The sequence below is a fragment of the Rhodococcus erythropolis NBRC 15567 genome (genome assembly GCF_001552595.1).
Taxonomy (GTDB): domain Bacteria; phylum Actinomycetota; class Actinomycetes; order Mycobacteriales; family Mycobacteriaceae; genus Rhodococcus_F; species Rhodococcus_F erythropolis.
Genome location: NZ_BCRM01000025.1, coordinates 57,672 through 113,253, shown reverse-complemented (window position 1 = coordinate 113,253; position 55,582 = coordinate 57,672). Strand labels below are relative to the sequence as shown.

Here is a 55,582-nt window from a genome sequence, read left to right as displayed (position 1 = left end):
TTCCAGCGGTCGGGGGATAGTCGTTGCTTCGCGAACCAGGCCGCGGACGGCGTCGTGGTCGGTGAGGAGGTTGTCGAACTCGACCAGAAGGGCGTCGTACGTCGGGATGACGCTGACGATGCCGTCGGCACCGAGATCGAATCGTGCGGCGATCGATCGGACAGTGTTCCAGTTCTGCTCGGCGGTCCCGCCGCTGACATTGACGCGAACGGCGGCGTCACCACAGTCGGCGACGTAGGTCTTCACGCGGAACACCCGACATCACGGGCCCGCCGTGACGCCACGACCTGGGCCAGCGGCGCAATGGTGACACCGGCGGCCTCGAGCGCGGCGCGAATCGCTTTCGCATTCGCGACGGCACCGGGGTTGTCACCGTGCACGAGGACCGTGTCGGCGACAACCGGGATCAACGTGCCGTCCACAGCTTCGACGACTTCCTCGACCACCATCCGAACGGTCCGTTCGACCAGAACGTCGACATCGTGAATCACTGCTCCCGGCTCGCTGCGGGCCACGAGAGTTCCGTCGGAGTTGTATGCGCGATCCGCGATTCCGACGATGCCGACGCACAATCCGCGGGCAGTCGCCTCGTCGGCCAACGCCCCGTCCTGGGCGAGCACGATCAACGACGGATCGAAGGCCGTGACCGCATCGACGACGGCGCGGGCGTAATCCTGGCGTACGGCAACAAGATTCCCGAGCTTGCCGTGGGGAGCGATGTGCGACAACGACGTTCCGTTCGCGACTGCAAAGGCATGAAGGGCGCCGAGTTGGAACAGCACGTCGGTTCGGACCTCGTTCTCGCTGAGATCCATCGCGCGACGGCCGAATCCGGCGAGGTCCGGAAAACTCGGATGCGCGCCGATTCCGATACCGCGGGATACGCACCCCCGAACGGTCGCGTCCATGGTTCGTGGATCGCCTGCATGGAATCCACAAGCGATGTTGGCCGAAGTCAGCGTGTCGAGCAGAGCATCGTCGGCGCCCATGGTCCACGTGCCGAATCCTTCGCCGAGATCGGCGACAAGATCGATGCTGGTTGCCATTTCGGTCCTTCCGGTTCGTTTACTTGTTCGTACGGGCGCCGTTGCCCGTGGTTGGTCCGACTGTCGAAGTTCTGTGTGTCGACTTCGGTGTTTCTGGGACGCTACTCAGGAACACCAAAGGGTTGTTAATACCGTTTCGCGTTGGGGTGATCGGAATTCGATATGTCCGTTGAGCTGGTAGTTTGCACAGCATGGACACGAGAAGGCTCTACTCGTTCGTACGAATTGTCGATGCCGGCAGCATCACCCGAGCCGCCGACATCCTGCACATCGCACAACCCGCCCTGAGCCAACAGATGACATCGCTGGAAACGCAGTTCGGTCAGCAACTCCTGATCCGCAGCAAACAGGGTGTCGAACCGACCGATGCGGGGCATGCACTCTATCGGCATGCTCAGGTGATTCTGCGTCAGGTGGAGAGTGCTCAGGCCGAGGTGTCCGTGGTCGGACGGGCGCTGGCGGGTGGCGTCTCCGTCGGCCTCGCCCCGTACAGCACCGCGACGGCAATTGCGTTGCCGCTCTTGGCCCGTGTGCGCGAGCAGCATCCGAATATCTTGTTGCACATCAACGAGAACTTCGGTGGTGTGCTCAGCGAAGCGATGATGACCGGTCGCATGGATCTGGCGTTGTTGTACGACGCCGGCCCGATCAAGGGTGTGACATTCGAGCGCTTGCTCACCGAGGAGTTGGTGGTGGTCGCGCCGTTCGGTACCGGACTGGCAGGCGAATCGGGATCCGACATCTCCCTGTCCGAGATCGCCGAACTGCCGCTATTGCTTCCGGGTCGGATGCACACCATCCGCAAGGTGGTGGAGCAGGCTTTCGACCGCGCAGAGCAGCAACCGAACGTCGTGGCCGAAGTGGAATCGGTGATGACTCTGTCCGAGGCCGTACGCACCGGATTGGGTGCGACGGTCCTGCCGTGGTCGGTGGCCCGCAGGGTCATGGACGTCGAAGCCCTCGAGCTACGACGCATCGAGCCGGGCATCGAAGTGCATGTCTCCCTTGGCACCCCGGCCAATCAGCCCCTCTCCAAACCGGCCGAGGCGGTGCGCGATGTTCTGCGCACCGTCGTGGCCGACTATGTGAAGGGAACCAACGCGAGCGGTCAGTAGCCCGCCGACGGATCGATCACAGCGGTGAGGTCGTCACCTGCGGCGAACCGGGCCACGTTGGTTGCAACGTGATCTGCCAGGACGCGGGTGAGCGTCGTAGCCGGGTTGGCGACGTGTGGAGTGATGATCGCGTTGGGCAGCTTCCACAACCGATGCCCGTCCGGCAACGGCTCGGGATCGGTGACGTCCAGTGCCGCCCCGCCGATCGAACCGGCTTCGAGGGCGTCGACCAATGCGTCCGTGTCGACGAGGGTGCCACGCGCGATGTTCACGATCCAGCTCGACTCCGACATCTGGTCCAGTTCGGCCTTGCCGACCAGATGCCGCGTCGCGGATGTCGACGGTGCTGCAATCACGAAGTGATCAGCCTTGGACCAGATTTCGCCGGTGCGATCGGCTGAGAGCGTTTCGGAAGCGCCTTCGACGGGGGTCCCGGAGCGGGTGATCGCGATGACCTTGACTTTGGACGCGGCGAGGTACGGGATCAACGCACGGCCGATTCCGCCGCAACCGATGATCGCCACTGTCGAGCCCTGCAAAGTGCCCACCCGCGGGTCGAACTCTTCCTTGCGCCACGACTGCGCTGCCAATTGTTCGGGGAGAGAGCGAACTCCGGCGAGGAGAAGCATCATCGTATGTTCGGCAACATTGCCCGCGTACGCTCCGGCAGCAGACGTCCAGACCCGCTTGTCGTCGATCACCCCGGCGTCGAACCAGGGCTCGATCCCGGCGAACGGCAACTGCACCCAGCGAACCGAATCGGGTAGCGCCGACGGGAACGTCTCCGGCCCCTGTACCCACACGACGCCCTCGGCTTCTGCCAGTGGAACGAGAACTCCACCGGCTCGGCGTATTCCGTCGGCGACGTGAGGATCCTCGACGGGACCGAGGTGGATGCGAGGGGCGCTGGCGTCTGTCATGTGGGTGCTTTCTGTTCGAGTAGCGGACGATCTAACAGCGGACAATCAGACGACGGCCGTCATTCCGCCGTCGACGTAGAGGATCTGACCGTTGACGAAATCCGAAGCCGGGGATGCCAAGAACAGTAGCGACCCGATCAGCTCCTCGGTACGGCCCCAGCGTCCGGCGGGTGTCCGCTTGGCGAGCCACGCGGTGAACTCCGGATCGTTGACCAGCGCAGAGGTCAGTTCGGTGTCGAAGTATCCCGGTGCGATCGCGTTGATCTGCAAACCGAAGGGTGCCCAGTCGGCGCACATTCCGCGAGTGAGCATTTTGAGCCCGCCCTTACTGGCCGCGTACGGTGCGATTCCCGCTCGGCCGAGCTCGCTCTGCACCGAGCAGATATTGACGATCTTCCCGTGTCCGCGCTCGACCATGGCTCGGGCGAATTCACGTCCGACGTAGAACGCACTGGTCAGGTTGGTGTCCATGACACGCCGGAAGTCGTCGTCGCCGAACTCGAGAAGCGGGGCACGGTGCTGCACGCCGGTGTTGTTGACAACGATCTCGACCGGGCCGACCTCCGCCTCGATGCGTGTCGCCGCATCCCGGACGGCAGCCGAATCGGTGACGTCGAAAGCGAATGCGTGCACCGTTGCACCGGTCGCGTCGGCGATGCGTCGACGCTCGGCTTCGAGCACGTCGACATTTCGGCTGTTGAGCACCACTACCGCACCCGCCTCGGCGAGACCAGTAGCGAGGGCCGAGCCGATGCCTCGGCTCGAACCCGTCACCAGCGCGACCTTCCCGGAAATGTCGAACGGGCCGGGGCTTGCGGTGCTACTCACGCTGTGACGCTCCTCTGAGATGTATGGATGTAGTCGACTGCCTCGCCCACCAGTGTGCTCGGTTTGGATACGACATTCAGCGTGATGCCGCGCTCGTCGTCCGTAAGCGGTTCGAGAGCCTCGAACTGGGAGATGAGCAGACTCTCCGGCATGAAGTGCCCGGCGCGGGAACGCATACGTGCGGAGATAGTCTCGAATTCACCGTCCAGGTGGACGAACTGCACGTCAAGACCGTCCGGGCGCAACCGGTCCCGATAGTCCTTCCGCAGAGCCGAACAGGCAACGACGCCTGTTCGTCCCGCATCGGCACGCCCGGACAACCAGGCCGCGATCGCGTCGAGCCACGGCACGCGATCTTCGTCGGTCAACGGTGTCCCCGAACGCATCTTGGCGACATTGGACTCGGGATGGAGATCGTCACCGTCGACGAAGTCTGCTCCGAGAGACGTGGCGAGACCTACTGCCACGGTGCTCTTTCCCGCACCGGCCACACCCATCACAACTACCTGCACGGTCATGCTTCGACCATGCCCGACTACCGGAGGCCAGACAATACTCGAGCGATACCGGTTCGCGAGGGTGCCATAGCGGAACGATCTATTGGTTAAGTTCTAAGTCGAATGGGACTGCCCGACGGTGTCGGTGGTAGACGGTAATTTCACGACGGCATGGCCAGATACGTGAACGAATCAAACCGGCGGGGGCAATCGAACAATGAACAGCAATCAGTTCTCTCTCCTACTGCTGACTACGGTGATCGGCGCCCTTGTGGGCGCATACAACATCCACGTCACGAAGCGAACAGAAACGCAGAAAGAAAATCTCGCGTGGGAGATCGCGATAAAGCAAGAAAAGAACGCCTCCAGAGATTTCCTGAAGTCCAAAAGACAAGAATCTTACGGGATCTACTGGGCGGCTCGATCGAATTGGATTGCAGCATATTCGGCTTACTCCTGGATCGGACAGGTGTGTCGCGCCAATCCCGCACCTCAAAATAGCCAGCTATTCTACGCCAACCAAGGTATCCTGAACGACGCTACAAACCAACTTCGAAGCTCCAGCCTTAAAGCCATGATCGTCGGATCAGGGGCCATCGCACGCTATCTCGAGAACGAACTCGACATAGTAAACGGAGTTGTCATTGCCCTTTCTTCGGCTGCCCAGCCAGGTAGCGATGTGACCGTGGTGGACGAGATGTACGGATCTAGCTTTTCCCGACTTGGCGAGATGACTCTTCACTCAGACGATTTCGTTACCTTAGCCAGACGCGACCTCGATGCGACTGAAGTCTGACCAAACCACGCTCAGCCGTTCGCCTTTGCGATCGAATCCTTGCCTTCGGCCGCTCCGCCCTCGATGGTGTCGTGCTGGATGGGAACGAACTTCTTCTTCGGCAGCAGGAACAGCCACGTCGCGAAGACGAACGGGCCCGTTCCGGCCGGCAGGCTGATCGGAGCGAACGCAGACACCAGCGTGCCGTGGATGACAACAGTGACCAACACTCCGAAGACGGTGTAGACGAACACACGCCACGACGGGTTGTAGAACACCGATCCCAGAGCAATTGCCGTCAGCACCGAACTGAGCCCGTAGAGACCATTCCCGATGTCGACGGTGTTGGCACCCAGCGCCAGTACCGAACCCATCGCTATCGCGGAACCGATGAGCGCGAACAACGCCGCCCAACGCGACGCGACCAGCAGCGCGATCACGAAGATAATACCGGTGACAGTGTTGTTGATCAGAAAGATCTGGGAGACGTTGCGAAACAGCGTGTCCCACAGGAAGTTGAAAGTGATGTCGGCATGAACCGACGAGTCCCCGATGTGCTGGGGAAACTGGCCGGCGCTGAGGTCCGACGTTTCGATCCGCAGGAACTGGAACGCCGCGAGGAGGAAAAACCAGTTGACGAGGTTGAACGGAAAGGTCAGCGCCGGTACGCCCCAGGTCTTGAAGACATTGGCGACAGCCAGGAACGCGATGGTCGACGCGGCAGCTCCCACCACGAGGTAGATCCACAGCATCACGCCACCGGCAAGGAACGTCGGAAAGGCAGCTCCCACAAGAATTCCGTTGTATCCGTACAGGCCGATACGCATCGAATCGTCGTCGGAGTGCAGCATCATGCCGGTGACGGTGGATACCACCAGACCCACAACGGCACCGATCGCGACGGTGATCGTGTCCGCGGCTATCGCTCCCCAGAAGATACCGACCAGAAACAGCAGGCCCGTCAGCGCATTGCCCTGGAACATCACCTGCCCGGAGCCTTTGAGATTGGTGTCGATGAATCTGAGCACGACGTTCTTGTCCGCGACGTCGTCCCAGGGTTTGGTGATGGTGGTCATCGCACGTCCCTCGATCCATATCCGACGATCCGCGTCATCCCCAGAGCGGGACGGGCGGAATGGTGGTGTGCAGAACTGCCTTTCGCACCAGAGCCCAGAAATCACGAACCTTCGCCTTGACGGGTTCGCTCTCCGGACCGAGGACTTTGAAGATGAGACCGGCGTCGTTCGGTAGCCGACTCGCTCCGGAAACGACCTTGCCGTCACGGCCCGGAACTACCTCTTCGAGAATCGCGTCGGCGTGCTCCTTCGGCGTCAACAAGATGACATTGCCGAACACGTCGTGGTCACCCATGATTCCGCCGTATCGCACGGGGAAGCGTGCCGGTTCGATCACCAACTTCTCGGTGAAGAGGTTCTTCCCGTCCGGACGCTCCGCCTTGATCATTGTGGAGTACAGGTCGTAGACGAACATCTCTCCGCCGTCGTGGTACTTGCGACCCGGCATCACGATCTCCGAGAACAACAGCGTTGCAGTCGGATCCACCGTGATGTCGGTGCGCGCGTAGTACCTCGCGTTGCGGTGTGGGATCGTCACCCCCGGCATCAGTTCGAGATACGAATTCTCCGCGAGCACCACTTTCTGGAGTTGCGACGCGTGATTCGCATCCATCCGGTGAACCTTGGTGGCCGACTGAGTGGTCACGTGCGCGAGAGAACCCGGCTCCATCTCGATGGTCAGGAACAGTCGATCACCTTGCAACACACTGCCGGACGTCGAGATCATGTAGACGCACGGCATGGTCGGCAACGCTTCGTCCCAGTACAGCGCCTGCTGAACGAGCAACGGTGTCTTGCGGTACATGTCCCGCAGAATCGTCTTGTCGCCACGGTCGACAAATCGCATCTCGAGAACGCCGGTCTTCCCGACCTTGCCGGCCGGAGCCTGCTTCGGCTGGTCCTGGTACTGGTCGAGTTCCGGGATGGTCGGGATCGGACCCGGGAGCGCCCGCGATGCTCCCGGGGCGGGCGGTGCGCTCACGGTGCGCTCGCTCCCACTTCCTCTTCGTCGAAGAGGACTCCGTGCACGATGAGGTCCACCACTTCCTTGATGCCTTCCCCGGTCATGCAATTGGTGAAGACGAACGGCTTGTCTCCCCGCATTCCCTTGGAGTCGCGATCCATGACTCCGAGATCGGCGTTGACGTACGGTGCGAGATCGGTCTTGTTGATGACCAGGATGTCGGACTGCGAGATTCCCGGACCGTTCTTACGCGGAATCTTGTCGCCTGCGGCCACATCGATGACGTAGATGAAGAAGTCGACGAGAGCCGGACTGAATGTCAGTGTGAGGTTGTCGCCACCACTTTCGATGAAGACCACGTCAGTGTCAGGGAACGTCTTCTCCATGTCCTCGACGGCCGCGAGGTTCATACTCGGGTCTTCGCGAACGGCGGTGTGCGGACAGGCCCCCGTCTCGACGCCGACGATGCGTTCCTCCACGAGAACACCTTTGAGAGCCTTGCGCACATGCTTGGCATCTTCGGTGGTGACCACGTCGTTGGTGATGATCAGAACGCTGGTGCCCCGCTTGATGAACTCCGGCGTGATCGCCTCGATGAGTGCGGTCTTACCCGAACCCACGGGTCCGCCGATTCCGATGCGCGTTGTCTTCTTCATCGTTCTCCTTCTAGTTCATGAACATTCGGACGTGCGCCTTGACGTGAACCGCAGCCAGAATGTCGATCATCGGGGCGAAATTGGACATGTCGTCGAGTCCGTAATCACGCACTGCGGCGTACTCACGGCCGGCGCTCTGATTGACCTCGAACAGAATCTCCTGTGTCGCAAGGTGATCTACTCGGACGATGCGAAGGGCAGCGCCGAGCAACGTCATCGCGACACCGTACTGATTGACCGTGAAAGCGTCCTCCTCCGGAGAACCCATCTCCGCGAAAGCAATTCCGAGGCCGACGGGGTAGGTACCCGGCGTCTCCCCCGATGCGATCGCGGCCAACCACTTGTTGAACAGGGTCTCACCGGCCAAGCGCCCGCCGAGTTCGGCCAACTTCTTACCCATCCGGGTACTCATCGTGCGTGCTTCTTCGTTGAGCTTGCGTTCGATCACTGCATGATCAGCGGCGAGGATCGCCGAGAAGTCACCGGCGGTCGCGCCCCGGTGCGCCGCGAGTACGGCGATACCGTCGCACGTCGCACCCTGATGGGTGGCCGAGAGCACAAACTCCCGCAGCGACGGACCGCCCGTGACAATTCCTTGCGCCACGGCCGATTCCAAACCGTTGGAGAACGAGAAGGAACCGACCGGGAACATGGAATCGGAAAATTGCATCATCCGCATCGCGCGGTTGATGCTGAGCCCGGATCCCTCAGACGAGAGGGTCATGGGTATGCCCCTCGCCCTCACGCGCGGCCGCACCGAACAAACGGCGTGCCTCGTGTGGAGCGATGTAGGGAATGACCTCGGCGCCCGGGATGAAGGTGTACTCGATGCCCTCGAAAGCATGTGTCCGCATCACCGAGCCCATGACCGCCTTGTCGACGGTCAACGGAACGTAGACCTTCATTCCCTTCACCACCGCAGGCCAGTGCTGGTTACCCACGGCATGTCCCAACTCCAAGCACGTCTGAATCATCTTCTCGGGCGTCACGTCGACCAGTGCGCTCAGGTCGATCTCCAACACGTCCTTGAGGTTGATCCTCGCCACGACGACGGTGTTCGCCGGCTCGTCCCACAGCAGAATGTCGCCGTCCTGCAACTGAATACCCCGATCGAGCGAGACGGCCAATTCACGGCCACCGATCGTGGTGCGTCGTAACCGACTCTTCTGCGCTTCCCACTGATCGAGCGACAAGACGTCGACTACCGCATTGTCGAGTCGACCGGCCCACTCCTCGTCGGTCTCCTTCCCGAGCAGCGCGTCGACTCGCGTCGGCTTTCCGCTCGGCGCGGTCATCTCGCCGTGCGTGTGTGGCGTCGCATCGGCGCCGTGCGTGTGTGTGATTGTTCCCGACACAGGAGACCCCTAACTGAAGAAGTAAAGTTGGTTCAAGCGAATGGATTCGGCAGGTTCGACGTATGCGTGGACGCCGTCCGCAGTCACCGCGAAGGTCTCCGGGTCCACCTTGATTTCCGGAGTGGCCGAGTTGCGAACCAGATCACGCTTGGTGACTGTTCTGGTCCCCTCGACAGCAACAACCTGACGTTCGAGACCGAGCCGGTCCTTGATGCCGTCGTCGAGTGCCGCTCGCGAGACGAACGAGACCGAACTCTGCGGCAACGCCTTGCCGAATCCACCGAACATCGGCCGGTAGATCACCGGTTGTGGTGTCGGGAGCGACGCATTCGGATCTCCCATGGCGTGCCAGCTGATCAGACCGTTCTTGATGATCGTCTTCGGCTTCGCACCGAAGAATGCGGGCTCCCAGAGAACAAGATCCGCCATCTTCCCGACACCGATCGACCCGACCACGTGCGAAAGACCGAACGTCAACGCGGGATTGATCGTGACCTTCGCGACGTAACGCAACACGCGGAAGTTGTCGTGCGTCGGCGAATCCTCGGGCAGCTTCCCGCGGGACCGCTTCATGCAGTCCGCTGTTTGGATCGCGCGTAGCCAGTTTTCTCCGACGCGGCCCATCGCCTGCGAGTCACTCGAGAACATCGAGATGACGCCCATGTCCTGCAGTACGTTCTCCGCACCGATCGTCTCGGCGCGAACGCGGGACTCGGCAAACGAAACATCGGAGGGCACTTTGGGATTGAGGTTGTGACAGACCATGATCATGTCGAAGAGCTCGGCCTGAGTATTGATGCCGTACGGCAGCGTCGGGTTGGTCGACGCCGGAAGTACGTTGTCCTCTCCCGTCACCCGCAGAATGTCGGGTGCGTGACCGCCGCCCGCGCCCTCGCTGTGATAGGTGTGAATGGTACGGCCTTCGAAGGCCGCGATGGTGTCCTCGACGTATCCGGCCTCGTTGAGTGTGTCCGTGTGAATGGCGACCTGAACGTCCATTTCGTCTGCCACCCGCAGAGACTCACGAATTGTGGCCGGGGTTGCGCCCCAGTCCTCGTGGACCTTCAGTCCGGCCGCACCGGCCTTGATCTGTTCGACCAACGACTGATGCCCGGACGAGTTGCCCTTGCCCAGCATGCATACGTTGACCGGCAAACCCTCGTTGGCCTTGAGCATCATCTCCATGTTCCAGATACCGGAAGTGATGGTGGTGCCGTTGGTTCCGTCGGTCGGGCCGATACCACCACCGATCAGCGTCGTCACTCCCCCACTGAGTGCGTGGTACGCCTGTTGTGGTGACACGAGGTGCACGTGCGGATCGATGCCGGCGGCAGTGAGAATCATCTGCTCACCGGAGATCGCGTCGGTCGCCGGACCGGTGGTCAGCCCCGGAGTGACGCCTTCCATCGTGCTGGAGTTTCCCGCCTTGCCCCAGCCGACGATCTTGCCGTCCTTGATTCCCACGTCCGCTTTGACGACCCCGATGGTCGCATCGACGATGACCACGTTGGTGATCACGAGGTCGAGCGCACCGTCGATGCTGCACGACTCCGGATCCTGGCCCATGCCGTCGCGCAGCGTCTTGCCGCCGCCGTAGATCGACTCGTCGCCGATGGTTCGAAGATCTTCCTCGACCTCGATGTACAGGTCGGTGTTGCCGAGCCTGATCTGGTCACCCGTGGTGACCCCGAAAAGGCCCGAATACTCTTGTCTCGAAATGCTTGTCATGGGTGTCGCTCTCCTTCGTCCGCCGTGAACGAGAATCAGTCGGTTTGAGGTTCGGACAGGAAGCCGAGTTCTTCGGCACGCTGGACGGCTCCGGGAAGCCGAGGGCGGTAGGCGGCGTGGGTCGGCGCCCAACCGTCGACAAGTCCGTTGAAGCCTTGAACCCGTTGCTTGCCGCCGAACGGCACCAACGTCACTTCCTTTTCGTCGCCCGGCTCGAATCTGACCGCCGTGCCCGCTGGAATGTCGAGGCGCCAGCCGAAGGACTGTTCACGATCGAAGGACAACGCGCGATTGACTTCCATGAAGTGATAGTGCGAACCCACCTGGATGGGACGGTCACCGGTGTTTCGGACTCGCAACTTCAAACGGGGACGGCCCTCGTTCAGTTCGATCGGCTCGTCCCGCAACACGTATCCGCCGACCGGCACTTTCTTCTCGCCGCCGGAATCCTTCTTCGTCGATTTGCTTGCCATCTTGGAGTGCTCCTGACATCTCGGTCGGGCTACTGGATCGGAGAGTGCACGGTGACGAGCCGGCTACCGTCGAGGAACACCGCCTCGACCTGCACACGCGGAATCATCTCCGCGACACCTTCCATCACGTCGTCGACCGTCAAGGCGTGCGATGCGTCGGCCATGACCTCCTCGAGAGTCTTGCCCTCCCGAGCTCCCTCCAGAGCGGCTGCAGTGATGACTGCGACGGACTCCGGATGATTGAGTTTGAGTCCCTTTGCCTTTCGCCTCAGTGCGACATCCGCCAACATGAGAATTGTCAGCTTGTCGAGTTCTCGCGGTGTCAGATGCATTCCGAACGCTCCTTGTCGATCATGCGGTAACTCCCTGTCGTCGAATACATGTCAGCTCCCCTGTTCCGTCGCTTCGGTGAGTGGTTCGGCCGCTTGCTGGACAAAACCGCTCCTCCTGCCGCCCGAGTACTCGTTGATCGCGTCCAGAACCGCCTGGGCATGTTCCGAGGCGACCAGCACCTCGACACGCAACCGCTCGGTGAACACGACGTCGTTGCGTTGTCCGCGGAACTTGAGCGAGGCCGAGTCACTCGCGGAGACATGCGCTTCCGATACGACTATCGACTCCGCTCCGGCGGCCAGCAGCGCCTCCCGTAGCTTCTCAGACTCGATGGTCTGCAATACCGCGGTGATGAGTTCGTGCTTCGGGGCGCCGAGGTTCGGAACAAGTTTTGCCCCCTCGACCAGGACCCCCGAGTCGAACCCGCTGGTCTGCGGCGCACCACCTGCGTCGACGAATGCGGCGTTGTAGCGGTATGCGTCCATGCCTTGCTGACGACGGTCGATGTCCACCTGGTCTTTCGGGGCCAGCTTGAGACCGATGGTCTTCTCGATGCCCGTGGCGATCAGCCAGGTCACCACGAACGAGAAAGCGATGACGACGATCAACGCCAGCGCCTGCTCGCCGAGTAGTCCTGCCCCGCCGCCGAAGAAGAGTCCGTCGCGGCCGATCGAATTGATGGCTTTTTCGCCGAACAAACCGAGAAGGAGTGAACCGAGGATGCCGCCGATGAAGTGGACCGCGATGACGTCGAGCGCGTCGTCGAACTTGAAGATCGACTTGAGCGCGAGCGCGAAGTGGCAGACCAGTCCGGCAAGCGCGCCGATCGCCAACGCGGAGAAGGTGCTGACGAAGCCGGCGCAAGGGGTGACGGTCGCGAGACCGGCTACCGCGCCGGTGATTCCGCCGATCGCCGTGGCCTTGCCCTCGGTGTACCTTTCGATGACGAGCCAGACGACCATACCGCCCGCTGCGGCGATGTGAGTGTTCATCAAGGCTTGTGCCGCAACACCATCGGCGGCCAATCCGTCGCCTGCGTTGAATCCGAACCAGCCGAACCACAGGATGCCTGCGCCGATCAACGCCAGAGGCACCGAGTGCGGGACTGCCTCGGCGTTGGGCCATCCCGGACGTTTACCGACCACCAGCAAGATTGCCAGGGCGGCGGCGCCGGCGGATGCGTGGACGACAATTCCGCCGGCCCAGTCCTGAGCTCCGCGGAGCGCCAACCAGCCTTCGGGATTGAAGAGCCAGTGCGCAATCGGGGGGTAGACGATGATCGACCACAGCACGAGCAGAACGGCCCAGCCCAAGGGCTTGAGCCGGTTTGCGGTCGCACCGGTGATCAGCGCGGGCGTGATGATCGCGAACATCATCTGATAGACCACGAACGCCAGAGTCGGTACCGCGACTGCACCTTCGATCAGGTGGAAGCCCGGGGCGGCGGCTGTGTGTATGTCCTGCAAGCCGAACAATTTGAGGTCACCGAGGAAGCCGGAACCCCAGTCTCCACTGAACGCGAAGCTGTATCCGAACACGACCCAGGTAATCGAGACGAGTCCGAGTGGGACGAGGTTCTGCTGCAACATGACGAGCGCACTGCTACCACGCACCAGACCGGCGTAGAAGAAGGCGAGTCCGGGAACCATGAAGAGAACCAGACCCGCGGAGATCAGCACCCACGCCGTGTCCCCACTGTCTATCACTGCTTCGGCTAACACCATTTCCATCGACATCGACGACCTCCGAGCATTATTCGGACCTGAACAAAGTCATTGGTTAGAGCAGCAATTCGCGATGTTCCGGTTCGCTGCGACAGTTACGCTACGCCCCATAGTTGCACCTTCTCAGCAAAATCGGGGGAACATCCGGTTTTCACGTTTAGTAGAGCATTGTTCTGGGAAAAGATGGGACTTTGCCTAAACATTGCGGACGCTCCACAACCTGCAATTGCGAGACTAAATCTCGCCGAAAGTGGTTTAAGTCCTGCAAAATGGGGAACGTAGCCGCAGGTGAGCGCCACTTTCGGAGCAGAAATGCCGTTTCCAGCTCGGGACTTAGCTCCCTAACCAAGACAATCGCGAGCACCTTATGCGATTACCAACGTCGGTGACCCGACTATCCAATCGGGTAGGTAATTTCACCGAACATCTTCTCACCTGTTCAGATGATTAACCTTGACCGCACTGAGGGCAATCCTGTCGTTAATATGTTCTTAATCCGTACTGGATATTTCGACTGGAAGATCAAAGATCACCTTTCGATAACCTTTGAAGGTGAAATGACTTTCGCTGTAACTCTTTTGTTATGCAGAACCCTAGAGGGGAGGATTGATCCCACCAGGCGAGCACTCGGATGCCGGACAAAGTCAGCCACTTCGACGGCTCCCCCGCCTTTGTGTCGACCTCGAACCACACCCGCCCCGGTTGGCGACCGGCCTGGAGCCACGTCCCATCCGAGGCTCGAGCGGCCCGGATCATCTCGATCGCGTCCGCCATTCGCGGATCAGGCTCATTTCCATCCGACAACGACGCTTCGCGGAAGTAGTCGGCTGCGTTGAGCACGTTGTAACGCCACCGGAACGGGTACGCGAACCGGCCGATCCAGTCCCCCACCGGTTCCCCGGTCGAGAGTCTCCGGAACAGACCGCGCTGCAGCAAGAATTCCTCACCGGATCGTCGAGCCGCGCGCGTCTCAATTGTTCCCCCGGTCGCGATCTCGTACGCGAGAAGCCCTTTGAGTGAATTGAGGGTCGAATGGAACGACGATCGGGTCGAACCTTCGATCCACTCGCAGTTCCAACCACCATCCGGAAGTTGATGCCGCACAAACCAATCAGCCAGTTCATCAACGCGCATGTCGAGCCACACACCGTTTGCCACCGTCCAGGCGTTGATGCAGCAATCGACCTCACCGTCCCAGTACGGCCGGCCCTCGTACTCCCAGCGACAGTTCTCCGCGAGCAGTTCTGCGGTACGACGCTCCCGCAGAACACTGGCGTCGAGGCCCCACTCACGCAATGAGTTGAGCGTCCAGGTTGTTGCCGTCCAGGGTTGCGAACCTTCTTCTGCTGCTTCGGGTCCCACGAAGTCGAATTCAGCCGGGAAGAACGCCCCACCCGCCCATTGGCCGTCTCGATCCTGCAATGAAAGCAGGCGTGCACCAAATCCTTTGGTAGCGATCGACGCGCGCGTCGCCGCCCACACAGTGGGCGCTTCGTTCAGCAGGTCGCGCTCCACCTGCCACCGAATCGCCGGATCCGAATCGAGGAGCCACGCGAGCAAGTCGGCTCGGGGTGCCATCTGGCAATACTATCGAAAGGCGAAGCAGGCCATCCGGTTAACACATTTCTCGACGTCTGATGCAATGGTGAACTCCGGACCCGTTGCGTGGCCTACACCGGGTAACCCAACGCCGTCCGCACCGCCACGATGTCGGCGGCAGCGACCTCCATTGGCTTGTCCCCCAACCGAATCAACGTGCCAATGGGCAGTTCCTCCACCACCGCAGATTGGGGCAGCGCGCTGCGATCGAACGTAACTCCTGAATGGAAGTATGTTTCCCATCCCACCTCGACCTCAGCTTTCGACCGCTTCTGAAGATCAATGTAGTCGCCGATGCTCCACCGAGCCCGATCCGGATCCCAATGCTTGACGATCACTCTCACGATCGCGTCTCCGATATCCGGGTCGAGCAACCGCCGGGTACTGTCGGTGAGCTGCTTCTCCGTCGGCAACGACACCCGGACACTGTTGGGAGCACTGGTTTCCAGCCCGCCGACCCAGGCACCGACCCGGCGCGCGGTCCCGTCCTCGGGCGACAAGTCGATGTCGTAACCCGGTCCCGGGGTGTCCGAATACCCCATCTCCTTCGAGCGGGAATGCTCGAAGATTCGCACCAACCCGTCCACACTGAGATCTGCTGGCACCTTGTCGAACTCGGCAGTCGAGACCAACGACAACGCCAACTCCGGGTCGATCGCTTCCAGATCATCGAGGAAAGCGCGCATCGTCTGCGCCACTTCCTGACTCGACTGCACCCGCGTGCCCCAATATCCGGCTACCGTCGGCCGCCGCCCGAAAAAGCTCATCGCCCCGTCCTTTCCAATCCGACCTGATCTCCATAGCCCGACACTGCGCGCACTGCCACGATGTCGGCGGCACCGACGTGCATAGGCTTGTCTCCCAACCGGATCAACGTGTCAGTGGGTAGTTCCTCGATCACGGCGACTTGGGGGAGCGCGCTGCGCTCAAGGCATGCCATCACATAGTTTCACCACGGCAAAGCATATGTTGGGCAAGTTGGTTCAGCCGAGCCATTCGGAGATGGTGGCGTTGTCGATGCCGCCACCGAAAGAGTGGAACACCAGCAACGCTTGCCCCGACATCACCAGGCGGCCGTCCTCGGTCAGGCCGATATCGAGCATCCCCGCTTGCCCATGCACCTGACACCACACAAAGTCGGGAACCCGCAACAACCCCGACGCCGGGTCCGTATCGAGGTCAGCCGGATGAAGGGACACTTCACCGAAGACGTTGTCCTCAAGCGCTTCCGCGGTCTCACGGTCCGCCAACACCAGCGGTCCGGCGCCGATCAGTCCGTCGGTAGGTTGCCGGGTGAACACGAAGTGCGCCCTCTCTACCGTCGGCGGCGAGGTTGCGGCATCGACAACTGTGCGATCCCCGACAAACCCTGGCTGTTCCGGGACGACGACCCAGTGGTCCATTGAATTCTCCTCTTGAAGCGTTGTGGTCGAAGCAAATTCGAGATCTTTGCTGTCACATGGCTAGCCGTCGCCCAGGTCTTCGAGAACGTCGGCGAACACCGAATCCGGTAACGGGTAGTGCTCACGCACCGTGGCACGTCGATGCTCGTCGAGCCACCACAGTGTCCTCTCTCGATCACCGGCAGCAGCGACCTCACGAAACTGCGTCCAGAACATCACAAGTGGAGCTTTCGGGTCGGCAACCCGGCCGCGGAAGTATTCAATTGCGTTGTCGATAACCTCGAGCGGTGAACCGGTGTCAGTGATCACACGCAGCCCCGCCAAGATTGTCCAGCGTGCTGGACCCGACTGACTGCGCTCAAGGTACTGCTTCTCACGGAGTGGGGTGAGTGCCTCCACCGATCGTGCGTCGAACAGGTCGGATGCTGGCCCCTCAGCCCACCAGATCACTAGCTCGGCAGCGGAGACGGTATCAAAGATATCAATCTGGCGGCCATGGTAGTCGTGTCCGCTATGCCTGCTGTCGTAGTGGTCCTGCCACTCAGTGAGTGTTCCGGGATCGAGGGGTTCGATGAGTGGTAGGTGAGTAATCGTCAGTTTCTCACGGTTGGGAATCGGATCGATCCCGACGGTGTCGAAAAACCATCGCACCGGAGTGTGCAGCAGCTTGGCTCGCAACCCGCTCCCGATGATCGTCCAGTTCGGCCCGAGCTTCTCAACCGCCGCTCCCAACACCTTCTCCCACGCAGCGCCTCTCCCCTTTTTCGGAGTCAAGTCTGCGATCGCATCTTTCGCCATCTCCCGCAATTGATCCCGGTCCATTCCCAGGGACTCAAGGACCTCAGTGACCGATTTCGGTGGCTTAGGCTTGTCATCGCTCATGTGCATGCTTGCCATAAAGGACCATTCATATTATTTGGTAGACGAAAAGGAGCGATTGTGCGCACCGACAGCGGTTTCTCCGACGCGGCGCGCGATCCATCCGACTCCACTCCCTCACGCCTACTTCCCTCGGCTACGAGTCCTCAGTACGGAAAATCACATCGGCAAACGCAGAATCCCGAAGCCCGTATGCACCCTTTACAGAACGACGTCGTTCTTCGTCCAGCCACTGCAATGTCGCTAGTCGGTCTCTGTTTTCCGCGACCGCGCGAAATTCTCGTCAGAAACTTTGGACGTGGCCACCGACGTCACGGCGAGCCAACTCCCAGAGGACGCTGTCGATGACCTCGATTGGCGAACCGGTGTCAGCTATCACCCGCAGGCCAGCCGAAATCATCCAATCCCGGCAAGGCTCTTCCTTGCGGTCGGCATAAGCCTGCTCGGCTGCAGCTACCGAGTCGGGAAGCGGCGGTGCAGCAAAGAACTTGGTGGACGGACCGAGCGCCCACCAGCGCACGATCTCCGCAGCACCGCGGGTATCGAAGATGTCCATCTGCATGTTCGGTGGTCCAGAATCTGTGGGACCAGGTTGATATGAACTCTGTCGAAAGGTGATAGTGCCCGGCGTGAATTCTCTCATCAGGGGCACATGACTGAAGGTCAACTCTTCCCGGTTCGGTTTGGGATCCAACCCAATGGAATTGAACCACCATCGCACTGGTAGATGGATCAACTCCCCCTGGGTGCCAGATCGTGCCACAACCCACTCTGGGCCAAGGTTGCTCGCCGCAGCCTTCAACACCCGCTCCCATGCAGAACCGCGCACCTTCCTCGGGGTCGCCATGGCCAAGCCATCGATTCCCTCGAGGACGGAAGCCAACTTCGCTCTCCGGTGCATCAAACGATCGAGCGCTGCCAGTGGCTTTCTCCAGGTAAATCACGATAACGCAGCAAGAAGTCGGAAATGTTCCGCCCCACGATAGGCCAGTCCTCACGTCCGTCGAGAGTTGAAGCTAACAGAACATTGAAGTCGTTTTTTCTTGTGTCGAATACAATGAAATCTGGCTCGACCACCATTGTGCCGATTATTATGTCACTCTTCAAGAAGCGCCCATCCTCGTCATCCCAGAATTCCAGCTCGCGTTCCGTAACTTCTCGAGCTTTCGGCGGAGAAAGGAGTGTTATTCCGTCCTTTCCTGAGCCCCTATCGTGGTGAAGTCTGCATTCTCTCGCGCTTCTCCATAAATCGAAGAGATCTCTCGGCAGGGTATCTAGGTTCCAATACTGAGACACCTCTTCAGCCTCTGCCGGCGGGTCGTAGGTGTTGTAGACGTCGAATGATCGGCCTGGATGCGTCGGGACTAGGACCCGCTGGATGTCAGGATAGGACTCCAGCGCATCAGTTATAGATATCGGCATAAAATTCCCACCATCGAGTGAAGAGTGCATGTATAGAAGTGGGCAGGGGGACTAGATTCCAGAAGTCATTCGTGCCTCCGTACTTCCGGGGAAGTATGTGATGCACCTCCCATCCTGCCCAGGGGTCCGCTCCGGGGGCGGCCGGCTCCGGAACAGGAAAACCTCTTTCCTCCCATTCGGCCAAGAATATTTGACGTGCACTCGAGGACCAGGTTACTCGGTCCGCTGGTGGGACGCTGGGCATTCCGTATGGGAACGGTCGGATCGTCTCGAACGTCCTGGGGTCAAGAATAGCTGGATATACTTGACCCCAAGTATTTGCAGGTGGCCATGGAAAGTCTGGCATGTCAACATGTTCGGTCGGTCCCGGACTGTCACTTGTATCGCCAGACGGGAAGTCGGTGCCCAAAGGCCACGTACTGTCGAGAGGTTGCTCCACAGTTGGACTGGTGCCTGGCGTCCGATCGCCTTCACTTCCGGGCGGACCAACAAACGTGGCCCCCGGCTGGATTGGCTCGTGCTCGTTTTGTGGCGGTGTAACTACGCTGGTCGACGGCCGCTCGGTCGGATCATCGATGACCCCTGGTTGGGGGATCGTGCTCGGATCGGTGGCGAAGGGGTCGAATTCCGGTGGTCCAGGTTGCTGCGGAGCGCCGGGAGCATCCGGATTCACCGGCACATGACCGACATCGGGCAAAGTCGGCACACTCGGTTCCTCGACGTGACCTGGCGAGGGAGCCTTCGGTTCTGGGTTCGACCCCGGATCAGCAACCTCACCGGGCGAGGGTGATTCCCACTCGCCACGATCGGGATCGCCGGGCGAAGTGGGTTGAGAGGGTTCCGGAATCGTGGGATCCGGGCGTGCAGGTTCATTCACGGAAGGGATCGTGGGTTGGTCATGTTCGGCAGGTGGAACTGTGCCGTCGATGACGGGTATGCCGCGCGGTGGCACTGCACCCGGACGGGGAACACTCTGCGCAGGAACAGCCGGTGAAGTAACCGGGGGGCGGGTCGGTGCTGTCCGGTTCGAGACGATCAGGTCTTCGGCCCGGACTGCGCCAGCAATCAGACGCCCCCCACGCAATGGTGGGAGAACGAAGCTCATGATCTCGCCGGTGTAAGGCTGATCGAAAGCAACGCCCGAGTCCAGATAGTGCGGGTCGCCGATCAGAACGGGTTCGCCGGTGCTCCAGTCGTACAGGTACAGAGTGGAGGTGTAGTTGTCGAAAACCCGATGCGGGCGACCCTCCTCGTCGTAGGTGACCTGCAGGTCGTGCTCTTCTCCCTGTGCGTCGGTATACGTCCAACTCCATACGTTCGGCACCTTCGAGGCTGTGCCAGACCAGCTGGTTCCGTTTTCGTCCGTGAAGGAGGTGTCAGTGACGACAGGTTCGGTGGTGTAGTCCTGCCCGCCGATGTTCGAAGTGATCGGCTCCTGGGTTTGATAGGCGAGTATCGCGTCGCCGACAGGGTTTCCGGTTCCTGTTTCGGTGATCGGCGGTTCGGAGACCTCGGAGTTAGGGTCACCGGACATGAGCTGGCCGAGGTCTGAATCTGCCGGGTCCGCAGGTTCGGTGGTGTAGTCCCGCCCGCCGATGTTCGAAGTGATCGGCTCCTGGGTTTGATCGGCGAGTATCGCGTCGCCGACAGGGTTTCCGGTTCCTGTTTCGGTGATCGGCGGTTCGGAGACCTCGGAGTTAGGGTCACCGAGCATGAGCTGCTCGAGGCCTGAATCTGCCGGCTCCGGGGGGTTGGCGGCGAGGACATTTTGTGCGTCCCTGCGTGCTTGTTCGCCCTCCGGGGTCATCGGGCCGATGAAGTTCGCCTGCGCTTCGAGCGCAGCACGTTCTTCCGGTGTCAGCTCCGGGTCGGCGAGGATCGGGTACAGCAGGTTCTCTATGCCTGCGGTGTCGACGACCTGCACGAGTTGCCCGTCCCGGATCTCGTAGTGCGTCGGAATGGGTGTGCCGTTGGCGTCGTACGCCCACGGGGCATCGATTGTCGAGACCGGATTCCCGTCGGCGTCGAAGACGGTGACCGTGCCATCGGGGCTGACACTCATGTGACCGCCGGGCGGCACCGTCACCGGAATCACGGATTCGTGCGACGACGTTTCGTCGTGGATCAGGAAGAAGAACCGGCTTCCGCCGGTGATCGGATCGAACACCCGCAACGAGGACTGCCCGCCAGGTGCGTACGCAGTCAACGGCGACACGACAGTCCCGACCGCCTGGGAGAGTACTGATTCGGGCGTGCGGGGGCTGAAAGGTCCCGGCCGCCCGCGCACTCCGATACCCGCAGCGGTGAACGCCGCAGCGCCGATCAGGGCGAGTTCGAGATACCGGTCACGGCCCGAGTCCTCCCCGGCGGTGGAAACATCTGCTGCCGGATCCGGAACCGTTTGGGCCGGTGCGATATTCGAATCCGAATCCGAATCCGCGGGGATCGGTCCTGGACCGCGATCGGTGGTGGTTCCCTCACCCGGGGTGGGTGTGGGTGAGGGAACCGCTGATGCCGATGCATTGGGGAATGCACCGACACCAGTTTCCGAGGCGGGGGACTCGGAAGTAATGGGTGGAACCTCGATCGTCGGCACAGGGACGATGGGGGTGCCGTTGTAGGTGGGAAAGTTCGTCGGAGCATTGGCCCCGACATTCGGGCCACCGCCTGGAGCCTGCACACCGGGGAGCCCGACCGTGGTCGTCGGCGCAGCTGTCGACGTCGTGGACGGCGCGCTCAGGCACGGGTTGATGATCTCTGGCGGGATGGGCGCGCCAGGTGGCAGCGACGCAATGAGATTCAGGTAGATCTGATGATCACGTGCCCGCACCGCCGCGCAGTCTTCTTCCGGCGTCGCGTTCGCCGGAGCGGCGGAGAGTGCGATTCCCGCACCGATCACTCCGGCCGCTCCGGTCAACAGCGCCCCGGCGGCAAGCACTCCCGCGAGAGTCCGGCGAAGTCGTCTACCGGACTTCACCGGTGCGCACCACGATTGTCACTCTTCTTCGTTCGGAGTAGCGCGATGAGTTTGTCTGCGCCCCACCAGAACAACCGTCCGGAGATCGACATCCACAAGAAGAACGCCAGGTAAACCAGGATCGTCCCGTAGTCGTTCGCCCAGCCGGCGAGCTTCCCGATCACCGCGAATGCCGCGATCAGCAACCCCAGTCCAACTGCCGTAGCGATCACAGCCTTGGAGAGTGGACTGAGTTCACTGTCCGGATCCCAGTCATCAACGTCTGCAACGTCTTTCCTATCGACGGCAGCGGGTTCCGGTTGGACACTGCGGCGTTCGGCGTTGTTGACGGTCATGACTGGAACTCCAAATGGGAAGGGAGAGCGGGGAAAACGGGTCGCCGGTGCTGGGCGCGGTATCAGTTCCAGTACTGGTAGGTCAGGGTGACGTACCCGGCGTTGGCCGGGTTGTTCGGATCAGCCAGGTAGACATCGACGTAGCCACCAGCATGGGCAGCGGCTTCGCCTATCACTACGCGGTCGGGGGCGCTGAGCTTGCCATCGGGGCCGACGGTGAGCGCCGAGCCCGGTGCGAGCTCAATCCACCGCTGCGAGCCTGGAACGATGTCGGAGATGGCGTCCGGGATCGGGCTCGCCGCCAACGCCGCGGTTTCCGCATTCGAGAGCGACAGACCGATCCGACCCTGCTCAGGTTCGACGATCGGAGTTGCAGCAGATGCCACGCCTGCGCCGAGAACACCGAACAGGGCGATACCCGCGGTGAGGGTTCCGGCAGTGGCCAAGGTACGAATCTTCATGATTTCTCCTTTGTGGGCGTGATGAGTAACCACCCCTGGACTGGGCGGATCGGGAATAGTCGCCAGCAGCGCTGACGACGGCTGCGCGGGTCAGAGCCAGGTCGGATCGGAGTACACGAACAACGTGTTGTCCGACGTCGCCGTCGACACCGAGAGTTGTGCGTAGGAGCGAATCGTCACCGGCCCCATGCACGCATCAACCTTCACGTGCACGTTCTCTGCCGTGATCGACGCCTTCGACGACTCGAGATCCTTCTTCCCCAACGGAATCGTCGTGATCGTGCCCGGCGCAATCGTCGACTGAATACTCGGATTCACCGACGCATTCACACCCACGTTCGCCGACGGGACACCCGAAATACTCACACCGACAGACGGGCCGAGCGAAAAGCCAAGCCCCATGCCAAGTCCGGAGGAGACATCGATCTGGCAGCCGATCTGCAACCCCTGCTCGACATATCCGGTCTTCACTGCCGAATCGCCCGCACCACCGATCGTGCCGGTCACCTTCGCCGACACGAACCCCTCACGGGTGAACGCCGTCGTCGCCAGATTCGGCACCGGGTTCGACGACAGTTTCGTGGCGGCGAGATCCAACGACCAGCCGTCATCGGTGACCGTGCTCGCGAATTTGTCCGCCAACGCCGTCGGCGTTGCCGATGCGCTCCCTGCGAAGACCACACCAGACGACAGCGCGGCAACCGCACACGCCGCGAGCCCTACCGCGGCCCTCGATCGACGGCGAGATGTTCGTGCTTTCAATTCGGTTGCCATGAGTAACTCCTACGTCGCGGACCAGCAACCAATTCGGTAGCTGAACACTAACTAAATGCAAGTTACCGGACAGTACCAAGCGTTCCGTTTTATCAACAGGCTCCCGCGACCAACTATCGGAGACTTGCGGTGAACTTCCGGTAACAGATACATATCGACAGGGCTCAGAGCAGGGAATGGGACTTAGGTCCCAATGTGGCGAACGACACCAAACTTGGACCATCCGCCCAGTGGTGACAGTCGAGCAAACGTGCAAACAAGGCACGATCCGGAGCATTTCAGCAGATTGCATGCAACGCGGTCTCTGGCGATATGGCCACGCAAACTTATTGAACGGTCAACAGTTAATTGGTGGCGCGCAGCTCATTCGGACACCAAGCGCAAGGAGGCCGCGTAAACCACGAGCCCATCTAGCCAAGGAGGGAATCGAATTGACCACCAGCCGCACGATGCGATCACCTGGAACTCTCGTCGCCGAGCGCCGCAATGGCTGATCGTTCACCACAGCACAACGAGAACCGGCAGATTGCCGCAACATCGGACGTAGCACCGAAGTGGCGAAGCCAGTGCTTCACCCGGCGACCCCAGGGCGGCAAAGATTGCTACACATCCGACTCCTCGACGCTCCTGCGCTTCGTAGGGCACGAAAAAACCCAGCCCACGCTTTCGCGCGGGCTGGGTTTGAACAACGAACATTTGGCGGAAGCGGAGGGATTTGAACCCCCGGTGGGTTTAACGCCACGCTCGCTTTCAAGGCGAGTGCATTCGGCCGCTCTGCCACGCTTCCGTGGGCGATCCTATCGGGTGTTCCCACGGACCGCGAAAACGGCTCCAGAAGTCAGCGCTCGCCGATGGCTTTGTCGACCTTCTCGAAGACGTCTGCCAGCACGTCCAGTTCCTGGGGAGTCAGCAGATCGACCAGATTGTTCCGCACTCCGGCCACGTGAGTAGGCGCTGCCTCGGCGAGGCGACGCCTACCCTCTTCCGTGATCCGAGCGAGCACGCCGCGACCATCTTCGACGCAAGTGTCTCGCACGACGATGCCCTGAGATTCCATCCGCCTGATCTGGTGCGTCAGGCGGCTCCGCGAAGACAGCACGCCGTCTGCCAGGTCACTCATCCGCAACGACCCGTCAGCTGACTCCGAGAGCATGACCAGAATGCGGTAATCGGCCAACGACAGGTCGTGTGAATCCTGCAGTTCGCGGTTGAGAACCTCCATGAGGCGCTGATTACCGTCCATGTAGCCGCGCCATGCACGCATCTCGCATGGCGTCAGCCACGGTGTCTCACCGTGCGCCGCCTGCGAGGTCTCCTCGGTTGTCGCTTCAGCTGTCACAGGTTCCAAGTTTAGACCTGTGTCCGCCCGTCACAGTAAGACTCACCCTAAAGTCACGAATTGGACATCAGGATCGAACGGTCGATTTCGGCGACCGATGCCAGCCCCGCCAGCCCCATGGTGAGATCCAGGTCGGCCAGGAGACTGCGCAATGCATGACGCACTCCGTCCGCTCCGGCCAATCCCAACCCGTACACCCACGGCCGCCCGTACAGCACTGCGTCGGCACCCAAAGCCAGAGCCTTGATTACGTCTGCGCCACAACGAATTCCGGAGTCCATCAGGATGTCCACCTCATGCCCCACCGCATCAGCGACAGGACCGAGAGCGTCGAGCGCCGAAATCGACCCGTCGACCTGACGCCCACCATGGTTGCTCACCACAATGCCGTTGGCGCCGGCCGCGACGGCCTCACGTGCGTCGTCGGGATGGACAATTCCCTTCACCGCGATCGGAAGTGTCGTCCACTGGCGAAGTTTCGCGATATCCGCGATCCGCACCGCGTGATTGCCGAACAACGACACCCACGTGAGAACCGCGATCTGCAGGGCTTCTGCACTCTCCTCGGGAGGCGTCGCCAATTTGGCGCGGAACACCGGATCCGACAGATAGTTGGCAATACCCTTCGCCTGCAGGAACGGAAGGTGACCGAGCTCGAGATCCCTTGGACGCCAACCCATACCGGGAGTATCGGCAGTCAGGACGATAGCCTTCGCGCCCGCCGTCTCCGCCCGACGGACAAACGACTCGGCAAGCTCGTCGTCGGCCGGCCAGTACAGCTGGTACCACCAGTTATCGCCCGAGGCCGCCGCTACGTCTTCGATGGTCGAAGACGCCGCCGTCGAGAGAATCGATCCGATCCCCAACTCGGCAGTGACCGAACCGACCGCAACCTCGGCGTCGTCGTGGACCAAGCCGAGCACTCCCACCGGAGCCGTCAGAATCGGTGCGGCCAACCGCGTCCCCAACACCTCGACGCTCAGATCGCGCGCGTCGGGCGCCGCAGTCCCCCGCAACATCCGCGGCACGATCGCATGCTTGTCGAACGCCCGCAGATTCGACACCGCGGTCCGTTCGGTCGACGCGCTACCGGCGATGTACCCGAAAGCCTCTGGTGAGAGTTGCTCGCGCGCGGCATCTTCCAAGCCCGCCGCAGTCATCGGCAAAGCCGGCTTCGCGCCGCTCAGTCCCGTCAGATAGATCTCGTTCTGCATGTTCCCGAAGTAAGTCACGTCCGCGACGGTAGCGGCAAAACACCCGTCAGCGGGGAGATTCGCTAGCGTCGTATCCATGTACGCCATAACGATCGATCAGCCCGGCGGTCCCGAGGTCATGAAATGGGCGCAGCAGCCCGATCCTGAACTACCTCGCGGGCACGTACTCGTCGAGGTCGCCGCGACCGCCGTCAACCGCGCCGACCTGCTCCAACGTCAAGGCTTCTACCCGCCGCCGCCAGGCGCGAGTGACATTCTCGGCCTCGAATGCTCGGGTGTGATCACCGAACTCGGCGAAGACGTCACCGGTTGGTCCGTCGGCGACGAAGTCTGCGCATTGCTGGCCGGCGGTGGCTATGCCGAGAAGGTTGCGGTCCCGGCAACACAACTTCTCCCCGTTCCCGCGGGCGTCGATCTCCGTGTCGCAGCGTCTCTGCCGGAAGTTGCGTGCACGGTGTGGTCCAACGTCGTGATGCGCGGCGGCCTACGACGCGGACAGGTACTCCTCGTCCATGGCGGTGGCGGCGGAATCGGCACCCACGCCATTCAGGTCGGCAAAGCCCTCGGTGCCCGCGTCGCAGTTACCGCGGGTTCGGAGGACAAATTGAACCGCTGCCGCGAATTGGGCGCGGATATTCTCATCAACTATCGCGACAGCGACTTCGTAGCATCACTCGCCGAAGCCACCGACAACCACGGCGCCGATGTGGTTCTGGACAACATGGGAGCGTCGTACCTCGGGCGCAACGTCGACGCACTCGCCATGGACGGCCACGTCGTGATTATCGGAATGCAGGGTGGCCGCAAGGGCGAAGTCGACATCGCCAAGCTGATGGGAAAGCGCGGAAACATCACGTCGACGGGCCTGCGCGGGCGTCCGCTCACCGGCCCCGGCGGTAAAGCGGACATCGTCGCCGACGTCCGTGCGAAGTTGTGGCCGTTGATCGCCGATGGATCGGTTCAACCGATCGTGTCGACCGAACTTCCGATCACCGAGGCGCCATTAGCCCATCAGTTGCTGGATTCGCCGGAAACCGTAGGCAAGGTCATCCTCACCGTGAAGTGAGCCGAGCGGGATCGATCAGCCCAGGGCGCCGAGTTCGGCGACCAGCTGATTGATCTCGTACCGCGTCGTGTACGGCGCAAGGCCGACGGTGACCGCGCCGCCTTCGTCGTTGACACCGAGGGCGTCGAGCAGCCTGGAACCACCATGCGTACCGCTGACCGTTGCGATGCGCTTGTCGGCCAGGTGCGCGGCGACCTTGTCTGCCGCCATCCCCTCGAGCGTGAAGCTGAGCGTAGGCACCCGCGTGGGTGCGCCGCCGATCACCATCACGTTGGGCAGGGCTGCGAGAGAACGCATGAGGTGATCGAACAGACCGTCCTGGTAGTCCTGCAGCGAGCTGATCGAGGTTTCGAGGCGCTCACGCCTGGTTCCCGTTGCCGATTCGTCCAAGCCCGCCAGGAAATCGATCGACGACGTGAGACCGGACAGCAGCGCGAACTGATGACCGCCCACCTCGAGTCGCTCGGCGCCACGCGCGTACGGGTTGAGCGACACGGCCGGAATCCGGTCGAGCAGTCCGGGATCGCGGAAGACGAGTGCGCCCACCTGTGGACCGCCCCACGACGGCGCGCTGACGGCAACGATGTCCGCCCCGAGATCAGCCATGTCCACATGCGCATATGGCGCTGCACCGACGGCGTCGACCACCATCAGTCCGCCGAATTCGTGCAGACGATCAGCTGCGGCACGGACGTTCGGAGCCGAACCGACGACCGGTGATGCGGCCGTCAAGGCCACCAAGCGAGTCGTCGAGGTGATGAGATCGTTGAACTGCCAACTCGGGAGCTCACACGTTTCGATTTCGACCTCGGCCCATCGCACCTGAGCGCCGTAGCGACTGGCCACACGAAGCCAGGGCGCGACGTTCGCCTCTTCGTCGAGGCGCGAGAGTACGAGACCGGTTCCGAGGCCCAACCGCGAACTCAGCGACTCGGCGAGCCAAGCCAACAACACCGCTCGGTCTGATCCGAGAACGACTCCCGCAGGATCTCCGCCGACCAGATCGGCGACCGCGGTGCGCGCACTCTCGAGAATGGCAGCACTACGACGGTTCGAGACGTGGCGACCGGAGGAAGAAGATGCAGAGGCACGGAACGCGGTGGAGACCGTCCGCGAGACGGCGTCCGGGATCTGCATTCCGGCCTGCGGATCGAGGTGGATCCAGCCGTCACCGAGTGAGGGAATCAACCCCCGTACGCGGGCAACGTCGTAAGCCATGCTCGACACTCTAGGTGCAGACGCCCGCTTAGTCGAAGGCAGTCACCCAATTACCCGTCAGTACAGTTATTCGGTAGCTAACTTTTTGGGGGTTACGCGGCGTTTGTCGCCCACACACGACAAGATGGAAGCATGACGAACCCCGACAAAGAGCAGGTACTCGTTATCGGACCCGACGGTCGACCCGTCGCGATGCCGGCGGCCGAGGCAGAGGCCTCCACCTCCGGCACCACCGAAGGCGCGGAATCCGAAGCCGAGTCCGTCGCCGAGATGGTCGAGCAGCCGGCCAAGGTCATGCGAATCGGCACGATGATCAAACAACTCTTGGAAGAAGTGCGCGCCGCACCGCTCGACGACGCCAGCCGCAAGCGCCTCAAGGACATCCACACCTCGTCCATCCGAGAACTGGAACAAGGCCTGGCACCCGAACTCCGTGAAGAACTCGAGCGACTGAGCCTCCCGTTCACCGACGACTCCATTCCCTCCGACGCCGAACTGCGAATCGCGCAGGCCCAACTCGTCGGCTGGCTCGAAGGACTGTTCCACGGAATTCAAACCGCACTGTTCGCCCAGCAGATGGCAGCGCGCGCTCAGCTCGAACAAATGCGTCAAGGCGCACTGCCTCCCGGCATGAGCATCGGGGCTCCGCATTCGCCTGCACATCCGGACCAACAGAGCCCAGGAACCGGCCAGTATCTGTAACCCGGACCACCACTAGGTCCGAGGGAAATCCGGCGCCGACGCCAGGCCGGTAGGCTCGACCTCCGTGTCAGCATCCGCAATCGAATCCGAGACGCCGGACGCACCTGCGCCCGTGTCCGACTCCCAGACGTTCCGTCGTGCGTTCAAAGACCTTCGCGACGGTCTGAATCAGCGTGAGTTGTGGCTCAGCCTCGGCTGGCAGGACATCAAACAGCGCTACCGCCGGTCGGTGATCGGTCCGTTCTGGATCACGATCGCCACCGGCGTCCAGGCCACCGCCATCGGCATTCTGTACGCGGCCCTGTTGGACATGCCACTCCAGGAGTTCCTGCCGTATGTGACGGTGGGCCTGATCGTCTGGAACCTCATCAATGCCTCGATCATCGAAGGCTCCGAAGTCTTTGTCGCCAACGAAGGCCTGATCAAACAGCTGCCATCAGCCTTGAGCGTGCACATCTATCGACTGGTGTGGCGGCAGATGTTGTTCTTCGCACACAACCTGCTGATCTACGTGATCATGGTGATCGCGTTCGGGGTCTGGCGGAACCTGAGTTGGGCGTCGTTGGCTGCGATCCCGGCGTTGGGACTGATCGTGCTCAACGCACTGTGGGTCTCGATCGTGTTCGGAATCTTCGCCACTCGATACCGTGACATCGCACCGATTCTGTCTTCGCTGACGCTGCTGCTTTTCGTGCTGACACCGATCATGTGGACAACACAAAGCCTCGAGGCTCAGGGCGGCGCGGTCCGAGATCGTGCAAAGATCGCCGAACTCAATCCGCTGTTCCACTACCTGGACATCGTCCGCGCGCCGATGATCGGGCAGCCGCAAGAGCTTTACCACTGGTACATCGTCATCACGATCACGGTGGTCGGCTGGGCCGTCGCATTGCTGGCGCTTCGCAAATACCGGGCCCGCGTGCCCTACTGGGTTTAGGGACATCGCAATGACCGAACATGTGAACATCTCAACGCACAACGCCTGCGTCGACTTCCCGATCTTCGACGCGAAGTCCCGGTCGATGAAGAAGGCATTCCTCGGTAAAGCGGGTGGCGCCATCGGCCGCAACAGTTCCGACGTTGTGGTCGTGGAAGCCCTGAAAGACATCACGATGACGCTCAAAGAGGGCGACCGTGTAGGGCTGGTCGGCCACAACGGCGCCGGAAAGTCCACCCTGCTGCGCTTGCTCTCCGGGATCTACGAACCCACCCGGGGATCCGCCACCATTCGCGGACGCGTCGCACCTGTTTTCGACCTCGGAGTCGGCATGGATCCCGAGATCTCCGGCTACGAGAACATCATCATCCGCGGCCTGTTCCTCGGTCAGACCCGCAAGCAGATGCTCGCGAAGATGGATGAAATCGCCGACTTCACCGAACTCGGCGACTATCTCGACATGCCATTGCGCACGTACTCCACCGGCATGCGCGTGCGCATCGCTATGGGCGTGGTCACCAGTATCGATCCCGAGATCCTGCTACTCGACGAAGGCATCGGTGCCGTCGACGCCGAATTCATGAAGAAGGCCAGAGTTCGGCTGCAAAAGCTGGTGGAACGCTCCGGCATCCTGGTATTCGCCAGCCACTCCAACGAATTCCTCGCTCAGCTGTGCAACAGCGCGATGTGGATCGACCACGGCCAGATCCGCATGCAGGGTGACATCGAGGATGTCGTGCGCGCCTACGAAGGCGACGACGCCGCCGAACACGTGCGCCACGTCATCAAGGAGATGGAACGGGAGAACACCCTGTGAGCGCACCCGAGAAGATCATCGGGGTTGTCGTCACGCACAAGCGTCGTGAACTGCTGGCCGAATCCTTGAAGGTCCTCAGCACCCAGTCGCGGTCGCTCGATCACCTGGTTGTCGTCGACAACGCCGACGAAGCCGATGTGAAAGACCTCGTCGACAACGCTCCACTGCCGACGAGTTACATCGGTTCTCAGCACAACCTCGGCGGTGCCGGAGGATTTGCTCTGGGCATTCTCTACGCACTTTCGCTCGGCGCCGACCGCGTCTGGCTCGCCGACGACGACGGGCGTCCGGAGGGCCCCGAGGTCCTGGAAACCCTGCTCGACTGTGCAATTCGGAACGACCTGGCCGAGGTCTCCCCCGTCGTCTGCGACATCGACAACCCAGACCGCCTCGCGTTCCCCTTGCGCCGCGGCACGTCGTGGCGCCGGTTGCGTTCCGAACTCGGCGACGAGGATCTCCTGCCAGGCATCGCGTCCCTCTTCAACGGTGCACTGTTCACCGCCGATGCGATCGATGCTGTCGGAGTTCCGGATCTACGCCTGTTCGTCCGCGGCGACGAGGTCGAGGTACATCGTCGCCTCGTGCGCTCCGGCCTGAAGTTCGGCACCTGCCTGCAAACTGCTTACGTCCACCCCAACGGCGCGGACGAGTTCAAGCCGATTCTCGGCGGACGTATGCACACGCAGTACCCCGACAACGACACGAAGCGCTACTTCACTTACCGCAACCGTGGATACATCCTCGCCCAACCGGGAATGCGGAAACTGCTTCCGCAGGAATGGGTTCGGTTCGGCTGGTACTTCCTGATCACCCGCCGCGATCCGGCAGGACTACGCGAGTGGATGCGACTGCGCAAACTCGGCCGGGAAGAAAAGTTCGAACGCCCGAGTTAAATCAGTTGCACAGTCGCGTCTGCGGCTGAGACGATTCTGATCCGACGCATGGTGCGTCCTGAGAATTACGAGGAGTGAGTATTGATGACTGTCGTGTTCCGCAGTTTCAGCGCCGTCAACGTTCACACTTCTTCGTACTCGAGGACACAATCACCATGCCGGAAAACAGCACGCCCCTGACCGAATACGGTTGGAACGCAACACTCTCGAACACATTCACTACCCTGGCCCCACCGGACTCCGCACCCGGGCGCGTTCTTCGCGTCGACCGCGGCCGGTGCGACGTGGCCGTCGCCGAAGGCACAGTTCGCGCACTCAGCGGCAGCGATCCACGCGGTGCCAGCCAACTGTGCACGGGCGACTGGGTGACCGTCGCCGAGGTACTGAACTCACGCGAACCCGAGATGCACACGGTCACTTCGATACTCCCCCGATCAAGCAGCATCGTTCGATCCTCGGCGTCCGGAAAATCGGAAGGCCAGATTCTGGCTGCGAACGTCGACACCGTCGTCATCGCCACGGCGTCGGACGGCGACGTCGATCTCGGGCGCATCGAGCGACTACTCGCACTCGCCTGGGAAAGTGGCGCAACACCTGTCGTCGCACTCACCAAATCGGATGCAGCTCAATATATCTCCGACACTCTAGCCGAGGTCTCTGCCATTGCGCCCGGCGCAACAGTGCTGGCCGTCAGTGCCGAGACCAACGAAGGAATGGATGTACTCGATGCAGTTCTGGACGGCACCGTGGCGATACTCGGTCCATCCGGCGCCGGTAAGTCGACGCTCGCGAACGCACTCCTCGCGGACACCACAGGCGCCGATCGACTCGAGACCGGCCGCGTTCGAACCGGCGACGGAAAGGGACGCCACACCACAGTCACGAGAGAACTGATCCCCTTCTCCGGCGCCCGGACGTTGATCGACACACCCGGCCTGCGAGGGGTTGGCATGTGGAATGCGGCGGAGGGAATCGACAAGACGTTCCCCGAGATCGAGGAACTGATTGCAGAGTGCCGGTTCTCGGATTGCGCACACAACTCCGAGCCGGGATGCGCAGTCCTGACCGCACTCGGGCGCGGCGATCTGGACGAGCGGAGACTTGCGAGCTACCGGAAACTACAGCGAGAGAACGCGTGGAACGCCGCCCGAAGCAATGCTCGGCTGCAGGCAGAGAGGACGCGGGAGATCAAGGTGATCTCCCGCCATCTCAAGAGTCACTACCGTGGTCGGGACCGGTAGCGAAGAAAGCCTGGCAGCATGGGGGGTGATCCCGACGAGAGGTTGTCATGTTCGAGCGGTTCCGTTCCAGCGCCAGGACCAAGCTTCAGCGTGCGGTATCCGAGGTGGTCGAGACCGCCGACCGTCGCAACGCCGATCGCACGCAGCAGATCCTCGACGCGCTGGCACTCTCACGTGACGAACTGGCCGAGGCCCGCGTTGACATCGCGGGCCTCCGGTCCAGGATCGACGAGCTGGAATTTCGCCAGCGTCGGGATCTGGCCTACGCCGTGGACCTCGAAGCGACGGCATCGACCGCCGAGTTCATCCTCGAACACCTTCGAGTCACCGACACATTCGGCCACCCACACGACACGCTGCGCCACGCATTGGGCTTGATCGAAATACCCGGCATGGCACTCGAATTCGGCGTCGCCAGCGGAACCACACTCAGGATCGTCGCGGAGGCTTTCACCGAACGCGAGGGGACCGTCGCAGGTTTCGACGTGTTCTCCGGCCTTCCGGAGACCTGGCGCACCGGGTTCCCGGTCGGCGAGTTCGCACAGGAATCCATCCCCGAAGTGCCTGGAGCGCAACTTGTTCCGGGCCTCTTCGAGGACACCTTGCCCTCGTTCCTGAACGACGAATCCGGCCCCGTTGCGTTCCTGCACCTCGACGCCGACCTCTACTCGTCCACCAAGACCGTGCTCGATCTCCTCGGCGACCGACTGGTCCCCGGGTCGATCGTCGTCTTCGACGAGTTCTTCAACTATCCCGGGTGGCAGCAGCACGAGTACCGGGCGTGGACGGAGTTCGTCACACGCACCGGCATCTCGTTCGAATACCTCGGGTACACCGTCGACAACGAGCAGGTCATCGTCGAGATCACCAGCTGAGAATCACTTCTCGTACAGACGTGCCCAGTTCTCTCGACTCGTGAGTTCCGGCATCGCAGCACGGTACTTCGCCGACACGGCAGGTGCTTCCTTCTGGAATCGACGCAGTAGCTTCACCGTTCGGATCAAGAGAGCACGCGCCGTAGCCTTGTCTCGCTGCCGGATACGTACCCCCGACTGCGAAGCATCGGTGACGACTACATGGTCGAACTGCGAGATGTGCCACCAGTGCGCATCCTCGCGCGGAATATTGACCAAACCGCCACGGGTGCGCCCCAGCCACTGATTCAACCCACGTTTGGCCAGAATCACTCGCATCAGGCTCGGTTCACCACCGGCACGCTCGGTGTGGAGTTCGTTCGAGGCGATCGGGGCGGTAGCCGCATCGTGTTTGATCGTCTCGGCATACTGCGCTCGGCCGGCACGGATGCTTGCCATGGCCTCGATGCCGCCGTCCCGCAACGCTTCCGGACCGTCGAGATAATCCTCGATGCCCTTCAACGTCGTGAAGGCAAGGCCGTATTGCATTCCGACGAGGAATTCGGAAATCTGGCGGAAGAACTGACGTGAAAGTCCCTTGGTGTCGAGATCGCTGTGCAAAGACCCGACGACGAGGGAGTTACGCGTACTGAAGTAGCGGGCCCAGTCGTCGAAGTCCTTCCAATAGAAATCGGCATGCCACACAGCGGCGTTGGGCAACGTGACGGTGACAAACCCTGCTTTCCGGGCCCTGATTCCGTACTCCACGTCATCCCACTGAAAGAAGATCGGAACGGGTAACCCGATGGCTTCGACAACTTCGGCGGGGATCAGGCACGTCCACCAGGCGTTGTATCCCGCATCGACTCGACGCTCTTGACGCTTCTTGAGCATGCTCGTGTTGATGAGAGCCTTGGGCACTCGTTGCCCGTGATGGAGAGTCTTCAGATCTACGTCTTCGGCACCGACATTGAGGAAATCGGGATTGAGCAGATACATCATCTGTGCACCCACCAATGTCGGTTCCACCGTCATATTCGCAAAAGCGTTGAGGCGCAACACTGTTTCTGGTTCACAGAGAATATCGTCGTCCATCAGGATGACGTCGGCGAGATCTGTCCCCTCGGATGTAGCCTCGAAAAGCCCACGTGAAAAACCGCCCGCTCCGCCGAGATTCGGCTGCTGCAGATATTTCAGCTTCTCACCGAGCTTGTCTGCCGCCTCGACGAAGCGCGCCCGATCTTTCACCAGGTCGTTACCCTGATCGACGACGTACACGGAGCTGACGAGGTCACGCACAGTGGCATCGGAAGCCAGTGCAGCAACAGTCTCGGCACAATCGTCGGCCCGATTGAAGGTGCAGATCGCCACCGAGACCGGGCGAACCGTCTCCGGAGCGGCCACGGTCCATTCCAAGTGGTCGATCGTCATCGGAGCGTCGACAGAATCCACCTCGAGCCAGAGGGCGCCGCCGTCGACGAACTTGTCCAACGATGTGGTCAACGTGACCTCCGAGGACCCCGATCCGTCGCGGGTCTCGAGAATACGGCGATGCCCGGCGATATCCGAAGCAACCATCCGGACGCGGAACCGACCCTCGCTCTCGATCCGCAGCGAAGCCTCGACCTCAGTGACAGTCGTCCACCGCTGCCAGTAGCTGGCAGCGAAACGCCCGAAATAGGTGTTGGTGCTGATACGTGCGCCCTTGTCCAGAGCGACTCGGTGCCGGGTCCGCTCACCGGAGCCCTTCCGGAACTCGACGTACAGGTCGTCGTTGACTATCGGCGACATTCCGACGAACACGCCGCGCTGGACCACCAAACGGCGAGCCATGACCTGCCCGTTCTCCGGCACCCCCACCTTTACCTGCTCGGGCATATGACTCCTACGTGAATCTTGAAAAAGCTGTACCTGTCACTCGCAGGGTATCCGAGGTGGAATTACCCCCGAAACTCGAAAACACAGCCTCGGCTACTGTCTCTGGTGCATCCACCCGTGCGACCTGGAGATCCCTTGACACTCGAACTACCCGCTCCCACCCGTCGGGAACGCTGGAGCTGGGGCGCTGTGATCCCAGCAGTCGTGTGCCTCGCATTCTTCGCGATCGTCACGGTGGACCCTCGCTACTTCTATGTCGACGACACCGAATCCGGTGCGGTCGGCAACTGGGTTCAGCTGGGCCATCTGATGCGAGAGGGACAATTCCCCTCGCTGGTTCTGGATCAGTGGATGGCTGGAAACTATCCGGTCGAGGGTCAGGGTGGGCTGTGGAACCCGGTCCAGATCTTCATCAACTACATCGCACCGTCCGTCGACAATCTCGCTTTGCTGGCCACGCTGGTGAAGTTGGCATTCGCGATCATCCTCGGATGGGGCGTCTATCGAGTCTGCCTCGAATACGGCGCGCGCCCCTACTGGGCGGCCGTCGCCGGAAGCGCAGTGCCCTTTGCCGGGTTCACCCTGTACTTCGAGTACCCGTCGTGGGTTACGTCGGTGATCGGAATGGCCTGGGTGGTGCAGGCGTGGGCCAGCGGAATTCGCTATGCCCGCGGCCGGTCGGGGCCGATACCCGTCTTCGTCTTCCTCTATCTCGCGATCAGCGTCGGATACGTCCATGCGGCATTGATGGCCGGAGTGACCGTCGGGGCACTGATGGTGGGCGAATACGTCCGCAGTCCGCAGTGGCGGACAACAGTGAAGCTCGGACTGGTCGGCATCTCGGCCGCCGCCTGCGGCGCGATCACCTTTCTTCCAGGTCTGCTCTCCTCGGCCGTCACATGGCGCACCGGCGAAGAAGGTACGTTCAACGACAATTTCCTGACGGCACCGTGGTCGGAAACACTGACGGCGAGTATTCCGTCGTCCGTCTCGAGCATCGAGTCCTGGACGGGCGAAACCACCTACGCACCGATCACCTACATCGCCTGGTTCGCGATACCGGCACTGGCATTCATCGGCTGGCGGAAAGCACAGGGTTCGCTGCGAGAGTTGGTGACCCCGCTGCTGCTGTTGGCCTTCATTCTGCTGTTCACCGCGGGCCCCAGCGACATCGGCCAGATTCGGTGGCCGGCACGACTACTTCCCTTCGTCGCGGTGTTCTCCCTGGTACTACTCGGTGTGCTGCTGAGCCGATTCGGGACTTTGGACAAACTGCGATCACGCGTCATCGCTGCATCGTTGATCGTGTTCGTCTTGATGATTCGTGCCAGTTCTTCGGGTCCGCAGTACTTCATCCGACATCTCACCTGGGCTGTCGTGATCATCGCCGTCGGAGCACTCGCCATCTACCTCGGTCGTAGATACGGCGCCCCGGCGATCGCAGGTCTACTGATTCTCACCATCGCTCCGGTGACTCTGTATCAAGTGATCGCGTATCCCCAGGCGCTGAACAAGTGGTACCTGCCGACCAGCCAATCCGAAGCCAAGGCGAACTTTCCGGATTTCCCGGGCACGACCCTTCAGCTCGGCAATCGCGCGCTGATCCGAATCGACGCCGAAACAACAGAACTCCCGTGGACTTCGCAGGTGTACGGAAACTACGCCAAGGTGCTCGATCTCGACTACGTCAACGCGTACACCCCGGTCGGCCACGCGGACTTCGCTTCGCTTCTGTGTATGGGATTCGACGGGTCGACGTGCGACGACGCCTACCGAAACGTGTTCAGGCCGGATGAATACACCGGTCGAGCCAGCGCAGACCTGATGCTGCTCGACCGCGTCGTCCTTCAACGGAAGCAGTACCCGGGCGCTGACAACGAACCCGCCCCACCCGGGTGGCACTGGGCAGAAGTGCCCGAGGTCGCCCAGGACCAGATCTACGTCCTCGAACGCGACGCCGGCCCGATCTCCGGTCAACCGGGCCGTGTGTCGGCAACTGTCAATGCCGACGCACAGTCCGAGTACATGAGCGTCAAGAACGAGCGTGTGCGAGTCAGCTCACCGGGCGGTGGCAGCGTGGTATTCGCACGGTTGGCATGGCCGGGCTACACCGCGACCCTCGACGGCGAACCCATCCCGACCAAGGGCCTTGGCGGAACGTACCTCTACGTCGATCTGCCGCCTGGCACCGACAACGCGGAACTGGTGATCAACTTCCGTTCCCCAGGACAGAGGATCGGCTATGTCGGTATGGGCTTCGGGCTCGTTATCCTTGCCGGCCTCTCCGTGATCTACTACCGCGACAGGCGTCAGAGCCGGGACGGGACCTCCGCGATCACCACAGACTCGTTGTAGATGAACGGCTTTCCCATCCACCGCGGAAACGGGAACGACAGCGAGCGCCTGACTACAAGACCGTTGTCCGCACAGATCTTTTCGAGGTCGACGCCGTCGAGGAAGACGGTATGCGTGGGATCGCTGGCGAAGCCACGTTCCTGAGGGCAGATCAGCATGACGGTCGCACCCGGTTCCAGGAATGGAAGGTACTCGGCGACGATGCCGGAAGCTTCTCCCGCCGGCAGGTGCTCGAGGAGATGCGCCATCAGCATTCCGTCGAAGGTTCGCTGATCGCTTTCGGAGTGAAATTCCGCAGAAGAGTACGCCTCGAACCCGAGCGATCGACAGAACTCCACCGAATGTTCGTTGTGGTCCACCCCGACACTGCCAGGGGGAAGATTTCGCAGATTTCGGCCGATCCCGCAGCCGACGTCGAGCACCTCCCGGCCGCCGAGGAAACGTCGGATATTCCACTGATACGGCGCTTGCACGTTCAGAACGCGCTTCCATTTGGCGCCTTGAAGCTCACGCAACCAAGCCGTGTACTCGGTGTCGGTGGTATCACCGCTACCCGTATCGGCTCTCCCAGGAAGGCCTGTGTTCTCGCGATTGTTCTCGCGTCGATCGTTGGTGTGATCTTCGAACTCGGCCACTGGAGACTCACTTTCGTCGAGTGATCCGGATCATAACTTCACGATTCTCCGACATGTACGCCCCCACGCCGAGAAGCCGACCCTCGGCGACGTATACACTCCCCGCCTGTGAAGACCGATGGCACACCCGAGTCGGTGCAACCGCACCGAATTTCCGTCGTCGTGCCGGTTTACCAGGGCGAACACACTCTCAATGCACTCATCGACGAGATACTTCCCCTGACGAAAACCCAGACCACTCCCGGCGGGCGGCCGTTGGTCGTCGAAGAAGTCCTTCTCGTCTTCGACCACGGTCCGGACGGATCAGCTGCGGTCATCCGTGAACTCGCGAGACAACATGACTTCATCCGACCCATCTGGCTCTCGCGCAACTTCGGCCAACATCCGGCAACACTGGCGGGAATGGCGTCGAGTGGTGGCGAATGGGTTGTCACCATGGATGAAGACGGCCAGCACGACCCGGCCGACATCGGTGGACTCCTCGACACTGCACTGGATCAACAGGCCACCCTCGTCTACGCGCAGCCCGTGAACGCGGCACCCCACGGTGCGCTACGCAACGCGGCGTCGAAGTCGTCGAAATGGTTGACCACCAAAATTCTCTCGTCCGAGAACTCCGTGAAGTATCAGAGCTTCCGACTGGTCCTCGGAGAGGTCGGACGGTCGGTCGCCGCATACGCCGGATCCGAGGCTTACCTCGACGTGGCTCTGGGCTGGATCGCGGGAGAGGTCACCACCAGCCCGGTTCAACTGCGTGAGGAACGCGGACGCGCATCCGGATATCACCTCAGAAGCTTGCTGTCGCATTTCTGGCGAATGGTTCTCTCCAGCGGCACCAAGGGCCTGCGAATGGTCAGCTTGATCGGCTTCCTGTTCGCTGTCGGCGGTCTCGTCATCGTCCTCTACGTGTTGGCGTCGTACGTGTTCTTCGACGCCGGCGTCGAGGTACGAGGATGGGCGTCGACGATGATCGTGATGCTGTTCGGTTTCGGGGCAGTGCTCTTCTCGTTGGGTGTGATCGCCGAATACATCGGTGTCGCAGTCAAGACGGCAATGGGAAAGCCGCCGTACCTCATCGTCAGCGACCCCGCGTCAGGCCCGTTGGGGCGCCGGAACGCCACCGAGCCACCCGCGTAACAATGAATGTCCCCACGTGGGTAGTCGGCAGCGGCGGCCTCCTCGGCAGCTCCGTGGCCCGCGAACTCGAGCGCCGTGGGGCCGACATCCGCACCAGCCGCGTCCCGTGGGGCGAACCCGCTCTGGCCAGAGAAATCCTGTTCGCCGATGCCAGGAAACTGGTTACTGACGCCGCCGGCGGCCCGTGGCGAATGGCGTGGTGCGCCGGTGCAGGTGTGAACGGTACGAGCAGTGACGAATTCGCTCGCGAGAACCAACTCATGAAGGACGTTCTCGACGAGCTGGGGACGGCGGACGCAGGCGTCGGGACCGTCTTCCACGCTTCGTCTGCCGGCGGCGTCTACGCCGGAGCTCCCGGAGCACCGCACACCGAAACAAGCGCGACCAATCCACTGGCCGACTACGGGCGAGCAAAGCTCGATGCCGAATCCATTGTTCGCGAATTCGGCTCCAGAAGCGGAACCCGCACTGTCATAGGAAGATTCGCAAATCTCTACGGCCCGGGTCAGAATCTGGCGAAACCCCAAGGCCTGATTTCGCACCTCTGCCGAGGCTATCTGCTGTCGATGCCCATTTCGATCTACGTTCCCATGGACACGCTTCGGGACTACGTCTACGTCTCCGACGCGGCCGAAATGGTGGTCGACAGCTTCACCCGAGCGGAAGCGTCGCAGGAACCGACGGTCACCAAGATCTACGCGTCCGGACGCAGCGTCACCATCGGGGCGATCCTCGGCGCGTGCCACACCGTCTTCAGAAAACGCCCCAACGTTGTGCTCGCCAGTTCTCCACTCGCTTCGGCGCAAGCCCGAGACCTACGGCTGCGATCGATCGTGTGGACTGATCTGGACCAGCGCACACATCGCCCGTTGCCTGCCGGGATAGCGTCGACCCTCGACTCCATCCGCCGCAATCTGGCTGCGCGCTAGGAAGTGGTCTTCTCGCCGGCTGCCACGTATGCCTGCTCGGTCGCGTCCTTCTGCGGACGCCACCACTGTTCGTTGTCGCGGTACCAGTCGATCGTCGCTTCCAGACCACTGCGGAAGTCCTCGTAGCGCGGGGACCAGCCAAGTTCTTTCCGGAGCAGACTCGAGTCGATCGCGTACCTCACGTCGTGCCCCGGGCGGTCGGTGACAAAATCGAACTCGTCGGCGCCACGGCCCAATATCTGCAGAATCGACTCCATGACAGTTCGGTTGTTCACCTCACCGTCAGCGCCGATCAAGTAGGTCTGACCGATCCGGCCACCGTCGATGATCGCCCAGACCGCGCTGTTGTGATCGTCGACATGGATCCAGTCACGGACGTTCAAACCGTCGCCGTACAACTTGGGACGCAATCCGGCGAGAACATTGGTGATCTGCCGCGGGATGAACTTCTCGACATGTTGATAAGGGCCGTAATTGTTCGAGCAGTTCGACAGGGTGGCCCGGACGCCGAACGAACGGGTCCACGCGCGCACCAACATGTCGCTCGATGCCTTCGTCGACGAGTAGGGGCTCGACGGGTTGTACGCGGTCGACTCCGTGAAACGGTCCGGATCGCCCAGTTCGAGGTCTCCGTACACCTCGTCGGTGGAAATGTGGTGATACCTGACGTCGTGCTTGCGCACAGCCTGCAGGAGCGTGAAGGTTCCCACGATGTTGGTCTGCACGAACGGCCACGGATCAGCGAGCGAATTGTCGTTGTGGGACTCGGCAGCAAAATGAACGACGACGTCGGCAGCGCCCACCAGTTCGTCGACGAGAACTGCGTCGGTGATGTCGCCGTGAACAAACGTGATGCGGTCGGCTATCGAATCGAGCGAAGACTTGTTGCCCGCGTAGGTCAGCGCATCGAGCACCGTGACCTCGGCGTCGGGGCGCTCTGCCACCGTCTGATGGACGAAATTGGCGCCGATGAAGCCTGCACCGCCAGTCACGAGAACTCTCACGTTTGCGCCTCCACGATCACCGAATCGAACCGATCTATCTACCGGCCACGCACGATACCGTGCGCCCGAGATTTGTTTCTCCAGCGAACACTGGAACACTTCGAGGCATGCGCGGAATCATTCTGGCGGGCGGCACGGGGTCGAGGTTGCACCCCATCACGCTCGGCGTGAGCAAACAGCTGGTCCCCGTCTACGACAAACCGATGATCTATTACCCACTCAGCACCCTGATGCTGGCCGGGATTCGCGACATCATGATCATCACCACAGAAGACGACGCACCGCAGTTCCAGCGGTTGCTCGGCGACGGCTCGCAGTTCGGCGTCGACCTGACCTACCAGATCCAGCACGAGCCGAATGGTCTCGCACAAGCATTCGTACTCGGAGCCGGCCACATCGGTTCGGAATCCGCGGCCCTCGTCCTCGGCGACAACATCTTCTACGGCCCAGGTCTGGGCAGTAAGCTCACGCGTTTCGAGAACATCGACGGTGGCGCCGTATTCGCGTACTGGGTTTCGGACCCCACGGCTTACGGAGTCATCGAGTTCGACCGCGAAGGCAAAGCCGTCTCGCTCGAGGAGAAGCCGGCGAATCCGCGCTCCAACTATTCGGTGCCTGGCCTGTATTTCTACGACAACGACGTTGTCGCCATCGCCAAGGACCTCGAACCATCGGCACGCGGCGAGTACGAGATCACCGACGTCAACCGTGCGTACCTCGAAGCTGGTCGCCTCCAGGTCGAAGTACTTCCTCGCGGCACCGCGTGGCTCGACACCGGAACTTTCGATTCGCTTCTCGACGCATCGAACTACGTGCGCACGATCGAGGAGCGTCAGGGACTCAAGATCGGCGCGCCCGAAGAAGTTGCGTGGCGGCACGGATTCATCACCGACGACGAGCTACGCATTCGTGCGGAGAAGCTCCTCAAATCCGGATACGGAAAATACCTTCTCGAACTTCTCGACCGCGGCAAGGACTGGTGACATGGCAGATACTCACGTGATGAGCCAGTATCGCGAACTGAAAGTGCCAGGGGCCTGGGAATTCACACCCAAACAGTTCGGCGACGACCGTGGAGTCTTCCTCGAGTGGTTCCGTGAACCCGGATTCTCCGAGATCACCGGCCGCACCCTCGACCTTCAGCAGGCCAATTGCTCGGTCTCGGCTGCCGGCGTCCTACGAGGCATCCATTTTGCCGACGTCCCTCCCGGACAGGCCAAGTACGTCACGTGTGTCAAAGGCGCGATACTCGACATCGCCGTCGACCTCCGCGTGGGATCGCCGACCTTCGGCCAGTGGGATTCGGTCCTTCTCGACGACGTCGACCGCCGAGCGATCTTTCTGTCCGAAGGGCTCGGGCACGCCTTCCTGTCCCTCGAGGACAACTCGACAGTGGTTTACCTGTGCTCGACGGGATACGCCCCCGAACGTGAGCACGAAGTTCACCCCCTCGATCCCGACATAGCGATCGACTGGCCCACCGTGGGTCGCAGCGGTGAGCCCCTGAACATCACGCTCTCCGCGAAGGACACAGCGGCACCGTCGCTTCAAGATGCCGTGTCGGCGGGGCTGCTGCCCACGTTCGGCGAAGGCTGATGGCTTCACCGGATTCGACTGCAACACCCCCCGCCGGAATGACCGGCAGGCCGGGTCCGTTGATGCGCGTCGTCAAGAATCAGGCCCTTGCCTTTCTGCTCGTCGGTGGCGTCAACACGGCGCTCGGAACCGCCTGGTTCATTGCTTGGCAGATCGCGCTCGGCGATCAATTCGGCTACCACTTCGCGATCGTTGCCGGGTACGTCTGCAACCTGCTGTGCGCTTTTGCGATGTACCGCTACCTGGTGTTCGAAGTTCGCGGTCACTTCCTCCGTGACTTCTGGCGATTCGTCGTCGTCAATTTCGGCGCCTTCGTGATCAACCTCGCGCTGATGACCGTCGCGGTCTCGGTCCTGCACTTTCCTCCCATCCCGTCACAACTCGTCATCACTGCGGTAACCGCAACAGCAAGCTTCTTCGGTTACCGCGATTTCTCGTTCAGTCGAAACAAGAGAACAGGCAACTCATGACTCCGCGTGTTTCCGTCGTCGTCCCGGCTTACAACAATGCCGACTACATTGCCGAGACGATCGACTCGATCCTGAATCAGACCTACCAGGACTTCGAACTGATCATCTCGGATCATTCGTCGACCGACGACACCGTCAAGGTCCTGGCGCGATACGCCGACGATCCGCGGATCGAGATCCTGTCGACCGAGGCCGGCGGCGGAGCGAAGCGAAACTGGGACCGGGTCAGCGAAGCCGCGAACGGAGAGCTCCTGAAACTGGTGTGCGGTGACGACACCATCTACCCCGAGTGCCTGGCGGAACAGGTCGCGGCTTTCGACGAGCACCCCTCGGTGGTACTCGTGGCCTCGCAACGCAAACTGGTCGATGCAAACGGAAAGACCATCCTCTCCGCGCGCGGACTTGCAGGGCTGAAGGGACGGGTCACCGGGCGCGACGCGGCCCGAAAGACGGTAACGGCGGGAGCGAACATCTTCGGCGAGCCCGGATGTGTACTCATGAAGCGATCCGCCTTGAAGGCCATCGGATGGTGGGACGACACCAACCCGTACGTCATCGACGAAGCCACGTACACCGCCGTCGCACTCCAAGGCGACGTCTATGCGATCGCCAAGCCCCTCGCGTCCTTCCGCGTCAACGCCGGACAGTGGAGTGTGCGTCTGGCCAAGGATCAGGCACGCCAGGCAGCGGCATTCCACAAAGATCTCCGGGAATCGGATCCGACTCTCGTCTCCGCAATGGACGTCCGAATCGGCGACGCACGCGCACTCGCCACCTCGTTCATGCGTCGCGGCGTCTACATGCTGTTGCGCCATCGCATGTCTTGATCGTTGCCGGTTGGGTAATCTTCACCTTTCACACTCGATGGGATGACGACCGGCGGGACGGACGGCTGGATGACCAAACGTGCGGGCAGACGCGGTCTGTGGACGGCCGCCGTTCTCGCAGCCGGACTCGGCGCCCTCGCACTGGTCGCACCGCCTCTGACGCCTGGCACGATCGAGTCCGCACCGGTCACGGTTATCACCACCACCCCACCGGCGCCGGTTGTTCCGCTCACCCCGGAGGAGCTCTCGGCCCAGGTGGTCCCCACCATCGTCACCATCACCGCGCCGGCCGGATTCACCACCACCGCCGGAACCGGGATCGTGCTCTCCCCTGACGGAGTGGTGCTCACGAATCACCACGTCATCAGCGGGGCCTCGGACGTCACTGCCGTCAGCATGTCCAACGGACTGATCTACGACGCCGAGATCCTCGGGTACGACAGCGTCAGCGACCTTGCCGTCCTTCGACTCGCGGGCGCCACGGATCTGCCGGTGGCTGTGGTCGGCAAATCAGCAGAAGCCACTCGTGGGGATGCCGTCACCGCAATCGGAAATGCGGAAGGCGGCGGAGTACCCGTCCCAGCTCCCGGCGTCATCACCAATCTCGGTGTCACCGTCAACACCCGCAACGTGTCCGACGGATCGCGAAACCAGTTGAAGGGCCTCATCGAGGTCGACGCGGACATCCGGCCGGGCGATTCCGGTGGCCCCCTGGTCAACGCCGTTGGCGAGCTGATCGGCGTCAGCAGCGCGGGCAACGCCGTCACCGACCGCACCGAAACCTCGCCGGCGCCTCAGTCCTACGCGATACCGATCGACACCGCGCTACCGATCGTCGAGCAGGTACTCGGTGGCCGCTCCTCCGAAACCGTGCGTGTGGGACCGACGCCCGTGCTCGGTGTCGCAGTCAAGGATCACGCGGAGATGCCGGCCGGCGCGGAAGTTGTTGCCGTGAGCTTCGATTCGCCGGCCGAGCGGGTGGGGCTGACCAAAGGTGCGGTCATCACCGAGTTCGGTGGCAGCCGGATCGCGTCGTCCGCTGATCTCAACGCGGCGATGAGCTCGCGCCGCCCCGGCGACACCGTCGCGGTGACGTGGGTGGACGCAACCGGGCAACCCGGGACCGGTTCGCTGGTCCTCGACGAGGGGCCACCTCGCTAGTCGGACAAGGCGCCAGCCGTGAAAGCATCGTGGCATGACCACGGTTCTCCTGCTCACCTGTGACGGCGCCGCCCGCGAGGCGGATGTCGAAAGCAAACTCGTCATGGAAGCTCTCACCACCTACGGCGTTGCGTCGACAATGGCGCCGTGGTCGAGCCGGTCCCTCCTCGATATCGACGCCGACCTGGTTCTGATCCGGTCGACCTGGGACTACACCCAGCGCCTCGACGAATTTCTTGCCGTTCTCGATCAGCTGACCGCCCCGATCGCCAACCCGCTCCCGATCGTCGAGTGGAACGCCCACAAGGGATACCTCACCGAACTTGCCGCGGCCGGCGTACCTATCGTCCCAACCGCTGTGATCGCTGCCGGAAAGAGCGAAACACTCACCCTCCCTTCGTTCGAGGGTGCCGACGTCATCGTCAAGCCTGCAGTGTCCGCCGGCGCTGTCGGAGTGGGAAAGTTTGCCGCCGGGTCCGAACAGGCCCACGCTCACCTCAGTTCAATCCTCGAGAGTGGCAACGACGCTCTGGTCCAGCCCTTCATCTCGGACGTCGTAGACGGCGAGCGCTCGATCATCCACCTCGGCGGACGCTACTCCCACGCCGTCCGGAAGATCCCGGCCACCAACGACTTCCGCGTGCAGGAATTCCACGGCGGAACCAACTACCTCCACGAGCCTTCCGCCGCCGAACTCGCGGTGGCCGACGCGGCACTGGCCGCGACCCCATGCGGCCCCGGCGAATTGCTTTATGCGCGTGTGGACGTCGTGGGGCCGGTGGATCAACCACTGCTCATGGAAGTGGAACTGATCGAGCCCGAACTCTTTCTGCCATTCGCCCCGGGATCTGCCGACGCCCTCGCACGGGCAGTTGTCGCGTCTCTAGGTCTGTGAAGCGCCTCGGAGTGCCTTCTTGTCGACCTTCCCCAAAGCAGTGAGCGGCAACGCTTCCACAATTGAAATCTCCTTGGGCGCCCAGATCGGGCCCTTGTGTGATCTCACGTGTGCGACGAGCTGCTCGGGCGTGACCGACCATCCCGTCTTCAGTACGACTGCCGCGGTAACCGCTTCTCCCCATTGAGGATCGGGGACACCGAATACTGCACAGGCGGCCACTGCGGGATGATGTCCGAGTGAGTCCTCGACTTCGCGCGGGTAGACGTTGAATCCACCACTGATGATCGTGTCCTTGATGCGGTCGACGATCGAGATGAGCCCAGTTTCGTCGATCCGAGCAACGTCGCCGGTGTGCAACCATCCATTCGCGAGCGCTGCAGCGGTTTGTTCAGGTTTGTTCCAATAGCCGTCCATCACGAGCGGACCTCGCACACAAAGCTCGCCGGGTACGCCCGTCGCGGTCTCGTTTCCCTGCTCGTCGAACAACACCACTTCGACACCTGGCATCGCGCGCCCACAACTCCCCAGAACTGCGGGATCGTCCGTGTGCTCACGTGTATCGAGCACCGTCAACGCATTCGGGGCTTCGGCCTGACCGTAGTGCTGGCTCAGGATCGGCCCGAACACCGCCCCTGCCTGCGCGAGCCTGGTGGGGTCGATGGGTGCAGCGCCGTAAAGCATCCAGTTCAGCCCGGACAGATTCGCATCCGACAGGCGTGGATGGTCGAGCAAGGCGTAGAGCATCGTAGGAACGACGAATGTAGCTGTGACTCCGTCATTTTCGATGGCGTCGACAACCCTGTCCGGGTCGAACGACCTGTGCAACTCGAAGCTTGCACCTCGCTGCAGACCGGGTGCGACGAGCAGACCGGCAGCATGAGACATCGGCGTGGTGAGCAGCATGGTGGTATCAGCCGGCCACTCCCACGTGGTGCAGGCCCAGGCATTGGCGACCAAAGATCGGTCCCTGAGCATGACGCCCTTCGGCTCACCGGTAGTTCCACCGGTGTAGAAGAGATACAAAGCTCGACCCTGACCGCCGAAGTCTGAACCTGTTCCCGCCGTAGCCAATTCACACGCTGATTCGAGGGCTGACAGTGACATCACTCGAGTCTGCGCCGCTTCGGCGCGCGTCTGGAAGTGTCCGTCGGCAACCAACAGGAGATCGGTACCACTGTCTTTCAGCACCATCCTGTCGTTCTCTTCGGTCGCGAGCGGATGGAGTGCCGTGTAGCGCACGCCCGCCAGACACGCTGCCGCCATGACCGTGAATGCTTCAGGACACGGACCCGCAAGCAGGGCTACCCCGCCTCCGTCCGGCAGAGCGAGGCTACTGAGGACACCTGCAATCCGCTCGATCTGTTCCGCGGTCTGCCGATATGTCAGCTCGGCCCGATCACCGTTCCGATCCGTGAATCGAAACGCGATGTGGTCTGGTCGGCGTCGCAGCGCCGACAGAATCAGATCCGCATATCCCGCTTGCTCGTGCAAGCCTGGCGCCATCGGTTCATCGTTCATCATGTCCGCGTTCATCGTGGCCCTCCCAAGATCGTGACCGCGGCGACGGCTTCCTCGATGCCGTAGAGACCTCCGCCGTTCTCTGCGACCGCGATTCGAGCCCCGGGAACCTGTCGCCGCGCTGCTTGTCCACGCAACTGCGTGACAAGTTCGAAGACCTGCGCTAGTCCCGTTGCCGAGACCGGATGACCACGGGATTCGAGCCCACCTGACGGATTGACCGGACGCACGCCTCCCAATGAACTCGCACCGGACGCAGACCACGCGCCGCCCTCACCGATCGGGCAGAACCCCAAATTCTCGACCTGCTGTACTTCACCGAAGGCCGTGGCGTCGTGGACCTCTGCCACATCCACATCGCCTGGCCCGACTCCGGCTTCCTCGTATGCGCTCATTGCCGCTCGGCGACCGATGTGACTCTCGACGTCATCTGCGGCCCGATCCGTGCCTGACACCAAGCTGCAACCGAGTACCCGCGCCGCCCGCCGAGAGGAATCATGCCTTCGCGCAAAGTCTGCAGTCGTCACAACAATTGCCGCCGCACCGTCACTGACGGGCGAACACATCGGAACGGTCAGAGGCCACGCGACTCGCCTCGCGGCAAGCACCTCGTCGACAGTGAAGGGTTTGCGAAAGTGCGACCACGGATTGTGCACGGAATGCGCATGATTTTTGGCTGCTACGGACGCGAGTTCGAACTCGGTCGTTCCGAATCTCTCCATGTGCGCCCGAGCAAGAGAAGCGTAGATCTCCATGAACACCGACCGCTCACCCTGCGATCCGAGTTCACCCGGCACCGGAGCGGAGAGTGAGGCAAGGCCGGCGAGCGTCTCGTCGCGATGCGCAACGTCGAGTGCACCGTCGAACACCTCCAGACTTCGAGCGGGATCCGAGCACACCAGCTTGTCCACCCCGACCGCCAATGCGACCTCGGACAGACCGGCGCGAACGTGGGCGATCGCCAGCCAGAGTGCCGTTGCCCCGCCGGCGCAGGCATTTTCGACATTGACGACCGGGACTCCACCGAAACCGTAAGGCCTCAAGGCAATCTGGCCTGGGATCATGTGCTGCCGGTCGATCGCCTTCTGACTGACGGTCGCGTAGAAGACTGCACCGACGTCACCGCGGGTCAGGCCCGCGTCTTCGACGGCGTCGATCGCTGCACGCCCCGCCAATTCCGAGGCCGAGGTATCCGCGTGCCGCCCGAAGGGAGTCGCGCCGACACCGAGAACCATGACTTCGCCGCTCACGCCACCACTCGATTCCTCAATACACCGAGGCCGGCGACCTCGAGTTCGACTACGTCTCCCGGTTCGAGGAACCGCCCGTGTTCCAAGCCGCATCCACTCGGCACGGTGCCGGAACAGAAGACTTCACCCGGGTACAGCCGCGTGGAAGTCGAGGCGAACGAAATCACGTCCTCGAAACGATGGTCCATGTCGGCGCTGGTTCCTCGGCTCACCTCGTCTCCGTTGATTCTCGCGGTCATCTCGAGCTGGTACGGGTCTCCGACTTCGTCGGCCGTCACGATCCAGGGGCCGAGGGCATTCGCGTTCGAAAAGTCCTTGCTCTTACTGAGACCGAGTCCGGTGGAGATCTCCTCGAGCTGAGTATCGCGGGCGCTGAAATCGTTGAAGATGGTGTAACCGAAGATATGCGCAGGGGCATCCGCTCGTGAGATGTCGCTTCCACCGCGCCCCAACACACAGGCGAATTCGAGTTCGTAATCGCGCAGGCTCGAGTACTCGGGCCACACGACCTCAGATTCGTGTCCGGTCACCGCCAATCGGTTCGCTATGTAATACAGCGGGCGCTCCAACTGGATCTTCGGCAGTTCGACGTCCTCGAGTGCGACCCCTTGAATTCGGGCGCGAGCGTTGCGGAAGTGATCCATGAAGCAGCCGAAGTCTCGGATCTGGACCGGCTGAGGAAGCGGCGACATCCAGCGCACATCACCCGCGTCGACGATCGCACTTGCCGGCTGCTCGTCTGCGAGCCGATCCAGGATCTCCCGTGCCGCCGGACCACCTTCGATGATGGTCTGCATGGTTTCCAGTTCTGGAGCCGGTTTTCCCGTCACATCATGATGAGCTCGCTCGAGTAACAACAGTTGCTCGCCGCTGCCCGTCACCAGAGCCGTCTGCTGGGTCTTTTCGTATTCGACGGTCGCAAGTTTCACTGTGAGTCAATACCTTTCACTGAATTGTTCGTTAGGTGAGGCAGGAATTTTGCTCAGACGAACGCGACCACACGAGCCGGGGCAGCGCTGGCTCGCGCAAGCTTGATCGGGAAAAACGCCACATGAAATCCCGAGGGCGGAAGCGCGGCGAGGTTCGCCAGTTGCTGAACGATGAATACTTCACGTTCGCGTCCGGCCCGGTGCCCGTCCCAGAGAACCGAGTTGTCGCCGGTGTCACGAAATTTCTGTGCCATGACTGCAAAGCTCAAGTCCCAGCCGGCAGCGTCGGTGCCCAGCACCTTCGCGCCTTGCTCGGCGAGAAACAGCGTGCCTTCGCGACTCATCCCTGGATACTGAAAGAACCCTGGATCAGCCAAGGTGAAGCTCTCTTGTCCGGTACGGAGCAACACGGCACCATCCTGGGGAACGGACGCACCGTTTTCCGCCAGGGCAGCTTTCAGCGCGTCCACCGAGATCGGCTGATTCGCCTCGCACCGGCCGCGCAGGTCGAGCACCACTGTCTCGCAGAACAATTCATCCAACGCGATGTCTGTGATCGTGCGAGAAGGCTTACCCTCCGAGGTTGATCCGTAGTGCAACGGCGCGTCGACGTGTGTGCCCAGATGGCTGTTGAACTCACTCAACATCTCCGATCCCCACCCCTCACCGTCCGGAAGATCATGAATTCCGCACTGCAGTGCTGCCGCGAACTCGTCGCGTCCGGCACCTGCGGGGTGCGAGTAGGTCACCGAGGGGGCAACGACGGAAGCCAGTGCCTTCAAACCCTCGGGGAGCAGTTCCCGATCGGCCGGATCGAGAGTTCTAGTCAGATCGATGAGTTCCATGTCCGCCCATTTCCGTTAAGTTATTGGACGCTCAGCATAGAACTGGACGATCAACATAGGCAAGAGGGTGTCGCGAGAGGAATACGGCCGTCCGATGACCGGCCTCGTAGCATGAGTGCCGGTGCGCAGGTCTCGGCCCCGACGGGCACGTCGACGTCACCGCGTGCCGGAATTGGCTGCACTCGAGAACGAAAGAAGGCAGGAACACCGAATGGCGTCGACACGCAAGCAGGAGATTTCCGAGGAAACCAGACGGCGACTGGTGAAGGCCGCGGCCGAACTGGCTGCGGAAGGCGGGTCGGCCGCTATGTCCGTACAAGCCGTGGCGGAAAGATCCGGCATCAGCCGAGGGTCTGTGGCCTGGCACTTCGGATCGAAAGACGGGCTTCTACGAGCCGTCGTCGAGGACGCATTCCGGTGGGGCATGGAGAAGTTGCGCGCAGAGTTGGCATCATCCTCGGCGACCGGAATCGAAGCATTGATCGAAGCCAACTTCGTGTTGATGTCGTACCCCGAGGCACGAATTTTCTCGACCATCCTGATCGAAGCCGTGATTCCCGGGTCCACCATCCGCGAGACCTACGCAGAGCAGTACGTCGCAATGCGAACGCTGTACGCGGACTACCTGCGTTCGATCGACACACCGGTCGCCAATCCGGAGTTGGTTGCCGTCACCCTTCTGGCCGGCACTCTCGGGATCAACCTCCAACATCGCCTCGATCCCGACAACGTCGATCGACGTTCGGCGGTAACCGAACTCGAATCGATCTATGCCCGCGCGATGGCATCTACCGCAACGTCAGGGCACGAGAATCCGGCAGCACACGAGAATCCATAGGCGAACCGGAAGTTCAACTTCCCGAACAACTTTCGCCCGCAGCCTGGGGCGGGATCGCATCGAGCCTGGAGCGAATGAACCTGGCAACGTCACGTAGCGCGGCGCGGCTCTCCGGCAAGCCAGGCCAGACGGCGGGAAATGCGTGAACCTGGCCGTTCCAGATCTGCAGCGAGCACGGCACCCCCGCGGCGGCGAGCCGTTGCGCCATCACCTCCGAATCGACTCTGAGCACCTCGGATTCGGCGGCGATCAGCAACGACGGCGGCAACGCGGCAAGATCGCCGTCGACGGGCGAGTTCGTCTGTCCGCCAAGCTTTCCGATCGCCATCAATGCCGACACCGGGGCGATCACGTCGCGTCGAGCGTTGGCATGGACCGATTTGGTGGTGCAATCGAGATCGAGGAGCGGTGAGAGCCCGACCAGGCCGGCCGGAACCTCGAGCCCCGCGGAAACTGCTGCAAGCGCCGTCGCGAAGACCAGGAAACCTCCGGCCGAATCACCAACGAAGACAACCTTTTCCGGAAAAGCTCCCTGTTCGAGAAGCCACCGGTATGCATCGAGGCAGTCGTCGACGGACCCGCTGATGCTCGTACTCGGCAACTGCCGATACGCGATGTGCAGGACCGGAAGGCCGGTTCGCTTGGCGATGCCGGCAACGACCGGCCGATGCGTGTTGAGCCCGCAGCACATGAACCCGCCGCCGTGCAGGTATAGAACTACACCGTCGCGCAGATCGGCCGTCGAGCCTGCTGTCCGGACGAGTTCACCGTCGAAACCTGGAAAACGAATCGCTTCCCGATCGATCCCGGAGGGAATGCGTACACCCGCGGCCGAGTCCAGAACTGCGGCGCGGCGCATTGCGCCAGGCGTCAGCGGCGCGATCCCAACTACGGGCCGAAGCATCCATCGACACGCGTTGTAGAGGACCTGCGATTCGATACTCGGCCTGCCGTATCGAGTTCCGGTCCTACGACTGACTGTCGGCAACAGAGACATCTGTCCAGATTAGAAGCGATCAGGCACCGAAGAGGTCGACTTCGTCGAGATCGTCGACGATCGTGACCTTTCGTTTCCGCCCGCCGATGACCTTGCCCAGACCGCGCAGTCCACCGGACTGAGCTTTCGGGGCGGGTTCGATGCGCTGCGGCGCAACTCTCGTCCGCGCTGCGCGCTGTACGGGCTTGGGTGCGGGAGCTGATGCCGGTGCCTCCGGAACGACGGGCGCCGCCGGAACCTCGGGTTCGGGAATCTCTGCTGGAACGACCGCTTCCGGCTCCACGAAGCCCTGAGCAACCGGGGCCTCGGGCGCGACCTCAGCCACCTGCTCCACCTGCACCGGTCCGTCGATCACCGGGATGTCCGACGCCCAGCGGACCCGATACTCGAGGCCGCGCGATGCCAGTTCACGCGCGAGATCCGCGTGCCAGACCCCGTCTTCGCCGTCGCCGTATGCCCGTGCGTCGGAACTGACCCAGATGACGTCGACCTCCGGGTTACGGTCGGCGAGATCGAGCACGGTCAGCCAGTTCAGCGTCGCCGGGTAGCCGTCTCTCTTCTTCTTGTCGGTATAGGGCCGACGCAGCGAGATCGCCCTCTCGGCCACCTCGAGATGCGACACGTCGACTGGATCGACCACTTCGACGCCGATCGCCACGAGGTCTTCGATCACGTCGTCGACGTAGCCGTCGGCCTTGTCGTGAGCCGCGTCGACGAACCTCGTGAGGTCGCGCCGCAACCCCAGTCGGTCGTACATGCGCGCCTGGACGCTCAGGGCCGCGATCATCTCCGCCGATTCCTCGCGGTAGCGGCTCGCAACTTCGAGGACGACCAATCGCGGCACGACGACGCGGTGTCCGAGTGCGCGAGCGTCGGCGATGGCGGCGTCGAACCGTGCGCCCCTGGTCAGGGCCGAAGAATCGAGAACGATGATCATGGGCTCGATTCTCTCCCACGAAACCGGACGAATGCGCTAATCCACCCCGAACCGTTACTTGATCTTGAAGATCACTGCCCGCTGAACGATGAAGTTGATGACCGTCGCGGTGCCCTGTGCGATGACGAAGGCCAGCGGCATGCGCCACCACTCGTCGGCGAGCACATGCACCATCAGCGCGTTGAGCCCGACCTGAACCGCAAAAGTGACCGCGTACAGCACGACAACAGCGATGAAGCGGGCGCGAGAAGGCTCGGCCTTGAACGTCCACCGCCGGTTGATCAGATACGCCGTCGTAGTGCCGGCGATAAAGCTGATCGACTTGGCCACGCTCAGATCGAGGCCGACGACCTTGAACAGGAATGCGTACAGCCCGTAGTCCACGACCGCCGACAGCCCACCCGTCGCGACGAACCGGACGATCTGCGTTTTCAGGTCCATCGCGTCGTCGGCGATGTCCGTCGTGACAGGAATCTCGACGGGCAGCGGGACATGGGGTTCGTGCTGGTGACTTGCAGGTGTTTCGGGCACGACGACGAGAGTAACCACTCGAGTCGGAGCCGTCGGCACTACTCCCAGGTAACCTCTACCTTGATGTCCACGACAGCAGAAGAGACGCCGCAGCCGGCTCTCCACACCCAAGCCCGCACCCTCACCGGTTGGGGACGCACCGCCGCCACCACCGCACAGGTGCTGTCCACCCCCGACGTGGAAGTGATCGCCAACGCGGTCGCCCAGGTTGCGGAACAGAACGATTCCAAGCCATCGCATCTGCGACGCGGCGTCATCGCGCGTGGCCTCGGCCGCTCGTACGGCGACCCGGCGCAGAACGCCGGCGGGCTGGTCATCGACATGAATGCACTCAGCCGCATTCATCGCATCGATCGCGACACCGCCCTGGTGGACGTCGACGCCGGTGTGAATCTGGATCAGCTGATGAAGGCTGCTCTGCCGTTCGGCCTGTGGGTTCCGGTCCTGCCGGGTACTCGCCAGGTCACGATCGGCGGCGCCATCGGCTCGGACATCCACGGCAAGAACCACCACAGCGCAGGTAGCTTCGGCAACCACGTCGTGTCGTTGGATCTGCTGACGGCCGACGGCAAGGTTCGCACTCTCACCCCCAAGGGCGGGCGCAACGATCCCAAGGCCGCGCTGTTCTGGGCCACGATCGGCGGCATGGGCCTGACGGGCATCATCCTGCGCGCCACCATCAAGATGACACCGACCGAGACGGCGTACTTCATCGCCGACGGCGACGTCACCAACAGCCTCGACGAGACCATCGCGCTGCACAGCGACGGCAGCGAGGCCAACTACGAGTACTCGAGCGCCTGGTTCGACGCGATTTCCGCGCCCCCGAAGCTCGGCCGTGCGGCAGTCTCGCGCGGATCTCTGGCGAAGCTCGACCAGCTTCCGGCCAAGCTGCAGAAGAACCCGCTCGCCTTCGATGCGCCGCAGTTGCTGACGTTCCCCGACGTCTTCCCCAACGGGCTGGCCAACAAGTTCAACTTCACCGCGATCGGTGAGGTCTGGTTCCGCAAGTCCGGCAAGTACCGCGGCAAGGTCCAGAATCTGACGCAGTTCTACCACCCGCTCGACATGTTCGGTGAGTGGAACCGGGCGTACGGATCCAACGGATTCCTGCAGTACCAGTTCGTGGTTCCGCCGGAGGCGGTCGAAGAGTTCAAGAAGATCATCGTCGACATCCAGCGCAGCGGGCACTACTCGTTCCTCAACGTGTTCAAGCTGTTCGGCGA

Annotated in this window: 58 protein-coding genes and 1 tRNA gene (1 of these 59 running past the window's edge); 20 read left to right on the top strand and 39 right to left on the bottom strand. The window is 61.9% G+C overall.

Annotated features, from left to right (window positions below):
• Window positions 1-246, bottom strand: a 246-nt coding sequence (locus RE4_RS25175) for a carboxyltransferase domain-containing protein (RefSeq protein ID WP_255246889.1), incomplete at its 3' end; no start/stop codon positions are given.
• Window positions 243-1,046 carry a LamB/YcsF family protein gene (locus tag RE4_RS25170; RefSeq protein WP_020905839.1) on the bottom strand — a complete coding sequence of 268 codons (804 nt, stop codon included), beginning with the start codon at window positions 1,044-1,046 and terminating at the stop codon, window positions 243-245. The genes RE4_RS25170 and RE4_RS25175, both read right to left, overlap by 4 nt.
• Window positions 1,047-1,237: 191 nt before the next feature.
• Between RE4_RS25170 and nac the strand changes: the two genes are divergently transcribed.
• Window positions 1,238-2,161 (top strand): nitrogen assimilation transcriptional regulator NAC, encoded by a 924-nt coding sequence (gene nac, locus RE4_RS25165; protein WP_047888770.1) that lies wholly within the window; start codon window positions 1,238-1,240, stop codon window positions 2,159-2,161.
• Here nac and RE4_RS25160 read toward each other — a convergent pair.
• From RE4_RS25160 to RE4_RS25150, 3 genes are read right to left on the bottom strand one after another with little or no spacing between them, the layout of a single operon-like run.
• A complete protein-coding gene (locus RE4_RS25160) occupies window positions 2,155-3,081 on the bottom strand; it encodes a D-isomer specific 2-hydroxyacid dehydrogenase family protein (RefSeq protein WP_042950370.1) in 927 nt (308 codons plus the stop codon). The genes nac and RE4_RS25160 overlap by 7 nt on opposite strands.
• 45 nt (window positions 3,082-3,126) lie before the next feature.
• Window positions 3,127-3,909: an SDR family oxidoreductase gene (locus tag RE4_RS25155; protein ID WP_020905836.1), complete on the bottom strand. Its 783-nt coding sequence runs from the start codon at window positions 3,907-3,909 to the stop codon at window positions 3,127-3,129.
• The gene (locus RE4_RS25150; RefSeq protein WP_020905835.1) at window positions 3,906-4,427 is read right to left on the bottom strand and encodes a gluconokinase; all 522 of its coding nucleotides are present in this window, start codon (window positions 4,425-4,427) and stop codon (window positions 3,906-3,908) included. The genes RE4_RS25155 and RE4_RS25150 overlap by 4 nt, the downstream gene beginning before the upstream one ends.
• 196 nt (window positions 4,428-4,623) lie before the next feature.
• Here RE4_RS25150 and RE4_RS25145 point away from each other — a divergent pair, with 196 nt between their 5' ends.
• Window positions 4,624-5,202 carry a hypothetical protein gene (locus RE4_RS25145; RefSeq protein WP_024488167.1) on the top strand — a complete coding sequence of 193 codons (579 nt, stop codon included), beginning with the start codon at window positions 4,624-4,626 and terminating at the stop codon, window positions 5,200-5,202.
• An 11-nt stretch (window positions 5,203-5,213) separates the two neighbouring features.
• Here RE4_RS25145 and yut read toward each other — a convergent pair whose 3' ends face one another.
• The 23 genes from yut to RE4_RS25035 all read right to left on the bottom strand — a co-directional run bounded on the left by yut (window position 5,214) and on the right by RE4_RS25035 (window position 25,971).
• On the bottom strand, window positions 5,214-6,257 hold the full coding sequence (gene yut, locus RE4_RS25140) for an urea transporter (RefSeq protein ID WP_060939557.1): 1,044 nt from the start codon (window positions 6,255-6,257) through the stop codon (window positions 5,214-5,216).
• A 34-nt stretch (window positions 6,258-6,291) separates the two neighbouring features.
• The gene (locus RE4_RS25135; RefSeq protein ID WP_060939556.1) at window positions 6,292-7,239 is read right to left on the bottom strand and encodes an urease accessory protein UreD; all 948 of its coding nucleotides are present in this window, start codon (window positions 7,237-7,239) and stop codon (window positions 6,292-6,294) included.
• Window positions 7,236-7,877, bottom strand: a complete 642-nt coding sequence (gene ureG, locus RE4_RS25130) for an urease accessory protein UreG (protein WP_007731713.1) — start codon at window positions 7,875-7,877, stop codon at window positions 7,236-7,238. The genes RE4_RS25135 and ureG overlap by 4 nt, the downstream gene beginning before the upstream one ends.
• Window positions 7,878-7,887: 10 nt before the next feature.
• Window positions 7,888-8,601, bottom strand: a complete 714-nt coding sequence (locus RE4_RS25125; protein ID WP_060939555.1) for an urease accessory protein UreF — start codon at window positions 8,599-8,601, stop codon at window positions 7,888-7,890.
• A complete protein-coding gene (locus RE4_RS25120) occupies window positions 8,585-9,232 on the bottom strand; it encodes an urease accessory protein UreE (RefSeq protein ID WP_007731715.1) in 648 nt (215 codons plus the stop codon). The genes RE4_RS25125 and RE4_RS25120 overlap by 17 nt, the downstream gene beginning before the upstream one ends.
• Before the next feature lie 9 nt (window positions 9,233-9,241).
• On the bottom strand, window positions 9,242-10,960 hold the full coding sequence (locus RE4_RS25115; protein ID WP_003943847.1) for an urease subunit alpha: 1,719 nt from the start codon (window positions 10,958-10,960) through the stop codon (window positions 9,242-9,244).
• A gap of 35 nt (window positions 10,961-10,995) precedes the next feature.
• Window positions 10,996-11,433: an urease subunit beta gene (locus RE4_RS25110; RefSeq protein ID WP_003943812.1), complete on the bottom strand. Its 438-nt coding sequence runs from the start codon at window positions 11,431-11,433 to the stop codon at window positions 10,996-10,998.
• Between the two features lie 29 nt (window positions 11,434-11,462).
• On the bottom strand, window positions 11,463-11,765 hold the full coding sequence (locus tag RE4_RS25105; RefSeq protein WP_003943837.1) for an urease subunit gamma: 303 nt from the start codon (window positions 11,763-11,765) through the stop codon (window positions 11,463-11,465).
• 51 nt (window positions 11,766-11,816) lie between these two features.
• A complete protein-coding gene (gene amt / locus RE4_RS25100; RefSeq protein ID WP_228117877.1) occupies window positions 11,817-13,496 on the bottom strand; it encodes an ammonium transporter in 1,680 nt (559 codons plus the stop codon).
• A 516-nt stretch (window positions 13,497-14,012) separates the two neighbouring features.
• Window positions 14,013-15,068, bottom strand: coding sequence for a prenyltransferase/squalene oxidase repeat-containing protein (locus RE4_RS25095; RefSeq protein ID WP_230691743.1), 1,056 nt, complete (start codon window positions 15,066-15,068; stop codon window positions 14,013-14,015).
• A gap of 92 nt (window positions 15,069-15,160) precedes the next feature.
• A complete protein-coding gene (locus RE4_RS25090; RefSeq protein ID WP_238076858.1) occupies window positions 15,161-15,856 on the bottom strand; it encodes an Imm52 family immunity protein in 696 nt (231 codons plus the stop codon).
• Window positions 15,853-16,032, bottom strand: a complete 180-nt coding sequence (locus RE4_RS31085; RefSeq protein ID WP_020905825.1) for a hypothetical protein — start codon at window positions 16,030-16,032, stop codon at window positions 15,853-15,855. Before RE4_RS31085 ends, RE4_RS25090 begins: the two co-directional genes overlap by 4 nt.
• Window positions 16,033-16,072: 40 nt before the next feature.
• Window positions 16,073-16,492 carry a hypothetical protein gene (locus RE4_RS25085; RefSeq protein ID WP_060939554.1) on the bottom strand — a complete coding sequence of 140 codons (420 nt, stop codon included), beginning with the start codon at window positions 16,490-16,492 and terminating at the stop codon, window positions 16,073-16,075.
• A gap of 60 nt (window positions 16,493-16,552) precedes the next feature.
• Window positions 16,553-17,314: a hypothetical protein gene (locus RE4_RS25080; RefSeq protein WP_041814524.1), complete on the bottom strand. Its 762-nt coding sequence runs from the start codon at window positions 17,312-17,314 to the stop codon at window positions 16,553-16,555.
• Window positions 17,315-17,654: 340 nt separating this feature from the next.
• Window positions 17,655-17,933: a hypothetical protein gene (locus tag RE4_RS25075; protein WP_041814521.1), complete on the bottom strand. Its 279-nt coding sequence runs from the start codon at window positions 17,931-17,933 to the stop codon at window positions 17,655-17,657.
• A gap of 338 nt (window positions 17,934-18,271) precedes the next feature.
• Window positions 18,272-18,793, bottom strand: a complete 522-nt coding sequence (locus tag RE4_RS25070) for a hypothetical protein (protein ID WP_060939553.1) — start codon at window positions 18,791-18,793, stop codon at window positions 18,272-18,274.
• Window positions 18,774-21,770 (bottom strand): hypothetical protein, encoded by a 2,997-nt coding sequence (locus RE4_RS25065; RefSeq protein ID WP_238076860.1) that lies wholly within the window; start codon window positions 21,768-21,770, stop codon window positions 18,774-18,776. Before RE4_RS25065 ends, RE4_RS25070 begins: the two co-directional genes overlap by 20 nt.
• Entirely contained in the window at window positions 21,767-22,105 is a 339-nt protein-coding gene (locus RE4_RS25060) for a hypothetical protein (protein ID WP_003943851.1), read from the bottom strand. The genes RE4_RS25065 and RE4_RS25060 overlap by 4 nt, the downstream gene beginning before the upstream one ends.
• A 62-nt stretch (window positions 22,106-22,167) precedes the next feature.
• Window positions 22,168-22,566, bottom strand: a complete 399-nt coding sequence (locus RE4_RS25055) for a hypothetical protein (protein WP_003943955.1) — start codon at window positions 22,564-22,566, stop codon at window positions 22,168-22,170.
• A 90-nt stretch (window positions 22,567-22,656) separates the two neighbouring features.
• Window positions 22,657-23,340, bottom strand: a complete 684-nt coding sequence (locus RE4_RS25050; RefSeq protein ID WP_047888765.1) for an MspA family porin — start codon at window positions 23,338-23,340, stop codon at window positions 22,657-22,659.
• Window positions 23,341-24,037: 697 nt separating this feature from the next.
• Window positions 24,038-24,127 (bottom strand) — tRNA-Ser (locus RE4_RS25045).
• Between the two features lie 51 nt (window positions 24,128-24,178).
• Window positions 24,179-24,604, bottom strand: a complete 426-nt coding sequence (locus RE4_RS25040) for a MarR family winged helix-turn-helix transcriptional regulator (protein WP_020968140.1) — start codon at window positions 24,602-24,604, stop codon at window positions 24,179-24,181.
• Window positions 24,605-24,732: 128 nt separating this feature from the next.
• On the bottom strand, window positions 24,733-25,971 hold the full coding sequence (locus RE4_RS25035) for a lactate 2-monooxygenase (RefSeq protein WP_047888801.1): 1,239 nt from the start codon (window positions 25,969-25,971) through the stop codon (window positions 24,733-24,735).
• Between RE4_RS25035 and RE4_RS25030 the strand changes: the two genes are divergently transcribed.
• A complete protein-coding gene (locus RE4_RS25030; protein WP_007731765.1) occupies window positions 25,970-26,959 on the top strand; it encodes an NAD(P)H-quinone oxidoreductase in 990 nt (329 codons plus the stop codon). The genes RE4_RS25035 and RE4_RS25030 overlap by 2 nt on opposite strands.
• Window positions 26,960-26,974: 15 nt before the next feature.
• Here the strand turns inward: RE4_RS25030 and RE4_RS25025 are convergent, their stop codons facing one another.
• Window positions 26,975-28,177: a cysteine desulfurase-like protein gene (locus RE4_RS25025; RefSeq protein WP_007731767.1), complete on the bottom strand. Its 1,203-nt coding sequence runs from the start codon at window positions 28,175-28,177 to the stop codon at window positions 26,975-26,977.
• 132 nt (window positions 28,178-28,309) lie between these two features.
• On the opposite strand from RE4_RS25025, the gene RE4_RS25020 reads away from it, so the two are divergent.
• The 6 genes from RE4_RS25020 (at window position 28,310) to RE4_RS24995 (ending at window position 33,642) form a co-directional block, all read left to right on the top strand.
• Complete coding sequence (locus RE4_RS25020) at window positions 28,310-28,879, top strand: bacterial proteasome activator family protein (RefSeq protein ID WP_003943894.1); 570 nt, start codon at window positions 28,310-28,312, stop codon at window positions 28,877-28,879.
• Window positions 28,880-28,943: 64 nt separating this feature from the next.
• Entirely contained in the window at window positions 28,944-29,816 is an 873-nt protein-coding gene (gene wzm / locus RE4_RS25015) for a galactan export ABC transporter permease subunit Wzm/RfbD (protein WP_020905804.1), read from the top strand.
• Window positions 29,817-29,826: 10 nt separating this feature from the next.
• Window positions 29,827-30,633 (top strand): galactan export ABC transporter ATP-binding subunit Wzt/RfbE, encoded by an 807-nt coding sequence (gene wzt / locus RE4_RS25010; protein WP_020905803.1) that lies wholly within the window; start codon window positions 29,827-29,829, stop codon window positions 30,631-30,633.
• Window positions 30,630-31,526 carry a galactofuranosyltransferase GlfT1 gene (gene glfT1 / locus RE4_RS25005; RefSeq protein WP_020905802.1) on the top strand — a complete coding sequence of 299 codons (897 nt, stop codon included), beginning with the start codon at window positions 30,630-30,632 and terminating at the stop codon, window positions 31,524-31,526. The genes wzt and glfT1 overlap by 4 nt, the downstream gene beginning before the upstream one ends.
• A gap of 155 nt (window positions 31,527-31,681) precedes the next feature.
• Window positions 31,682-32,767 (top strand): ribosome small subunit-dependent GTPase A, encoded by a 1,086-nt coding sequence (gene rsgA, locus RE4_RS25000; protein WP_020905801.1) that lies wholly within the window; start codon window positions 31,682-31,684, stop codon window positions 32,765-32,767.
• 47 nt (window positions 32,768-32,814) lie between these two features.
• Window positions 32,815-33,642, top strand: a complete 828-nt coding sequence (locus tag RE4_RS24995; RefSeq protein WP_020905800.1) for a TylF/MycF/NovP-related O-methyltransferase — start codon at window positions 32,815-32,817, stop codon at window positions 33,640-33,642.
• 3 nt (window positions 33,643-33,645) lie between these two features.
• On the opposite strand, the gene RE4_RS24990 is transcribed toward RE4_RS24995, so the two are convergent.
• Window positions 33,646-35,499 carry a glycosyltransferase gene (locus RE4_RS24990; protein WP_024488161.1) on the bottom strand — a complete coding sequence of 618 codons (1,854 nt, stop codon included), beginning with the start codon at window positions 35,497-35,499 and terminating at the stop codon, window positions 33,646-33,648.
• A gap of 135 nt (window positions 35,500-35,634) precedes the next feature.
• On the opposite strand from RE4_RS24990, the gene RE4_RS24985 reads away from it, so the two are divergent.
• Window positions 35,635-37,854 (top strand): hypothetical protein, encoded by a 2,220-nt coding sequence (locus RE4_RS24985; protein ID WP_060939562.1) that lies wholly within the window; start codon window positions 35,635-35,637, stop codon window positions 37,852-37,854.
• Here the strand turns inward: RE4_RS24985 and RE4_RS24980 are convergent.
• The gene (locus RE4_RS24980) at window positions 37,809-38,489 is read right to left on the bottom strand and encodes a class I SAM-dependent methyltransferase (RefSeq protein ID WP_081098428.1); all 681 of its coding nucleotides are present in this window, start codon (window positions 38,487-38,489) and stop codon (window positions 37,809-37,811) included. The genes RE4_RS24985 and RE4_RS24980 overlap by 46 nt on opposite strands.
• Window positions 38,490-38,597: 108 nt before the next feature.
• Here RE4_RS24980 and RE4_RS24975 point away from each other — a divergent pair, with 108 nt between their 5' ends.
• Together RE4_RS24975 and RE4_RS24970 are read left to right on the top strand one after the other, a co-directional pair.
• Window positions 38,598-39,626, top strand: coding sequence for a glycosyltransferase (locus RE4_RS24975; protein WP_223257872.1), 1,029 nt, complete (start codon window positions 38,598-38,600; stop codon window positions 39,624-39,626).
• Window positions 39,627-39,628: 2 nt separating this feature from the next.
• Entirely contained in the window at window positions 39,629-40,555 is a 927-nt protein-coding gene (locus RE4_RS24970; protein WP_020905795.1) for an NAD-dependent epimerase/dehydratase family protein, read from the top strand.
• On the opposite strand, the gene rfbB is transcribed toward RE4_RS24970, so the two are convergent.
• A complete protein-coding gene (rfbB, locus tag RE4_RS24965; protein ID WP_024488303.1) occupies window positions 40,552-41,559 on the bottom strand; it encodes a dTDP-glucose 4,6-dehydratase in 1,008 nt (335 codons plus the stop codon). The genes RE4_RS24970 and rfbB overlap by 4 nt on opposite strands.
• A gap of 107 nt (window positions 41,560-41,666) precedes the next feature.
• On the opposite strand from rfbB, the gene rfbA reads away from it, so the two are divergent.
• The 6 genes from rfbA (at window position 41,667) to RE4_RS24935 (ending at window position 46,508) form a co-directional block, all read left to right on the top strand.
• Window positions 41,667-42,542, top strand: coding sequence for a glucose-1-phosphate thymidylyltransferase RfbA (gene rfbA, locus RE4_RS24960; RefSeq protein ID WP_020905793.1), 876 nt, complete (start codon window positions 41,667-41,669; stop codon window positions 42,540-42,542).
• A 1-nt stretch (window position 42,543) separates the two neighbouring features.
• On the top strand, window positions 42,544-43,155 hold the full coding sequence (locus tag RE4_RS24955; protein WP_223257871.1) for a dTDP-4-dehydrorhamnose 3,5-epimerase family protein: 612 nt from the start codon (window positions 42,544-42,546) through the stop codon (window positions 43,153-43,155).
• The gene (locus RE4_RS24950; RefSeq protein WP_020905791.1) at window positions 43,155-43,625 is read left to right on the top strand and encodes a GtrA family protein; all 471 of its coding nucleotides are present in this window, start codon (window positions 43,155-43,157) and stop codon (window positions 43,623-43,625) included. The genes RE4_RS24955 and RE4_RS24950 overlap by 1 nt, the downstream gene beginning before the upstream one ends.
• On the top strand, window positions 43,622-44,452 hold the full coding sequence (locus tag RE4_RS24945) for a glycosyltransferase family 2 protein (protein WP_020905790.1): 831 nt from the start codon (window positions 43,622-43,624) through the stop codon (window positions 44,450-44,452). Before RE4_RS24950 ends, RE4_RS24945 begins: the two co-directional genes overlap by 4 nt.
• A 69-nt stretch (window positions 44,453-44,521) precedes the next feature.
• Complete coding sequence (locus RE4_RS24940) at window positions 44,522-45,613, top strand: S1C family serine protease (RefSeq protein ID WP_046379739.1); 1,092 nt, start codon at window positions 44,522-44,524, stop codon at window positions 45,611-45,613.
• Window positions 45,614-45,647: 34 nt separating this feature from the next.
• Window positions 45,648-46,508 carry an ATP-grasp domain-containing protein gene (locus RE4_RS24935; protein WP_060939552.1) on the top strand — a complete coding sequence of 287 codons (861 nt, stop codon included), beginning with the start codon at window positions 45,648-45,650 and terminating at the stop codon, window positions 46,506-46,508.
• Here RE4_RS24935 and RE4_RS24930 read toward each other — a convergent pair.
• The 4 genes from RE4_RS24930 to RE4_RS24915 are packed head-to-tail and all read right to left on the bottom strand — an operon-like array spanning window position 46,497 to window position 51,053.
• Entirely contained in the window at window positions 46,497-48,032 is a 1,536-nt protein-coding gene (locus RE4_RS24930) for an AMP-binding protein (RefSeq protein ID WP_238076863.1), read from the bottom strand. The genes RE4_RS24935 and RE4_RS24930 overlap by 12 nt on opposite strands.
• Before the next feature lie 8 nt (window positions 48,033-48,040).
• Window positions 48,041-49,279: a thiolase family protein gene (locus RE4_RS24925; RefSeq protein ID WP_020905787.1), complete on the bottom strand. Its 1,239-nt coding sequence runs from the start codon at window positions 49,277-49,279 to the stop codon at window positions 48,041-48,043.
• Complete coding sequence (locus RE4_RS24920; RefSeq protein WP_060939550.1) at window positions 49,276-50,208, bottom strand: fumarylacetoacetate hydrolase family protein; 933 nt, start codon at window positions 50,206-50,208, stop codon at window positions 49,276-49,278. Before RE4_RS24920 ends, RE4_RS24925 begins: the two co-directional genes overlap by 4 nt.
• Window positions 50,209-50,261: 53 nt before the next feature.
• On the bottom strand, window positions 50,262-51,053 hold the full coding sequence (locus RE4_RS24915) for a cyclase family protein (RefSeq protein WP_060939549.1): 792 nt from the start codon (window positions 51,051-51,053) through the stop codon (window positions 50,262-50,264).
• Between the two features lie 211 nt (window positions 51,054-51,264).
• On the opposite strand from RE4_RS24915, the gene RE4_RS24910 reads away from it, so the two are divergent.
• Window positions 51,265-51,891 carry a TetR/AcrR family transcriptional regulator gene (locus RE4_RS24910; RefSeq protein ID WP_124566830.1) on the top strand — a complete coding sequence of 209 codons (627 nt, stop codon included), beginning with the start codon at window positions 51,265-51,267 and terminating at the stop codon, window positions 51,889-51,891.
• A gap of 13 nt (window positions 51,892-51,904) precedes the next feature.
• On the opposite strand, the gene RE4_RS24905 is transcribed toward RE4_RS24910, so the two are convergent.
• Genes RE4_RS24905 through RE4_RS24895 form a run of 3 tightly spaced genes read right to left on the bottom strand, consistent with a single transcriptional unit; the run spans window position 51,905 to window position 54,356 of the window.
• Complete coding sequence (locus tag RE4_RS24905) at window positions 51,905-52,888, bottom strand: alpha/beta hydrolase (RefSeq protein WP_060939548.1); 984 nt, start codon at window positions 52,886-52,888, stop codon at window positions 51,905-51,907.
• Window positions 52,889-52,907: 19 nt separating this feature from the next.
• Window positions 52,908-53,825, bottom strand: a complete 918-nt coding sequence (locus tag RE4_RS24900; protein ID WP_046377746.1) for a PIN domain-containing protein — start codon at window positions 53,823-53,825, stop codon at window positions 52,908-52,910.
• Window positions 53,826-53,879: 54 nt separating this feature from the next.
• Complete coding sequence (locus RE4_RS24895) at window positions 53,880-54,356, bottom strand: GtrA family protein (protein WP_078377459.1); 477 nt, start codon at window positions 54,354-54,356, stop codon at window positions 53,880-53,882.
• A gap of 63 nt (window positions 54,357-54,419) precedes the next feature.
• Between RE4_RS24895 and dprE1 the strand changes: the two genes are divergently transcribed.
• A protein-coding gene (gene dprE1, locus RE4_RS24890) for a decaprenylphosphoryl-beta-D-ribose oxidase (protein WP_060939547.1) crosses the window boundary here: on the top strand, window positions 54,420-55,582 show its 5' portion. 271 nt of this gene lie beyond the right edge of the window; 1,163 of the gene's 1,434 nt are visible here — the first part of the coding sequence; its start codon is at window positions 54,420-54,422; the stop codon falls past the right edge of the window.

Coding starts and splice junctions, on each gene's coding strand:
- RE4_RS25170 (WP_020905839.1), bottom strand. CDS start 1,046: ATGGCAACCAGCATCGATCTTGTCGCCGATCTCGGCGAAGGATTCGGC.
- nac (WP_047888770.1), top strand. CDS start 1,238: ATGGACACGAGAAGGCTCTACTCGTTCGTACGAATTGTCGATGCCGGC.
- RE4_RS25160 (WP_042950370.1), bottom strand. CDS start 3,081: ATGACAGACGCCAGCGCCCCTCGCATCCACCTCGGTCCCGTCGAGGAT.
- RE4_RS25150 (WP_020905835.1), bottom strand. CDS start 4,427: ATGACCGTGCAGGTAGTTGTGATGGGTGTGGCCGGTGCGGGAAAGAGC.
- RE4_RS25145 (WP_024488167.1), top strand. CDS start 4,624: ATGAACAGCAATCAGTTCTCTCTCCTACTGCTGACTACGGTGATCGGC.
- yut (WP_060939557.1), bottom strand. CDS start 6,257: ATGACCACCATCACCAAACCCTGGGACGACGTCGCGGACAAGAACGTC.
- ureG (WP_007731713.1), bottom strand. CDS start 7,877: ATGAAGAAGACAACGCGCATCGGAATCGGCGGACCCGTGGGTTCGGGT.
- RE4_RS25125 (WP_060939555.1), bottom strand. CDS start 8,601: ATGACCCTCTCGTCTGAGGGATCCGGGCTCAGCATCAACCGCGCGATG.
- RE4_RS25115 (WP_003943847.1), bottom strand. CDS start 10,960: ATGACAAGCATTTCGAGACAAGAGTATTCGGGCCTTTTCGGGGTCACC.
- RE4_RS25110 (WP_003943812.1), bottom strand. CDS start 11,433: ATGGCAAGCAAATCGACGAAGAAGGATTCCGGCGGCGAGAAGAAAGTG.
- RE4_RS25105 (WP_003943837.1), bottom strand. CDS start 11,765: ATGCATCTGACACCGCGAGAACTCGACAAGCTGACAATTCTCATGTTG.
- amt (WP_228117877.1), bottom strand. CDS start 13,496: ATGGAAATGGTGTTAGCCGAAGCAGTGATAGACAGTGGGGACACGGCG.
- RE4_RS25095 (WP_230691743.1), bottom strand. CDS start 15,068: ATGGCACCCCGAGCCGACTTGCTCGCGTGGCTCCTCGATTCGGATCCG.
- RE4_RS25090 (WP_238076858.1), bottom strand. CDS start 15,856: ATGAGCTTTTTCGGGCGGCGGCCGACGGTAGCCGGATATTGGGGCACG.
- RE4_RS25085 (WP_060939554.1), bottom strand. CDS start 16,492: ATGGACCACTGGGTCGTCGTCCCGGAACAGCCAGGGTTTGTCGGGGAT.
- RE4_RS25080 (WP_041814524.1), bottom strand. CDS start 17,314: ATGGACCGGGATCAATTGCGGGAGATGGCGAAAGATGCGATCGCAGAC.
- RE4_RS25075 (WP_041814521.1), bottom strand. CDS start 17,933: ATGCAGATGGACATCTTCGATACCCGCGGTGCTGCGGAGATCGTGCGC.
- RE4_RS25070 (WP_060939553.1), bottom strand. CDS start 18,793: ATGCCGATATCTATAACTGATGCGCTGGAGTCCTATCCTGACATCCAG.
- RE4_RS25060 (WP_003943851.1), bottom strand. CDS start 22,105: ATGACCGTCAACAACGCCGAACGCCGCAGTGTCCAACCGGAACCCGCT.
- RE4_RS25055 (WP_003943955.1), bottom strand. CDS start 22,566: ATGAAGATTCGTACCTTGGCCACTGCCGGAACCCTCACCGCGGGTATC.
- RE4_RS25050 (WP_047888765.1), bottom strand. CDS start 23,340: ATGGCAACCGAATTGAAAGCACGAACATCTCGCCGTCGATCGAGGGCC.
- RE4_RS25040 (WP_020968140.1), bottom strand. CDS start 24,604: ATGCGTGCATGGCGCGGCTACATGGACGGTAATCAGCGCCTCATGGAG.
- RE4_RS25030 (WP_007731765.1), top strand. CDS start 25,970: ATGTACGCCATAACGATCGATCAGCCCGGCGGTCCCGAGGTCATGAAA.
- RE4_RS25035 (WP_047888801.1), bottom strand. CDS start 25,971: ATGGATACGACGCTAGCGAATCTCCCCGCTGACGGGTGTTTTGCCGCT.
- RE4_RS25025 (WP_007731767.1), bottom strand. CDS start 28,177: ATGGCTTACGACGTTGCCCGCGTACGGGGGTTGATTCCCTCACTCGGT.
- RE4_RS25020 (WP_003943894.1), top strand. CDS start 28,310: ATGACGAACCCCGACAAAGAGCAGGTACTCGTTATCGGACCCGACGGT.
- wzt (WP_020905803.1), top strand. CDS start 29,827: ATGACCGAACATGTGAACATCTCAACGCACAACGCCTGCGTCGACTTC.
- rsgA (WP_020905801.1), top strand. CDS start 31,682: ATGCCGGAAAACAGCACGCCCCTGACCGAATACGGTTGGAACGCAACA.
- RE4_RS24995 (WP_020905800.1), top strand. CDS start 32,815: ATGTTCGAGCGGTTCCGTTCCAGCGCCAGGACCAAGCTTCAGCGTGCG.
- RE4_RS24990 (WP_024488161.1), bottom strand. CDS start 35,499: ATGCCCGAGCAGGTAAAGGTGGGGGTGCCGGAGAACGGGCAGGTCATG.
- RE4_RS24970 (WP_020905795.1), top strand. CDS start 39,629: ATGAATGTCCCCACGTGGGTAGTCGGCAGCGGCGGCCTCCTCGGCAGC.
- rfbA (WP_020905793.1), top strand. CDS start 41,667: ATGCGCGGAATCATTCTGGCGGGCGGCACGGGGTCGAGGTTGCACCCC.
- RE4_RS24955 (WP_223257871.1), top strand. CDS start 42,544: ATGGCAGATACTCACGTGATGAGCCAGTATCGCGAACTGAAAGTGCCA.
- RE4_RS24950 (WP_020905791.1), top strand. CDS start 43,155: ATGGCTTCACCGGATTCGACTGCAACACCCCCCGCCGGAATGACCGGC.
- RE4_RS24945 (WP_020905790.1), top strand. CDS start 43,622: ATGACTCCGCGTGTTTCCGTCGTCGTCCCGGCTTACAACAATGCCGAC.
- RE4_RS24940 (WP_046379739.1), top strand. CDS start 44,522: ATGACCAAACGTGCGGGCAGACGCGGTCTGTGGACGGCCGCCGTTCTC.
- RE4_RS24935 (WP_060939552.1), top strand. CDS start 45,648: ATGACCACGGTTCTCCTGCTCACCTGTGACGGCGCCGCCCGCGAGGCG.
- RE4_RS24930 (WP_238076863.1), bottom strand. CDS start 48,032: ATGATGAACGATGAACCGATGGCGCCAGGCTTGCACGAGCAAGCGGGA.
- RE4_RS24915 (WP_060939549.1), bottom strand. CDS start 51,053: ATGGAACTCATCGATCTGACTAGAACTCTCGATCCGGCCGATCGGGAA.
- RE4_RS24910 (WP_124566830.1), top strand. CDS start 51,265: ATGGCGTCGACACGCAAGCAGGAGATTTCCGAGGAAACCAGACGGCGA.
- RE4_RS24905 (WP_060939548.1), bottom strand. CDS start 52,888: ATGTCTCTGTTGCCGACAGTCAGTCGTAGGACCGGAACTCGATACGGC.
- RE4_RS24900 (WP_046377746.1), bottom strand. CDS start 53,825: ATGATCATCGTTCTCGATTCTTCGGCCCTGACCAGGGGCGCACGGTTC.